The sequence below is a fragment of the Desulfobaccales bacterium genome (assembly GCA_041648175.1).
Lineage (GTDB): Bacteria > Desulfobacterota > Desulfobaccia > Desulfobaccales > 0-14-0-80-60-11 > 0-14-0-80-60-11.
In genome coordinates this window covers 57,672-115,342 of record JBAZPO010000007.1, presented here as the reverse complement: position 1 = coordinate 115,342, position 57,671 = coordinate 57,672, and the positions used below count along the sequence as shown (strand labels likewise).

The 57,671-nt window shown below is 52.5% G+C and carries 48 protein-coding genes and 1 riboswitch (1 of these 49 only partly in view); of the genes, 11 read left to right on the top strand and 37 right to left on the bottom strand.

The features are described 5' to 3' along the window. Positions 1 to 185 carry the start of a PEP/pyruvate-binding domain-containing protein gene (locus tag WC600_08590; protein MFA4902789.1) on the bottom strand. Its footprint begins 2,362 nt before the window's first position, so 185 of the gene's 2,547 nt are visible here — the first part of the coding sequence; its start codon is at positions 183 to 185; the stop codon falls past the left edge of the window. Between the two features lie 53 nt (positions 186 to 238). Then, positions 239 to 745, bottom strand: coding sequence for a CBS domain-containing protein (locus tag WC600_08585; GenBank protein MFA4902788.1), 507 nt, complete (start codon positions 743 to 745; stop codon positions 239 to 241). 225 nt (positions 746 to 970) lie between these two features. Between WC600_08585 and WC600_08580 the strand changes: the two genes are divergently transcribed. The 9 genes from WC600_08580 (at position 971) to WC600_08540 (ending at position 12,231) form a co-directional block, all read left to right on the top strand. After that, a complete protein-coding gene (locus WC600_08580; protein MFA4902787.1) occupies positions 971 to 1,522 on the top strand; it encodes a CBS domain-containing protein in 552 nt (183 codons plus the stop codon). A 43-nt stretch (positions 1,523 to 1,565) separates the two neighbouring features. Further along, a complete protein-coding gene (locus tag WC600_08575; protein MFA4902786.1) occupies positions 1,566 to 3,098 on the top strand; it encodes an SLC13 family permease in 1,533 nt (510 codons plus the stop codon). A 94-nt stretch (positions 3,099 to 3,192) separates the two neighbouring features. Beyond that, positions 3,193 to 4,929 (top strand): ArsB/NhaD family transporter, encoded by a 1,737-nt coding sequence (locus WC600_08570; GenBank protein MFA4902785.1) that lies wholly within the window; start codon positions 3,193 to 3,195, stop codon positions 4,927 to 4,929. 265 nt (positions 4,930 to 5,194) lie between these two features. Further along, a complete protein-coding gene (locus WC600_08565) occupies positions 5,195 to 6,928 on the top strand; it encodes an ArsB/NhaD family transporter (protein ID MFA4902784.1) in 1,734 nt (577 codons plus the stop codon). 147 nt (positions 6,929 to 7,075) lie between these two features. Further along, complete coding sequence (locus WC600_08560) at positions 7,076 to 9,115, top strand: DUF4118 domain-containing protein (protein MFA4902783.1); 2,040 nt, start codon at positions 7,076 to 7,078, stop codon at positions 9,113 to 9,115. After that, entirely contained in the window at positions 9,090 to 9,779 is a 690-nt protein-coding gene (locus WC600_08555) for a response regulator (GenBank protein MFA4902782.1), read from the top strand. The genes WC600_08560 and WC600_08555 overlap by 26 nt, the downstream gene beginning before the upstream one ends. A 134-nt stretch (positions 9,780 to 9,913) precedes the next feature. Continuing rightward, positions 9,914 to 10,103: riboswitch (cobalamin riboswitch) on the top strand. A gap of 114 nt (positions 10,104 to 10,217) precedes the next feature. Beyond that, positions 10,218 to 11,090: a sirohydrochlorin cobaltochelatase gene (locus WC600_08550; protein ID MFA4902781.1), complete on the top strand. Its 873-nt coding sequence runs from the start codon at positions 10,218 to 10,220 to the stop codon at positions 11,088 to 11,090. Between the two features lie 9 nt (positions 11,091 to 11,099). Further along, a complete protein-coding gene (locus WC600_08545) occupies positions 11,100 to 11,366 on the top strand; it encodes a hypothetical protein (protein ID MFA4902780.1) in 267 nt (88 codons plus the stop codon). Positions 11,367 to 11,787: 421 nt separating this feature from the next. Beyond that, complete coding sequence (locus WC600_08540; GenBank protein MFA4902779.1) at positions 11,788 to 12,231, top strand: hypothetical protein; 444 nt, start codon at positions 11,788 to 11,790, stop codon at positions 12,229 to 12,231. A 47-nt stretch (positions 12,232 to 12,278) separates the two neighbouring features. Here the strand turns inward: WC600_08540 and WC600_08535 are convergent, their stop codons facing one another. After that, entirely contained in the window at positions 12,279 to 13,175 is an 897-nt protein-coding gene (locus WC600_08535) for a DUF2092 domain-containing protein (GenBank protein MFA4902778.1), read from the bottom strand. Positions 13,176 to 13,707: 532 nt separating this feature from the next. Here WC600_08535 and scpB point away from each other — a divergent pair. Beyond that, complete coding sequence (gene scpB / locus WC600_08530) at positions 13,708 to 14,517, top strand: methylmalonyl-CoA decarboxylase (protein MFA4902777.1); 810 nt, start codon at positions 13,708 to 13,710, stop codon at positions 14,515 to 14,517. A gap of 41 nt (positions 14,518 to 14,558) precedes the next feature. Next, positions 14,559 to 15,707, top strand: a complete 1,149-nt coding sequence (locus tag WC600_08525; protein ID MFA4902776.1) for a CoA transferase — start codon at positions 14,559 to 14,561, stop codon at positions 15,705 to 15,707. Between the two features lie 70 nt (positions 15,708 to 15,777). Here the strand turns inward: WC600_08525 and asnB are convergent, their stop codons facing one another. The 34 genes from asnB to WC600_08355 form a co-directional block, all read right to left on the bottom strand. Continuing rightward, the gene (gene asnB, locus WC600_08520; GenBank protein ID MFA4902775.1) at positions 15,778 to 17,679 is read right to left on the bottom strand and encodes an asparagine synthase (glutamine-hydrolyzing); all 1,902 of its coding nucleotides are present in this window, start codon (positions 17,677 to 17,679) and stop codon (positions 15,778 to 15,780) included. Between the two features lie 62 nt (positions 17,680 to 17,741). Further along, complete coding sequence (locus WC600_08515; protein MFA4902774.1) at positions 17,742 to 18,995, bottom strand: glycosyltransferase family 4 protein; 1,254 nt, start codon at positions 18,993 to 18,995, stop codon at positions 17,742 to 17,744. Between the two features lie 339 nt (positions 18,996 to 19,334). Next, the gene (locus WC600_08510) at positions 19,335 to 20,456 is read right to left on the bottom strand and encodes a pyridoxal phosphate-dependent aminotransferase (protein MFA4902773.1); all 1,122 of its coding nucleotides are present in this window, start codon (positions 20,454 to 20,456) and stop codon (positions 19,335 to 19,337) included. 149 nt (positions 20,457 to 20,605) lie between these two features. Next, complete coding sequence (locus tag WC600_08505) at positions 20,606 to 21,712, bottom strand: DegT/DnrJ/EryC1/StrS family aminotransferase (protein MFA4902772.1); 1,107 nt, start codon at positions 21,710 to 21,712, stop codon at positions 20,606 to 20,608. A gap of 44 nt (positions 21,713 to 21,756) precedes the next feature. Beyond that, entirely contained in the window at positions 21,757 to 22,827 is a 1,071-nt protein-coding gene (locus tag WC600_08500; GenBank protein MFA4902771.1) for a pyruvate dehydrogenase complex E1 component subunit beta, read from the bottom strand. Further along, positions 22,814 to 23,791, bottom strand: coding sequence for a thiamine pyrophosphate-dependent dehydrogenase E1 component subunit alpha (locus WC600_08495; GenBank protein MFA4902770.1), 978 nt, complete (start codon positions 23,789 to 23,791; stop codon positions 22,814 to 22,816). The genes WC600_08500 and WC600_08495 overlap by 14 nt, the downstream gene beginning before the upstream one ends. A gap of 105 nt (positions 23,792 to 23,896) precedes the next feature. Continuing rightward, positions 23,897 to 24,547, bottom strand: coding sequence for a sugar transferase (locus tag WC600_08490; GenBank protein ID MFA4902769.1), 651 nt, complete (start codon positions 24,545 to 24,547; stop codon positions 23,897 to 23,899). Positions 24,548 to 24,587: 40 nt separating this feature from the next. Then, positions 24,588 to 25,289: a class I SAM-dependent methyltransferase gene (locus WC600_08485; protein ID MFA4902768.1), complete on the bottom strand. Its 702-nt coding sequence runs from the start codon at positions 25,287 to 25,289 to the stop codon at positions 24,588 to 24,590. A 35-nt stretch (positions 25,290 to 25,324) separates the two neighbouring features. Then, positions 25,325 to 26,620, bottom strand: coding sequence for a glycosyltransferase (locus WC600_08480; protein MFA4902767.1), 1,296 nt, complete (start codon positions 26,618 to 26,620; stop codon positions 25,325 to 25,327). Between the two features lie 57 nt (positions 26,621 to 26,677). Next, positions 26,678 to 28,120 carry a radical SAM protein gene (locus WC600_08475; protein MFA4902766.1) on the bottom strand — a complete coding sequence of 481 codons (1,443 nt, stop codon included), beginning with the start codon at positions 28,118 to 28,120 and terminating at the stop codon, positions 26,678 to 26,680. Further along, positions 28,080 to 29,291: a glycosyltransferase family 4 protein gene (locus tag WC600_08470; GenBank protein MFA4902765.1), complete on the bottom strand. Its 1,212-nt coding sequence runs from the start codon at positions 29,289 to 29,291 to the stop codon at positions 28,080 to 28,082. Before WC600_08470 ends, WC600_08475 begins: the two co-directional genes overlap by 41 nt. A gap of 27 nt (positions 29,292 to 29,318) precedes the next feature. Then, positions 29,319 to 30,257, bottom strand: a complete 939-nt coding sequence (locus tag WC600_08465) for a methyltransferase domain-containing protein (protein MFA4902764.1) — start codon at positions 30,255 to 30,257, stop codon at positions 29,319 to 29,321. Positions 30,258 to 30,281: 24 nt separating this feature from the next. Continuing rightward, positions 30,282 to 31,487 carry a glycosyltransferase family 4 protein gene (locus tag WC600_08460; GenBank protein MFA4902763.1) on the bottom strand — a complete coding sequence of 402 codons (1,206 nt, stop codon included), beginning with the start codon at positions 31,485 to 31,487 and terminating at the stop codon, positions 30,282 to 30,284. Positions 31,488 to 31,496: 9 nt separating this feature from the next. Further along, entirely contained in the window at positions 31,497 to 32,567 is a 1,071-nt protein-coding gene (locus WC600_08455) for a glycosyltransferase family 9 protein (protein MFA4902762.1), read from the bottom strand. Positions 32,568 to 32,600: 33 nt separating this feature from the next. Continuing rightward, a complete protein-coding gene (locus WC600_08450) occupies positions 32,601 to 33,659 on the bottom strand; it encodes a hypothetical protein (protein ID MFA4902761.1) in 1,059 nt (352 codons plus the stop codon). 369 nt (positions 33,660 to 34,028) lie between these two features. Further along, positions 34,029 to 34,808: a class I SAM-dependent methyltransferase gene (locus tag WC600_08445; protein MFA4902760.1), complete on the bottom strand. Its 780-nt coding sequence runs from the start codon at positions 34,806 to 34,808 to the stop codon at positions 34,029 to 34,031. Continuing rightward, a complete protein-coding gene (locus WC600_08440; protein ID MFA4902759.1) occupies positions 34,778 to 35,782 on the bottom strand; it encodes a glycosyltransferase in 1,005 nt (334 codons plus the stop codon). The genes WC600_08445 and WC600_08440 overlap by 31 nt, the downstream gene beginning before the upstream one ends. Before the next feature lie 103 nt (positions 35,783 to 35,885). Then, positions 35,886 to 36,671: an FkbM family methyltransferase gene (locus WC600_08435; protein MFA4902758.1), complete on the bottom strand. Its 786-nt coding sequence runs from the start codon at positions 36,669 to 36,671 to the stop codon at positions 35,886 to 35,888. Between the two features lie 25 nt (positions 36,672 to 36,696). Beyond that, positions 36,697 to 37,473: a class I SAM-dependent methyltransferase gene (locus WC600_08430; GenBank protein MFA4902757.1), complete on the bottom strand. Its 777-nt coding sequence runs from the start codon at positions 37,471 to 37,473 to the stop codon at positions 36,697 to 36,699. 79 nt (positions 37,474 to 37,552) lie between these two features. Continuing rightward, positions 37,553 to 39,118 (bottom strand): hypothetical protein, encoded by a 1,566-nt coding sequence (locus WC600_08425; protein MFA4902756.1) that lies wholly within the window; start codon positions 39,116 to 39,118, stop codon positions 37,553 to 37,555. Positions 39,119 to 39,144: 26 nt separating this feature from the next. After that, entirely contained in the window at positions 39,145 to 39,915 is a 771-nt protein-coding gene (locus tag WC600_08420; GenBank protein MFA4902755.1) for a DUF268 domain-containing protein, read from the bottom strand. 154 nt (positions 39,916 to 40,069) lie between these two features. After that, positions 40,070 to 41,278: a glycosyltransferase gene (locus tag WC600_08415; protein ID MFA4902754.1), complete on the bottom strand. Its 1,209-nt coding sequence runs from the start codon at positions 41,276 to 41,278 to the stop codon at positions 40,070 to 40,072. Further along, positions 41,268 to 41,951 carry a hypothetical protein gene (locus WC600_08410; protein ID MFA4902753.1) on the bottom strand — a complete coding sequence of 228 codons (684 nt, stop codon included), beginning with the start codon at positions 41,949 to 41,951 and terminating at the stop codon, positions 41,268 to 41,270. Before WC600_08410 ends, WC600_08415 begins: the two co-directional genes overlap by 11 nt. Before the next feature lie 69 nt (positions 41,952 to 42,020). Next, on the bottom strand, positions 42,021 to 44,024 hold the full coding sequence (locus WC600_08405; protein MFA4902752.1) for a nucleoside-diphosphate sugar epimerase/dehydratase: 2,004 nt from the start codon (positions 44,022 to 44,024) through the stop codon (positions 42,021 to 42,023). Positions 44,025 to 44,154: 130 nt separating this feature from the next. Then, entirely contained in the window at positions 44,155 to 46,317 is a 2,163-nt protein-coding gene (locus tag WC600_08400) for a polysaccharide biosynthesis tyrosine autokinase (GenBank protein MFA4902751.1), read from the bottom strand. An 11-nt stretch (positions 46,318 to 46,328) separates the two neighbouring features. After that, a complete protein-coding gene (locus WC600_08395) occupies positions 46,329 to 47,162 on the bottom strand; it encodes a polysaccharide biosynthesis/export family protein (protein ID MFA4902750.1) in 834 nt (277 codons plus the stop codon). Between the two features lie 86 nt (positions 47,163 to 47,248). Further along, on the bottom strand, positions 47,249 to 49,366 hold the full coding sequence (locus tag WC600_08390; protein ID MFA4902749.1) for an O-antigen ligase family protein: 2,118 nt from the start codon (positions 49,364 to 49,366) through the stop codon (positions 47,249 to 47,251). After that, complete coding sequence (locus tag WC600_08385) at positions 49,329 to 50,915, bottom strand: hypothetical protein (GenBank protein MFA4902748.1); 1,587 nt, start codon at positions 50,913 to 50,915, stop codon at positions 49,329 to 49,331. Before WC600_08385 ends, WC600_08390 begins: the two co-directional genes overlap by 38 nt. A gap of 163 nt (positions 50,916 to 51,078) precedes the next feature. Next, positions 51,079 to 52,389 (bottom strand): outer membrane beta-barrel protein, encoded by a 1,311-nt coding sequence (locus tag WC600_08380; protein MFA4902747.1) that lies wholly within the window; start codon positions 52,387 to 52,389, stop codon positions 51,079 to 51,081. Between the two features lie 330 nt (positions 52,390 to 52,719). Next, complete coding sequence (locus WC600_08375; protein MFA4902746.1) at positions 52,720 to 53,349, bottom strand: hypothetical protein; 630 nt, start codon at positions 53,347 to 53,349, stop codon at positions 52,720 to 52,722. Positions 53,350 to 53,582: 233 nt separating this feature from the next. After that, entirely contained in the window at positions 53,583 to 55,070 is a 1,488-nt protein-coding gene (locus tag WC600_08370) for a tetratricopeptide repeat-containing serine protease family protein (protein MFA4902745.1), read from the bottom strand. 13 nt (positions 55,071 to 55,083) lie between these two features. Continuing rightward, entirely contained in the window at positions 55,084 to 56,154 is a 1,071-nt protein-coding gene (locus WC600_08365) for a lytic transglycosylase domain-containing protein (GenBank protein ID MFA4902744.1), read from the bottom strand. 159 nt (positions 56,155 to 56,313) lie between these two features. Then, positions 56,314 to 56,868, bottom strand: coding sequence for a transcription termination/antitermination NusG family protein (locus tag WC600_08360; GenBank protein ID MFA4902743.1), 555 nt, complete (start codon positions 56,866 to 56,868; stop codon positions 56,314 to 56,316). Between the two features lie 115 nt (positions 56,869 to 56,983). Next, positions 56,984 to 57,217 (bottom strand): hypothetical protein, encoded by a 234-nt coding sequence (locus tag WC600_08355; GenBank protein ID MFA4902742.1) that lies wholly within the window; start codon positions 57,215 to 57,217, stop codon positions 56,984 to 56,986. Positions 57,218 to 57,671: the final 454 nt, after the last annotated feature.

The following is a 57,671-nucleotide window of genomic DNA, read 5'->3' as shown; positions in this document are numbered from 1 at the left end:
GCCCGGATATACTGGAGGTCGAAGAGGAAATCGCCGGACAGCTTCTCCTCCATGTCGGTCATGAGGGCCAAGACTGCGTTGTTGGCAGACAATAACCGCTGAAAGTTGGCATACTTCTCTGCTAACCGCGTCTGAACCGGCGCTGCCTGGTCTTTTTTGACAAGCCGTTGCCACACGCGTTTCACGGGATTCCCTCCGCCACCACGGGGAGTAGGTTAATCCAAAAGAGCTGCCCTCGTTATTCGCCCAACACGATCTTGGAGATTTCCCCGAACAGATCGCTCAACCGCAGCATGCCCGCCACTTTGTCCCCCTGCAGCACCGGGATCAGGCCGACGTTTTCCTTGATCATTACATAGAGGGGTTTGGTGATGGGATCCTCGGCGTTCACAGTGAAATTGATGGCGCTCATGACTTCACTCACCGGCCTTTGGGATTGCTCCTGCATTTTGGGTCCGTAGAATTTTCCCATAAAGACGGTCAGGCTGGGGTCCATCTTGATCAGACTGGTTTCCTGAAGAAATTTGGGTTCCAGGCCCGTGATGATATTCCGTAAAGTCAGGATTCCCATAAGTTGGTATTTCTCATCAAACACCAGGACGGCCCGGGGTTCGAATTGTCCTTCAAACTTGATGGCCGCTTCCCGGATAATGGCCATGGCCTGGCGCAGCGTGAACCAGTACGGAATATGGGGGTAATCCTCCAGGGGAATCATCAAATCCTTGGCAGTCTTATGGTAAGGCATGTCATCCTCCCAAATTGCCCGATCTCTGGTGATAAGTCGGTGATTCTGTTCTAAAGGAGGGACCTGGAAAAGTCAAGGAGAAGGCCTTTGATCCTTGTGAAATAATCCACGATCTTAACAGAAATTTAACGGCGCTCCCCCGCTTTTTAACCCCGTTTTAATCTGGCGCTTGTTAAAAACCTAACCAAGAAATAAACATGCTCCGTTAAACCGGAAGGAGCGATCTTGGTTCCTCTGGTCCAGGAAAAATTAACCGAGATGGAGGTTCTTATGCCCAACGACAAGAAGGTGAAAGATTTAATGATCCCGCTGGAGGATTACCCTCACATCCCTTATTGGTTCACCCTGCGGCAGGCCATGGCCATTGTCCGGGAAACGGCCATCAAGTATGAAGGGCAGTTCGAGCCCAGGGCGCTCCTGGTATTTGACGAAAAGTACCAGCTCATGGGCATCCTGACCCTGCGGGACATCATCAAAGGATTGGAACCCCGGTTCATGCAAGAATCCGGGCTGATCAAAGCGGACCCCAACCTGGCAGTGCTCATGGGCGATCTCTTCGGCCCCGGCCTGAAAGAGGCGTCCCAAAAACCGGTGAGCGAGGTCATGAGCCCCATCAAGGTCACCAGCCAGGGTAACGATGTTCTCGCCAAGGCCATCTTCCTGATGATCAAGGAAAACGTCGGCATGATGCCGGTGATCCAGGACAGCAAGGTGGCCGGCATGATCAGGTTGAGCGATCTCTTCGGAGAAATCTCCAAGATGGTATTGGGCGAATAATCCTGTTCCTGGGACTTCTAATTATTAAGAGGAGTTAGCTGTCATGGCTGAAGATATCAAAAAAATGCCCGTAGGCGCGGGCCTGCCGGAGATGCCCGAAGAGATCGTCATTGCCCCCAAAAAGGTGGCCATCGACTGGAAACGCATATTATTTATCCTCTTAGGGCTGGCTCTGTTTTTTCTCTTTTATTTCATGTCGGATTTAGGTGACGCGGTTGATCCATCCGGCAAACACTTTCCCCTGCCGCCCCAAGGCCGTATGGCTATTGGCCTCTTTCTCATGGCTGCGGTGTGGTGGATCTTCGAGGTGATGCCCATCGGGGCCACCGCCATCGCCATCGGCCTGTTTCAGACCATCTTTATGATCCGCACGGCCGATGCGGCCCTGAAAGACTTCTTTGATCCCTCCGTCTGGTTCATCTTCGGCTCCGTGGTCATGGGCACGGCCTTCTCGGTCTCCGGGCTCACCAAGCGCATGGCCTACAAGATGCTGAACGTCGTGGGCGAAAACACCAATTTCATCCTCCTGGGCACCTTTCTCATCATCGCGGGTATGACCCTGCTCATGGCCCACACCGCGGTGGCCGCGGCTATCTTCCCATTGCTGGTGGCCATCCATTCCCTGTATAGCGAGTCCGACCAGCCCACCCGATTCGGCAAAGGCCTGTTCATCGGTATGGCCTGGACCGCAGGCGCGGGTTCGGTCATCACCTTCCTGGGGTCAGCCCGGGCGGTGGCCGGCGCCGGGATGTTCCAAAAATTCACCGGCGGCACTGAAATCGGCTTTTTTTCGCTCATCTGGTACATGCTCCCCCTGGGGGCGCTCATGGTCGTGTGCATCTGGCTCATCGTGATCACCTTTTTCAAACCCGAGAGGCCACGTATCGACGGCTTGCGGGAGCGGGTGGCCACCCTGGGGAAAGAACTGGGGCCCATGAATAGCAAGGAAAAATTCGTCATCATCATGGTGCTTGTGGTCCTGTTCCTGTTCATGATGAAATCCTTCTCCCCCATCCCCTTCTTCAAGGACATGGATCGGGCGGCCATCATGATCGTGGCTACGGTGCTTTTCTTCATCACCCGCACCCTGGTGGTGGAGGATATGGAGACCATCCCCTGGAATATCATCCTCCTGTTCGGGGGCGCCATGTCCATCGGTTACTGTCTCTATGACACCAAGGCCGCGGAATGGATGGCGGTGAGTTGGGTAAGCTGGTTCCAGAAGGCCCCCTGGCTGGTGTTCGTCCTGGCCATCGCCTTCTTTGTCTTGTGCATGACCAACTTCATCATGAACGTGGCCGCCATCGCCATCACCCTGCCGGTCTCCCTGGTCATCGCCAGGTACCTGGGCGTGGCCCCGGAAGTCATCTTCTTTGCGTCGCTGGCCACTGCGGGCATGCCCTTCAACCTGCTTATCGGAGCGGCCCCCAATGCCATTGCGTATGAGAGCAAGCAGTTCACGGCCGGGGAGTTTTTTACCTACGGCTGGATCCCCAGCATTGTCCTCATGGCCTTTCTGGCGGTATTCTGCTACTTCATCTGGCCCCTCATGGGGATGCCGGTGCTGGCTAAATAGGCTGGCTCTGATGGGAGGATGCGGGTCACGACCCAGATGGCCCCTTCCTCCCCTCCATCCGAAGACTACGCGAGTTGCTTAAAGGGGATTAACAATGCGTAAAAAATGGTGTTCCTTCTTCTATATACTAATATTCCTGGCAGCTACCGGATTCCTGGCCAACTCCGCGGTCCTGGCGGCCCCGGCCCCGGCCGGCGACCACCTGGCCGTTTCCGGGCTGGTCACCAATCCCATGGGCAAGGGCCTCAAGGAAGTGGAATTGGAAGTCCTGGTTAACGGCCAGCACGTCAAACCCACGGGCAAAGGCGCGGAAATAACCACCGGCAAGCCCGGCGGCTTTGTGGCGGATTTCATGCTGCCTGCCGGGAGCTTGCCCGCGGCCAAGGTTGAGGTCAAGGCCTCCAAGCCCTCCTGGAAACCCATCCCACCCACCCCCGTGAAGGTGGTGGAGGCCGGGGCGGACGCCCAAGGCAACAAACTCTTCCAGGCGGTCCAGAACCTCACCCTGAACCGCACCACGACCGCAGGCTTCTGGATCGCCGCCATCATCCTGCTGCTGGTCTATGTGGTCATTTCCCTGGAGTTGATGCACCGCACCCTGGTGTCTTTCCTGGGCGCGGCCATTATCCTCTTCGTCACTTACACCCTGGGGGCCTGGGACAAGTCTTTTTATATCATCTCTTTTGACGATGCCATGGGGGCCATCGACCTGAACGTCATCTTCCTGCTCATGGGCATGATGATCTTCGTGGGGGTGATGAAAAAGACGGGCATGTTCCAGTTCCTGGCCTTCAAGGCCTATGCCCTGGCCAAAGGTAATGTCTTTGTGCTGTCCTTTGCCCTCCAGATAGTAACCGCGGTCATTTCCGCCTTTCTGGACAACGTCACCACCATGCTCCTGGTGCTGCCGGTGACCATCGAAATCGCGGTCACCTTGAAGATCAACCCCCTGACCCTGCTGGTCCCCGAGGCCTTTGCCAGTAACGTCGGCGGCACCGCCACCTTGATCGGCGACCCGCCCAATATTATGATCGGTTCCTATGCCGGCTTGACCTTCGGCCAGTTTGTCCAGAACCTGACTCTGGTCTGCTCCATCTCCCTGGTGGCCTCCTCCCTGTTCCTGGTTTGGTGGAACAAGAAGGAATACCTCAAGGCCGAAGTGAAAGATATACCGCGGACCATCGCCTTCTTAAGAGAGGAATATCAGATCACCAATAAGAAGCTGATGATCCAGGGCTTGCTCCTGTTGGGCTTCACCATCCTGCTCTTTGCCGTTCACGGCTTCCTGCACATGCAGGTGGCGGTGGCGGCCTTGATAGGCTCCCTGGTGCTGGTGGCCATCTCCGGGGAGGATATCGTGGAGCTGCTGGAAAAAGAGGTGGAATGGCCCACCCTGGTCTTCTTCATCGGCCTGTTCATGGTCATCGCCGGGGCCGAAGAAACCGGCCTGATTCAGATAATCGCCAACTTCGTGAAGGACCTCTCCGGGGGCAATCTGACGGTAGCGATAATTCTGGTCCTCTGGGTCTCGGCCATCGCCTCGGCCTTCATTGACAACATTCCCTTCACCGCCACCATGCTGCCTATCGTCGCCTTCCTGAACGTGACCATCCCCGGCGCGGAGTCCGGCGTGCTCTGGTGGTCCCTGGCCCTGGGGGCGTGTCTGGGGGGGAACGGCACCATGATCGGGGCTTCCGCCAACGTGGTCACCGTGGGCCTGGCGGAAAAGGCGGGCTACCACATCTCCTTTGTGGAGTATATGAAGGCCTGCTGGTGGCCCATGATGATCACCGTCACTATCGCCATGGTGTACCTGTTGATCGCTTATTGATCCTGGAAGCTTAAGCGTTCTAAGGTGGCTTTTGGCCAAAGGGCATTATAAACTAGGTCTCACATAAGAACCTAAAGGAGAAAGGCTAACAGGTCCGGGAGGGCCTAAGGTTCCATAGCACTCACCAGCGCTAGCTGGGTACCCCATGGAACCCAACATAATCAGGTCAAGAATATAAGGCCTGCCGGGTGGAGTCTGTCAGCCCGGCAGGCCTTTGTCTTTTTGCAGCCAGCCCGAAAATTGCGGAGAATACGGAGGAATAAAAATGACTTGGCAGAAAAACCTGGCAGTCCCGGTTTTGATAGGATTCTTTCTGATGGCTTTTGCCTGGCCATGGGAGGTTCTCGCTTCCCAAGCGGAAGCAGGTGACCGGCTGACGATTTCCGGGGTCATCGAAGACGCCCAGGGTAAAGGGGTCAAAGAAGTGGAGATCGAAGTGCTGGTGAACGCCAAGCCCGTCAAGACCATCGAAGACGAGCCCCTGGAAACCGGCAGCAAAGGCGGCTTTATCGGACGTTACCGGCTGCCCCAAGGCACCCTGCCGTTCGCCCCGGTCCAGGTCCGGGCAGTGAAACCGAGCTGGCAGTTCCAGGAATCCGGCCCGGTCCAGGTTTTGGAAGCGGGCGCAGATAAGGCCGGCAACCGGCTCTTCCAGGCCCAGACCACTTTGTCCCTGAAACGTCAAATCACTCCGGCCTTCTGGATCGCCGCAGTCGTGCTGCTGTTAGTATATATCCTCATCGCAGCCGAACTGATGCACCGCACCCTGGCGGCCTTTTTGGGAGGGGCGTTTATTCTGTTCATCTCTTACACCGCCGGCACCTTTGACAAAAGTTACTTTATTCTCTCTTTCCATGACGCCATGCGGGCCATAGACCTGAACGTCATCTTTCTCCTCATGGGCATGATGATCATTGTGGGGGTCTTGAAAAAAACCGGCCTCTTCCAGTGGCTGGCCTACAAATCCTACGCCCTGGCCCGGGGCAACATCTTCATCCTGGCCTTAATCCTCCAGGTGGTCACCGCCGTTACCTCCGCCTTTTTGGACAACGTCACCACCATGCTGCTTTTGATCCCGGTAACCATCGAAATCGCGGTGACCTTGAAGATCAACCCGCTGACCCTGCTGATCCCCGAAGTCTTCGCCAGTAACGTCGGCGGCACCGCCACCTTGATCGGTGATCCTCCCAACATCCTCATCGGCTCATTTGCCAAGTTGACCTTCGCCCAGTTCGCCGCCAACCTCTCGCTGGTGTGCGCGGTTTGCCTGGTCATCAGCTCCTTATGGTACCTGTGGTGGTATAAGAAGGGCTACCTTAAAGCCGAAGTGAAGGATGTGGGCCGCACCATCGCCTACTTGAAGGAAGAGTACCGGATCACCGATAAAAAGCTGACGGTTATGGGGCTGGGAATTTTGGCCTTCGTCATCTTTCTGTTTGTAGTCCATGGGGTTTTGCACATGGAGCCTTCCGTGGCCGCCCTGATCGGCGCCATGGTGCTCTTAGTCATCTCCCGGGTTGATATTGTGGAGATACTGGAGCATGAAGTGGAGTGGCCCACCCTGGTCTTCTTCATGGCCCTGTTCATGGTCATCGCCGGCGCGGAAGAAACCGGCCTCATCCAGGTCATCGCCGAATGGGTGAAAGACCTCTCCCGGGGCAATCTGACGGTGGCGATAATTCTGGTGCTCTGGGTCTCAGCCATCGCCTCGGCCTTCATTGACAACATCCCCTTCACCGCCACCATGCTGCCCATCGTCGCATTCCTGAACGTGACCATTCCCGGGGCAGAGAGCGGAGTGCTCTGGTGGGCTCTGGCCTTGGGGGCCTGTCTGGGCGGTAACGGCACCATGATCGGGGCCAGCGCCAACGTGGTCACCGTGGGCCTGGCGGAAAAGGCCGGCTACCATATCTCGTTTATGTACTATCTGAAAGCCTGTTGGTGGCCCATGATGATCACCGTTACCATTTCCATGATTTACCTGTTGCTTGCTTATTGATTTCTTTCTCTGCGTTACTCTGCGCCTCTGCGGTGAAAAAAATTTACCGCAGAGACGCAAAGATCGCCAAGGCATAAGCACTACTTGACCGCAGGATGAGAACCGGATATCCTTCAATGAATTATTATTGAAGGATATTAAAAACATATGCAACCTGATCGGGCTATAGAGGTATCGTCGCTGCCAGAGGGGAAGCCGCGACCTGCCAGCCGGGAACGTTTGCTCGTCTGCCTCGACCCCAGCCCCTTCTCCATCCCTTTGATTCACGCCACGAAACGTCTAGCCGAAGCCCAAGGGGCCAAATGGTTTGCCCTGTATGTAGAGACCCCCTTCCACACTCGTCTTTCCCCGGAAGCACAGGAACAAGTGGGGCAGGCCTTGTATCTGGCTTCTAAGCTGGGCGGCCAGGCCATGAAGGTTTCCGGTTTCCGTATCGGTGATGAGATCCTGGCATTTGCCAGGGACAACCAGGTCAGTAAGATTTTTGTGGGGAAACCCTATGAGCGCCGCTGGCGCCGCTTTCTGGGGTTATCCTTAGTGGACCACCTGATCTGGCATTGCGGCCCCATCGATATCTTTGTAATCTCCGGCGAAGGCGAAGAAGCTGCTCCACCTGCTACTAAAAGTTCGAAGCCACTGCGTCTCTGGCGGGAATACTTGCTGGCCGCCGGCGGGGTGGGACTGTGCACCGGCCTGGGCTTCATTTTGTTTCCTTATCTCGCCCTCACCAACCTGGCGATGATCTTTCTGCTTACCGTAGTGATCATTTCCTCCTTCCTCGCCCGGGGTCCTGCAATCTTCTCCTCATTTTTCAGTGTGGCCGCTTTTGCCTTTTTCTTTGTGCCTGAGTACTTCTCATTTGCCGTGGCTAACACTGAGTATGCCATTACCCTGGTGGTCATGCTCCTGGTAAGCTTACTTGTGAGCGGCTTGACGGCCCGGGTGCGCCACCAGGCCAGGGTTTCCCGACAGCAGGAACGTCAGACCGCGGCTCTTTATGAAATGAGCCAGAACCTCGGGGCCATAAACAGCCTGAAAGAACTATTGGAGGTGGCGGCGGAGCAAATCGCCCGGTTATATGACTGCAGGGTGAGCCTCTTGATGCCGGGAAGCACGGACGAGCTCGAGATCCGGGCAGGACATCCCTACGCCGATGAGTACGGCAAAGAAGGGATGGTGGCCAAATGGGTCTTCCGGCATGGGCACCTGGCAGGGGCTGGCACGGATACGCTCCATGCCGTCAAAGGCATCTATCTGCCGCTCATCGCCTCACAAAACATCATCGGCGTCCTGAGGCTGGAAACAGATCAACCCGACCGGATAGTAGGAGCAGACTCCTTACGCCTTTTGGAGGCCCTGAGCAGCCAGGTGGGCCTGGCCATCGAAAGAGAAAATCTTTCCCGGCAAGCCCAGGCCGCCAACTTGCAAATCGAGGCCGAACAGATGCGTAACGCCTTGCTTAGTTCGGTTTCTCACGATCTGCGGACGCCTCTGACCGTGATTGCCGGTTCGGCCAGCAGCCTCGTGGAAGGGGAAAAGCACCTGGACTCTGAGACCAAGCAGGAACTGGCCCAAGGTATCTATGAAGAAGCCAGGCGACTTGACCGCCTGGTGCACAATCTCCTGGAAATGAGCCGTCTGCAGTCCGGTCAGGCCATGCTGACGAAGGAGTGGCATGTCCTGGAGGAAGTGATCGGCTGCGCCCTGGCCCAATTGGACCCGCAATTGCATGATCATCCATTAAGCATTAACCTGCCCATCGATCTGCCTTTGGTCCAAATTGATGCCTTGCTCATGGAACGTGTGATTATTAATCTCGTGGAAAATGCTCTGAAATATACGCCCCCGGGGACGCCCCTGGAAATCTCGGCTCTCATGCAGGAAAAAGAAATTTTGGTGGTCGTAGCGGATCGAGGCCCCGGCCTACCGGTGGGGCAGGAGGAACGCATCTTTGAAAAATTCTACCAGGTGTTTCCGGGCAGCGCCCGGGGAGCGGGACTGGGCCTGACGATATGCCGCAGTATTATCGAGGGCCATGGTGGCCGCATCTGGGCCGCAAACCGTACGGATGGCGGTGCGGCTTTCAGCTTCACCATCCCGCTGGCCGAAGGAACACTCCTTTTTGATAAGAATCTGCCGGAGATGCAGAAAGACCATCAAGATGAGTCCGACCATCCTGCTGATTGAAGACGATCCCCAAATCCGCCGGTTCCTGAGAGCGAGCCTGCTTACCCAGGGGTATGAGCTCATCGAAGCCGGGACCGGTAAGGAGGGCTTGGCTTTAGCCGCCTCTCGGGTGCCGGAGGTGGTCTTGCTGGATTTAGGACTGCCCGATATGGAGGGGCTTGAGGTAATCAAGCAGCTGCGCACCTGGTCGACCGTCCCTATCATCATTTTGTCGGCCCGGGGCCAGGAACGGGACAAGGTCGCCAACCTGGATGCCGGGGCGGATGATTACCTCACCAAGCCCTTCGGGGTCGGCGAATTGCTGGCCAGGATGCGCGTCGCCTTACGAAAATCGATGTCGACCGAAGAAGGCAAGCAGGAAGTTCGGTATTTCTTGGGCAATATCGAAGTTGATTTTGAGCGGCGCCAGGTCTTGCGAGGGCAAGAGGAGGTCCACTTGACCCCCATTGAATATAAACTTCTGGCGGCCCTGCTTAAGCATCGGGGCAAGGTAGTAACGCATAGGCAATTATTAAAGGAAGTGTGGGGACCGTCCTATGTTGAACAAAATCCCTATTTGCGCATATTCATTCTCAACCTCCGGCGCAAGCTGGAAGACGACCCCACCCGTCCCCAATATCTCTTGACAGAGCCGGGTGTAGGGTACCGTCTGAGGGATGATTAATACCTATACCCCTGCCTTTTGAAGCGCATCCTTAGGGGTCAAAAAAGCTCTGTTAGGTGTGAAATCCGATTTGCAAGTTTGCGACTCCTGCCAGGTATTTTTCTCCTTGACAGGAAACTCACAGTCCCATATATTGTAGCCTAAGTAATTCGGGTGCCCATATAGGGCATAATAGGGAAGCCGGTGGGAAACCGGCACGGTCCCGCCGCTGTAACCGGGGACGAAACCTGCAGAAAGCCACTGTCTCTTTCAAGGGAGATGGGAAGGCGCAGGCAGTAGGAAGAACCGGAAGTCAGAAGACCTGCCCGAATAAAGGCTTGAGCCTCTACGAGGTCTAGAGGGCGTGAGCCGCTATTAAGGATAAAGAAGCTGGGTGCAATCCTTAAGTCATTATGACTTAGGGATTTTTTTTTACAAAAACTAATCGAGGAGGACGACATGGCAAGGCAGAAGAGGTTCGGGTGGTTCTTTGTTCTGCTTATGGTAGCCATAATAAGTACCCCATGGAACCTGCATGCGGCATCGACTAAAGACCCCGCCATCGTTTTAGTGGCCTTTGGCACCAGCACCGCAGCCTTCGAAACGTATAATCATTTTGAGACGGAAGTGAAAAAGCGTTTTCCGGATCACGAAATTCGGTGGGCTTTCACTTCACAGAAAATCCGGCACAAACTGGCCCAAGAAAAGGGCCAGAAGCTCAATGACCTACCCACCACGTTAAGAAGTTTAAAAGCTGCGGGATACTCCAAGGCGGCGATCCAGTCTCTCCATATCGTCCCGGGAGAAGAGTGGGAAAAGAAAGTCGTGGAGGAATGCCGAAAAATCCCTGATCTAAAAGTTGCCTTGGGAAAACCTCTCCTTAGCAGCAAGCAAGATCAGGAGCAGGTCCTCCAAGCTTTGGCCCAGACTTTTCCAAAGGACTTAACGCATAACGCCGTGGTCCTGGTAGCCCACGGCAGCCCCTCTCCCGAAGGGACCGCGGCTTATCTGGCCTTTGAACGGCTGTTGCGTGCCAATTATCCCAATCAGAATGTTTTTCTGGGAACCGTGGAGGGGAAACCCACCAAGGAAGAGACCCTGGAGGCCGTCAAGAAGACATCTGCTGTCACCGTGGTCCTGAGGCCCTTCATGTTTGTGGCCGGTGAGCACGCGGCCAACGATATATTGGGAGATGAACCGGAGAGCTGGAAATCCGAGCTTCTGAAACAAAGAGCCTATCGCATTGAAGGGATTACCCAGGGGCTGGGGTATCAGGATGGGGTAGTGGCCATCTACTTGGCACATCTGTCCCAGGCTATGAAAAGCTTATAAGGAGGTTTTATGAAGAGCGGACTGATCGTCTATCTGGTGGGTGAAGGGGAATTGCCGGAAGGTTTGGACCTCGCCGGCCATTGCAAAGAAATGGGCTTTCCCGCGGATCGGGTGGAACTGGTAGGTTCTCGGCAAGGATTTTATGATGTCGGGGATGCCTGGCACTACCTCTATACCAAGGGTTATGGGAACATCAAACTTTTAGTGGCGCAACGGGATCAAAACCGCTTGCAGCCTTTGCATCCACAGCAGCCGCTGCTTCGCCTGAGCGGCTAAACCGGGATTAAGCTCGTTCGTTAGAAAAAGCTGGCAAGAAAAACCAGAAGCCACAAAGGCTTTTTTTCCGGTCCCCCGATTGGAACAGACCTCTGTGGCTCAATTTTTTAGCAAACCAAGCATACCCGGCGATGGACAATTGATCGCCAGCGGCGCACCCCTGCGGGCAGTGCTGGTCTGGGACAACAAAAATGTTCTCCATAAACGAGGTTGCAGAAGGCGACGTCTGGACGCCGCCTTCCCGCAATTACCATTGCTCCGATCAAATGGGATCGACCCTGGGCCTTTTGGGTGATTCACCCTTCTGATCTTATTGGTTGGGGCTCGGAACCACGCAGTAGTTTACATCAGAACCGCCGTAGCAGGATTGATAATAGTTCGTCCCGTCATAGTAATAGTTCTGGTTGTTTACATAGAGAGTTTGGGCATTGTATGGCAAGGAATTTATCATAGCGCCGACGGCCAGACCCGCCGCCGCGCCCACCGCGGCCCCAGCCACGGCCCCGCCCCAGCCGCCGCCACCGCCGTAATAGCCCCAACCGCCACCACCACCGGCGACGCCGACATTACGGGTATTAGACACATTCACGTTTTTGTTATAGGAGTTTCCTCCACCATCTCCGTGGTGCTGCCCCCAGTCATTGTCCCCGCCATGGTGACCATGGTCACCATGGTCACCGCCCCAGGAACCGCCGCCGTGGTCACCACCGCCATGGTCGTCCCGAAAGCTGCCGCCGCCGAAGCCGCCATCATGGCCCCCGCCGCCATGATAGCCACCAAAGCCCCCGCCGCCGCCATGAAAGCCGCCGCCACCCCCACCCCGGGCCTGGGCTTCCTGGGGAAGCAGGGGAGAGCTGAGAATTAGGGTTATGCCCAAGAGCATAGCAAAATATATTTTAGCTCGGTTAAGGTTCATGACTGATCTCCTTTTGACTTTTTCGTCTTTTTGGGCGCCGGGGCCTTTTTCTTTTGCTGCGCGACGATTTCCTTCAAAGCCATAAACTTTATCTGCTTGGCTCCCTCAGGCGGTGTAAAGACAAACAGGTTATCTGTGAGCTGCGGCGAGAAATTCCAATCCGCGAAATACGCGGTCCATTGGGGTTCAGCCGGCAACTTTTTCTGAGTGATGAGGAGCTTGCGGATCAAGGGTTTCTCGCCGGCATCGATCCAGATCTGCCATTGAATTTTGTCCCGGTCGAAGGCCAGATGATGGCATTTGACCCCACGCACCAAACCCTCGCCCACGTAAAGGGTGTGTTTAGTGCCTTTGGTCGCCAAGGTGTAGGCGTTCTCGCTGGTCAGGTCGGCCAGGGCTACCCGGAGCCCGTATTCCTTGGAGGCCTTGTCCATGGCCGCGTCGATGGTGGCCGGCGCCTCCATGGTAGCGTAGACGTTATGGGGCTTGTCATAGAGGGTGAGGGTCTTGCCGTCGAGGAAAAATTCCTTGTTTTCCATATCGCCGGCGGCGTTGATCCGCAGCTTGTCCGGACGCTGCACATAAGCCTGCAGGTCAAAAGCAAACTGCAACTTCTTGCCACCGGTGTAGACCCGATCGTCGGTGATCTCGGCCTTAAAGGAAAACTGTTTGGCAGATTTGAGAAGATCGCACGCTTCCTGGAGGATCTTTTCCGGCTGCACAGTCGCGGCTGCCGGTTTGGCCACCTGGGGCGCCGGGGCCTTGGTGTCTTGGGAACTCCCCGGGGAATTCAGGAGCAGGAGACCCAACAGGGCGGTCACCAGGAGAAGCGGCAGGCTGATGCCCGCAAATCTGCCCCTTATGGCAGGATGATTTTGGTGAAATTTTTTCATGGTCACCTCTTCGCCTTTCCTATTTTTTATAAGCCGCCTCTGAGCAGGGGACGGCAAGATCGACTTATAGCCACGATTACAGAGCTGGTTCATGCCCCTCTAAAAAGTAAGTCTGTTTCTTGAGATGAGGCCATTATGCCACTACTCGCGCTTCGGGTCGTCATACAGCGCCAATATCATCGCCTGTGGTGAGGCAGGCTGGGCCTCATGGTTTGGACCTCTGTTCCCATATTCCCGGTTTCATAAAAGAGATGCTATTTTAGCTCTTTTTCGGAATGTTCCCGGATAAACATTAATGGTTTTCTCTCAACCAAGGGAGCGGCCTCAATAGTGAGAGTTCTCGCTTCACGGCCCGCTGGTGGGAGCCGTTTTCAATTTTTAGGGCTGCCCCAGTCCTGGCCTGGCAGTCCCAGCCATTGCGCCAATTAAATTTAGACCTATCTCCAGCCGCATTAAAGGTACTCCGCAAACTTGCCGAATAAATATTTGGTCCTATTATGTCCTTATAAAGTATCTCCAAGGGGTTGGAAATATGAACCAGGCTAACGAAAAGCCCGAGTCTAATGAGCTGATCAATACGGAAATCAAGGAAAATATCGGCACAGTAGTCATCAATGATCCCCACAAGGCGAACTGCCTGAGCTCAGTCGTTTTGAGCGGTTTGCTGCGGGCCTTCGACGCCTTTGAACAACAAAATGTGCGGGTGGTGATCATCCGGGCCTATCCCGGCGCGAAAATTTGGTCCGCGGGCCATGATCTTCGGGAGATCCACCCTGACGGCTCTGATCCCCTGCCCTATGATGAACCTTTCGAGCAAGTGCTGCACCGTGTGATAGCCTTCCCGTCACCCGTGATCGGCATGATTGAGGGGAGCGTGTGGGGTGGCGCCTGCGACCTGGCCATGACCTGTGACATCCTGGTGGGCACCCCCACGGCCAGCTTTGCCATTACCCCGGCCAAGATCGGCATAGCCTACAACACCGCCGGATTGAATCATTTTATCGGGGTAATGCCCGCTCATATTGTTAAAGAAATGCTGTTTACCGGCAATCCCATCTCCGCCCAGGATGCCTATCGGTTGGGGTTACTGAATCGACTGGTGGAGGCGGATAAACTCGAAGCAACCGCCCTGGAAATTTCCCGGACTATTGCGGCGCGCGCCCCCTTAGTCGTGCGCTTACTGAAAAAGGAAATGCGCAAACTGACTGCGGGTAAGGGACTCACGTCGGATGAATTCGAAGAATTACAGAGCCTGCGGCGTCAAACCTACCGCAGCAAGGATTTTAAAGAGGGCGTGCAGGCCTTTTTCGAGAGGCGGCCGCCTGCCTTCACCGGAGAATGAGCCACCTCCGGACACGACCACATAGAGAAAAGGAACCGACGATGCAGGCAACCGGAAACAAACCGTTGGAAGGCATTACCATTGTCGACTTCACCCACGTGTTGAGCGGACCCTACTGTACGATGATGCTGGCTGATCAGGGGGCCCGGGTGATCAAGCTGGAACGAGTGGGGGCAGGGGATGATTCCCGGCAATTCGGTCCATTCTATGACGACGGCACCTCCGTCTATTTCTACTTTGTGAACCGGGGCAAAGAAAGCCTCGCAGTAAATCTGAAGAACCCGGCAGACCTTGCTTTGGTAAAGAGGATGATCGCTAAAGCCGATGTGGTCATCGAGAATTTCCGCCCGGGGACCATGGCCAAGTTGGGGCTGGCCCCGGAAGACCTGGTCAAGGAGTATCCCCGGCTGATTTTCTGTTCCATTTCCGGGTTTGGACAGACCGGTCCCATGAGCCGGGAACCGGCTTACGACACCGTGGTCCAGGCGCTTTCCGGCCTGATGAGCGTCACCGGGTTTCCCGACGGGTTGCCCACCCGGGTGGGCACCTCCATCGGCGATCTGACCGCCGGCTTGTTTGCCTATATGGCCATAGTCACGGCCCTGATGGCCCGGGAACGCACCGGCAAAGGCACCACCATCGACGTGGCCATGCTGGATGGATTATTTGCCTTGCTGGAACACGGCCTCATGGACGCCCTGGCCAAGCACATCGATCCGAGCCGCATCGGCAATCGCCACCCCTCGATTTCGCCCTTCGATGCCTACACCTGTAAAGACCGGATGCTGGTCATCTGTTGCGGCACGGATAGCCTGTTCGGCCACCTCTGCGATACGCTGGGCTTAAGCGGTGTGAAAGGCGACGGGCGGTTCGCCACCAATGAAAAGCGCAACGAGAATCAAGCCGCTTTAAAAGAAGCGTTGGAGCAGGTGCTTAGCCAGGATAGCGCCGAGGCCTGGCGGCAGAAGCTCGAAAGCGCGGGAATCCCTGTGGGTATCGTGCAAACGGTTGAAGAGGCCGAAGAGATGGAACAGATCCGGGTGCGCCAGATGATTTGTTCTCTGGGAGGCAGGAAAGTTCCGGGCACCCCCATGAAATTCGGAGCTTATGATTCCGCTCCGACTGCCATGGCTCCGCCGGCCCTGGATAAAGATGGGGCACAACTACGTGAGGAGTTTAAGGGCTCGTGATGGGGGTGACGCTGAAAGGGTTGGCCGATAATGACCATAAATGGAGGGACGTTTGGATTAGGGGTTAACCTCAGGCGATGGTGGCGCCATGATGATGCAACCATAATTGCAGCACCAAAAGGGTCCAGAGCTGGCGCCGGTGATCTGCGACCCCGGTGTTATGCTCCTTAAGAAGCTGCCGGACAAATTCGGGCTTGAACAGTCCCTGTTGTCTCAGGTGGCGCTCCCCCAGAAATTCCTCCACCAGGGGGCGAAGTATCTCCTTGAGCCATAGGGACGTGGGAATCAGAAAACCTCTTTTCTTCCGGTTAATGATGTCTTTGGGGAACAGATCTTTAAGTGCCCGTTTTAACAGATATTTGCGCTTACCGTATCTCACTTTCATCCAGTAGGGCAAGCGGGATACGAATTCCACCACATCGGTATCCAGGAAGGGCGCCCTGATCTCCAGGGCATGCATCATGGAACAGCGGTCCACCTTGACCAGGATGTAATCCAGGAGAAACTGGCGGGCGAACAGATAGAAGACCCGGCTGAACGGCTCGCGGGCAGGATAGCCGTCGTATAGGGCCTTGGTTTCGGCATACAGGTTATCCACCTGCAACAGTTCAGGCATGGGCGCCCGCCAGAGTGCCTGTTGCATGTCCGCAGTCAAGGCCCCCAGCCAGATCTGGGTCCGCAGCCAGGGGGCTACCCGGGTTCCCGCGATGAAGCGTTCCACCACGTGTCTGGGGCTGATGTAACCGGAAGAGATGGGCAGAAGGCTTCCCAGGGGCTCAAGGACATGTCGTCTGAGCCAGGCCGGAATTTTTAAGTAGTTCTCCGAAAGGAGAAAACCTGGGAAGTGCTCATACCCCCCAAAGAGCTCGTCGCCACCGTCGCCGCCCAGGGCCACGGTCACCCGGCGCCGGGTCACCTGGGACAAAAGATACGTGGGCAGCACGGACGGGTCGGCCAGGGGCTCGTCCAACCGAGTGATGATATCCGGCAGAAGCTTGGCGGCTTGGGTGGCGCTCAGGATTTCTTCGTAATGGTCGGTCCCCAAGGCTTGGGCCACCTGGCGGGCATAAGGAGACTCGTCATAACTCTTTTCATGGAAGCCGATGGTGAAGGTCTTGATCTCTTTAGCCGGCACCAGTTCAGCCATGAGCCCCACCACAGCCGAGGAATCGATACCGCCGCTCAGCAAGACTCCCAGGGGAACGTCGCTGATGAGGCGACGCGCCACCGCACGGCTCATGAGGCTCCGCAGTTGGCGGCTGCAATCTTCTTCCGATAGGCGCGTCCGGGTCTCGGGCAAGGGGATGTCCCAGTAACGCCTGGTGGCCACTTGTCCGGAGGCAAAAGTCAGGTAATATCCCGGGCGCAGCTTAAAGACCTGTTGGTAGATGCTTGCAGGCGTGGGCACATATTCATAGGCCAGGAAACGGGCGATGCTTTCCCGCTCCACGTTGAGCGTCAGCAGGGGCAGGCGGGAAAAAGCCGTCAACTCCGAGGCAAAGGCAAAAACGCCGTTTTGGTGTGTATAGTAAAAGGGCTTCTTGCCCATGCGGTCCCGGGCCGCAAAGAGGGCCTGTTTCTCTTTGTCCCAGATGGCAAAGGCGAACATCCCTTCTAAAGAGTTAAGGCACTCCGGCCCATCCTCCAGGTAGGCATTGAGCAAGACTTCGGTGTCGGAGTTCGTTCGGAAGCGATAGCCCCGGCGTTCCAGGCGGGTCCGAATCTCCTGGAAATTATAGATCTCACCGTTGAACACGATGACGGCGCGCTCGTCCCAATCCAGCATGGGCTGCTGGCCGCCTTGCAGGTCGATAATGCTCAGGCGCCGATGTCCCAGGGCCACCTGCCCTTCCACCCAAATGCCATGGCTATCCGGGCCGCGGTGGGCCAGGGTCGCGGCCATGGAGTCAATCCATTGCCGTTGTTGCTCCGGCGCAGCCGGGGCGTTAATGAATCCCGCAATACCGCACATATATCTTTTCCGAAGGCCTTAAGGCTTCTGCCCGCCCGGGGCGGATGTCCTGATGAATACCTTTACAAATCCATTGCTGCAAGTCTGCCAAGCCGATTCACCTCAGGGTCTGCGAACAGCTTGAAAAGTTTGCGGTGGTTCCCCTCTGAATCGAATTGCCTGAGCACCAGGTCCCGTCCCCGTTGAGCCATGGCCAGCGCGGCCTGCCGGTCTTCGACCATGCTGCTGATGGCCTGGGCCAACGCGACAGGGTCCTGCTGAGGCACCAGCAACCCGGTTTCTTTGTCCTGAATCACTTCGCTGATGCCGGCCACATCCGAGGCCACCACGGGCAGACGATGCAGCAACGCTTCCATGATCACGTTGGGGATGCCATCCCGGTCGCTGGACGAATGCACCACGCAGGGCATCACGAAGACGTCGGCCCCGGCCAACAGGCGGGATACCTGGTTGTAGGGAATAAATCCGGGGAACGAGACCCTGGACTTAAGGCCCAACCTGAAGGCCAACGACTTCCATGCCAGCCCACGGGGACCCCAGCCCGCCAGGGTCAGGTGAAAATCCAGGCCTTTTGACGTAAGGATCTGGGCGGCGCGCAGCAACACGTCGAAGCCCTTGGTCCTGACGAAACGCCCCAGGGCCACGATCTTGATAGGAGGCGCCATGGACGCGGGCGCCAGGGTGTAGTCTTTGATGGCGACCCCGTTATAGATCAGGTGAATCTTGTTGGCTTCGCCACCGGCCATGCCGGCCAGGTAGCTCAAATTGGCCCGGTTGTTGATCCTGACAAAGGCAGCCGCCTGAATCTTCTCCGTCAGTGCCCCATCGGCGGGATAAATGTCGCCGGCCCGGGCACTGAAGCTGAAGGGGATGCCCGTGAGCCGGGAAGCCACCCAGGCAGCGGTGGCCGGCCCATCCGCCCAAGGCGCGTGGATATGGGTAATGCCATCGGAGACGAATAGGCGGGCCAGGTACACCCCCGCCAGGACAGCCCAGAGGGCCTCCCCGGCAGTCTCCAGGGAGCGCCACCGCCTGGCGATCACGCCGGCAACGAACCGTGTGGCGCCGGCTCCCCAACGCTGTCGCAGCCCAGCCAGTTCTTTGAGCAACACCCCTGAAGCGGCGAGCCCCAGTCGCCGCACGGGCGCGGCCGCGGACGCCATACCCGAAACCCGGTCTGACGGACGGGGGCCGTAAAGCGTATAGACCTTGAGGTCAAGGCCCAATTTGGCTAAGGTGTTGACTTCATTCAGGACGAAGGTCTGGCTGGGTTCTGGAAACCAGAGCAGGATGTAAGCGACCCGGGGGCCCGGCATGTTCAACCTCTTCCGCCAAGAATCGAAAAGCGCTTCCCTTTTGGGCAGCGCCAAATGTCCGTACTCCAAGATGGCCCCTGGGACCCCTTAATATATTATATAAGCCATGTGGGAAGAGGCCACAAATAAATCATTACAAGTGCAAATCTTCCAGGAGGGGTGGTCAGCATCAGGGCAGCCAGAAACTGCCAGACAGGGTCCGGGAGGAGGACCAGGCAAGATATTAACTCACTCTCTGTCTTGAAAAGTTCAAGGTTCAAGGTTCAAAGTTCAAGGTTGAGTGGCGGGCGGGGACGCCCGCCCTACCGGGTTTTTCATGGTTTTGAGAGAGCGGCAAGCTCATGAGCGACTGAAGAGAAGATTTCCCGACTTTTCGATCCTTCGGCAGGCCTGATCCAACACCGCATCTTCTTTGGCGAAACAAAATCTCGCCAGATTTTGGCCTGCGTCATCGTGATAGAAGGCTTCGCCGGGGACGCAGGCCACACCCGTCCGATTCAGCAAGTTCATGGCTTTTTCTTTGCTGTTATTCCCTGGAATTTGGGAAATATCGGCCAGGACATAGTAAGCCCCTTGGGGCACATAGGGTTCCAGTCCTGTTTGGGTTAACGTCCCACAGATCTTGTCCCGTTTGTCCACATATTCTCTGGCCAGGCTTTCATAGTAATCGGCTGGCAATTCCATCAGTCCCCTCGCCACTCCCATCTGCAACGGCGCAGGGGCACACACATAAACCAAGTCATTGAAATAGCCGATTGTCTGAGCCCACTTCGCATCGCAGATACTGTAGCCAACCCTCCAGCCCGTGATGCTAAAGGTTTTTGAAAGTCCGGAAATGGTTATGGTGCGCTCTTTCATCCCAGGCAAGGTGGCAGGCGGTATATGGTTGTTGCCGTCGTAGACAAAGTGTTCGTAAATTTCATCGGTGAATACGAACAAGTCGTGTCGGGCGGCAAAGGTTGCAAGGCGCTCCAGTTCTTGGTCAGTAAAAACCTTGCCCGAAGGATTGGCGGGAGTATTAATCATAATCCCTCGAGTTTTTGGGCTGAGCACTTTCTCCAGATCCTGGTCGCTAAAGGTCCAATCTGGCGGTTCCATCCTCACATATACAGGAACCGCCTGGGTGGCCACCAGGGTGCTGATATGGTAGCCATAATAAGGTTCAAACAGGATGACTTCATCCCCTGGATTGAGCAGCGCTAAACAGGCGCAATAAAAGGCGCCGGTGGTGCCCGCGCTGACAATGATTTCCGTTTCTGGATCCGGGTCCATCCCGGTAAACAGTTTTTGCTTGTGGGCGATGGCCTGTCTCAGTTCGATCAGGCCGTCATAGCGGGTATAGGTGTTGATCCCCGCGTCGATAGCCTTTTGTGCACCCTGGCGAACTAAGGCGGGTACTGCCAGATCGCATACCCCCTGGGACAAGTTGATTCCCTTAACCCGGTCACATTCAATGGACATATTTCTAATTTCAGACTGCATCACCCATTCATGACGCGTGCTTAGCTTCAGGCCCACCATCATCTCCTTTATTGACAAAAAAAGACCCACATTGAGCCGCGGCCAACCTGAATGAGCTGTTGGGGGCTTTCTGTGGGCCAAGGACCAGTTTATTTACCGTAGAATCGCCGCACCACCGCAATCACATAATCGACTTCTTCATCGGTAATCTCTACGTTCATGGGCAGGGAGCAAACCTCCCGGCTTAAGGCTTCCGTTTCCGGAAAGCCCCGGTCTTCCAAGTTTAACGCTTCGTGCCGATAATAAGGCTTACGGAATTGGGTCAGGACCTCCACTCCATTGTCTTTTAAATATTCGGAAAAGTCATTTCCTTGTGTGGCCCTGACCACGTAGTTTTGATAAACGTGATCTCTTCTGGGGTCATCGTAATGGGGCAGGAGCACATCAGGGATATCCGATAACCTGGCGCGGTAATGTTCAGCGATCTCTCTGCGTCTCACAATCCAACCTGGCAGATGCCTGAGTTTGACGTCCAGAAAGGCCGCCTGCAGGTTGTCCAGGAGGCAGGTAAAACCATGGCCGTGGTATTCTCCGGTCAGGCGATCTTCGCCATTATAGCGCATCCGGGTGGCAAACAGAGCCACCTCCGGGTCATTGGTGGTAATGGCCCCGCCGTCTCCGTAACCCCCCAAAATCTTGAAAGGGTAAAAACTCCAGCAACCCGTTAGGCCCCATGATCCCGCTTTTTTCCCCAGCATAGCAGAGCCAAGGCTCTGGCAGGCATCCTCCACCACTATCAGGTTATACTTTTCGGCAATCTCCATGACCCAGACCATATCGGCCATGTAGCCGTTGAGATGCACGGGCATGAGTCCCCGAGTTTTGGAAGTGATAGCTGCTTCGATCTTGCCGCAGTCGATATTGAAGTCCTTCCCCACATCAACCAGCACCGGCTTAGCCCCGACGTTCACAATGGCGGAGGCGGAGGCGACAAAGGTGTGAGCCGGCACGATCACTTCATCTCCCGGCCCTAGGCCAGCGGCTCGCAAAGACATATGGAGAGCGTCGTAGCCACTGTTCAAACCCACCGCGTATTTAGTGCCCACAAAGGCAGCCAGATTCTCTTCGAAACCTTTGAGCTGCCCGCGGTCGATTAAATCACCTTTGGACATAACCTCAAAGTAGGCCGCATCCAGTTCAGCCTTGATCATCCGGTAAACTTTTGCCGGATCAACAAACTTAACCCGATATGCCATACTCTCTGGTACCCCCGGGATCATAGCTTAACATGTTGATTATTTTAAGGATTATAAGTCTTAGGCGAGGAACTGGTCGAGGATATGCGCGCACGAGACCTTTTCCTGATATAAGTGAATTTTGCCTTTGTGTTCATTAACTCTCGAACTGCATGTACAATGCTTTCAGCTTTAGGGTAATAAGCTGCTTCAAGGGCTTTACTGGCAGGAGCAGGACAATCCGGTAAGGTTATTCTTTTGATGGGGACCTTCAGGTATTCGAACATAGTGTCACAAGCCATAGCCGCGATTTCCGCGGCTAGGCCACAGGTCTTCCATCCCCCATCGGTTATCAGCAATCGGCCGGTCTTCTTAATTGACCTAAAGATAAGATCTTGATCAATAGGCTTGACTGTGCGCAGATCGATCAGTTCCACGTCGATCTTTTCACGGGCAAGTTCTCGGGCTGCTTTCAGCGCTTCTTGGACCATAAATGATGTAGCTACTAAAGTGACGTCGGAACCTTTTCTACGAATAATCCCTTTGCCGATTTCCACTTCGTAGATTCTCTCAGGTACTGTATCTTCAGTCTCATGAAGCCACCGATCATCAATGAATATGACAGGATTAGGATCTTTGATCGCTGCGATCATCAGGCCCTTGGCATCAAAGGCTGTAGAGGGCATTACCACTTTCAGCCCCGGAATATGAGCGAACATGGCATGGAGCGCTTGTGAATGCTGGGCCGCCTGTTCACCACCCCGATTGATAATTGCCCAGATGACAATGGGCACTGAGGCCCTGCCGCCATTCATATAATACCAATTGGCGGCTTCATTGATAATGGGATCAAGTGCATAAAACATGAAATCCATACGAGGGTGGACAACAACGGGGCGCATACCGGCAATGGCTGCTCCGACCGCTGCACCGGTTATAGCGTTCTCTGAAACGGGTGTGTCGATGACTCGCCGGTCGCCGAATGCCTCTAGCAATCCTTGGGCCGTATTTCCCACATACCAGGGGCTCTTGACACCCTGACCGATTAAAAAAACCGACTCATCGGCAGCCATCATCTGGTGCAGCGCTTCGTTGATGGCCAAACTGTATTGGAGCTTTCGATTACTTAAAGACATAATTGGTCAAATCCTTTTCATCCGGAAGGGGACTGGCCATGGCAAAAGCGTGGGCCTCAAAGACTTCAAGTTCGGCGTCGCGGCGTATATCGGCAAGTTTATCTTGTTCCAACAAGATATTACTAATTAGATAATCTTCAAACAAAGCTATGGGGTCTCGCTCTAACCAGCTCTCAACCTCTTCCCTGGGGCGGATATCGGTGTGCGAGCCCTGAATGTTATCATCGGGCCCCACATGTCCCCTGAAACGATAGGTCAAACATTCGATGAATACCGGCCCCTTGCCCTCTCGGCACTGGGCTATGGCTTGCTTCCCAACCTCATAAACTTTCAGCACATCATTACCATCTACTTCAAAGCTCGGGATGCAGAAGGGCTCCCCAATTCGGAAAAGGTTATTTTCTACCCGGCAATCCTGAACGGGCATATGCGTGGCATAAAAATTATTCTCACAGACAAAGACCATAGGCAACTTCTTGAGGGCAGCAAAGTTCAAACATTCATACAAAACTCCTTCACCAGTTGCTCCATCACCAAAAAAACTGACAGATATCTTTTGATCTTGTCGTATAAAGGACGCCATCGCTGCTCCCATCGCCAATGAAATAGTACCTGCAACAATTGGGGCCGCGCCCAACATTCCCACTTCAGGTGCGATGAGATGCATTGATCCTCCGCGACCCCGGGAACATCCAGTCTCGCAACCAAAAAACTCGGCGACCATTTCCCGCATGCTGCCGCCCTTGGCCAGGTAATGACCATGAGAACGATGGTTGCCAAAAACATAGTCACTTTCATTCAAGGAGGCACAGATACCTGCGGCTACTGCTTCCTGCCCGGAATAAAGATGACAGGGGCAACGGATTTTCCCTCTTGAGATTGGTTCCACCAGACTCTCTTCGCAAAGTCTTATGCGAATCATGGTACGGTATAAAGATTCTAGAAGGTTTTTGGAGTAGGACATTACCCCCTCCCATTACTTGAGGTTTTTAGATTTCCCGGTCTCAATCTGCAATTCCTTTAATTGGAAATAGGTCTTGGCAGAATGAAGGATAATAGTAGAGGAGTTTTATAATCCCAGTTGCCGCTGGGTAGCCATAACGATCCGGCTTTGTGGTTTAACGATGGCCAAGAGCGTTAAGAAGATAATTTTTAGATCATTTGTTAGGGACTGTCTTTGGGAATATTTTAGCTGGAGCTTCAATTTGGTAGGACGAATAAGCTCCATATAAGCTTGGTCAGGGTCCTCGGCGCCCGCCAGAATGCTTCCCTCATCAGGGTTCCAGATGGAAGCCCAGTCTGTAATCCCCGGACGCACACTTAGGATGGCCCTTTCCTCGGCAGAAAACAGATCGGTATAAAACTTCACTTCGGGCCGGGGACCCACCAGGCTCATGTCCCCCAGGAACACGTTGATTAGCTGGGGCAACTCATCCAGCTTGTGCTTCCGTAACTTGCGGCCGAAGCGGGTTATGCGGGGATCGTCATCTGGAGTGGAGGGACCGCCGATCTTGTCGGCATTCACCACCATGGTGCGGAATTTGAAGATGCGGAAAAATTTGCCATGACGTCCCACACGCTCGCCCCGGTAAAAGACTGGCCCGCCGTCTTCGTGGTGAATGCACCAGGCAATGACTAACAGCAGCGGACTTATGAGAACCAGGCCTACGGCTGAACTGATGAGGTCAAATACTTGCTTTACGAAATCGTCACACCGCATTTGGAAAAGTCCTTTCTGCTAATTTCTGGGAATCTTGAAGTCAGCCGGGACGCCGGGCGATGATCGAGATGATAAAGGAGTTATCTGCGTGGCGAGGCCGCAGGGTCTCTTCGATTCGATAAGCAAGGTGGTAGAGTAACGGCACCGGCGCCAGAAACTGACTTAAGCCGCCGTAGCAGCGGCGGTCGATGATATCAAAATGAGCATCATAGAGGGCCTCCACCTGACTCGTATACAAGCATACGTCGGTATAGCTACGCCGTCGCAAGCGACGATAGCCCTGGGTCAGGGCATTGGCTCTCCCGGTCTCAAAACTAATGAAGACTCCCCCAGGCCGCAGCACAGATAAAATCCAATCTAACCATCGGTCATATTCTGCCAGGGTTGAGGAATATAAGAGAACTGTCTTGATAAACACCGCATCGTATTGCCCACTATGACTTCGAGTCTTGTCGGAGGCACAAAAGCGAAACTCCACGCGATTAGCAAGGCCGTAATGCACAGCATGCTGCTCGGCCAAAAGCTGGGCCTGCCGGTCAACCTCCAAACCAACTACCTGCCAGCCCAGCTCCTGGCACAAAAAGCAGGTCAAGAGGCCATCCCCATACCCGACCTCCAAAACCTGGCTCCCTGGCGGCACCAGTCCACCCATGGTGGTCAGGGCCTCCCGCACCACCCTTTCCCACATTACCGGAGCGCCGCCCGCTTTCAGGCCGTCGCGCAAATTCGGTTCATTGAACACAATTCACAACCTTTTTTATTCTATTATTCATGCCGTTATCTGTGTTGCGCCTCAACAAACCTTTCTATATGCTCAGAGTAATCCGAATAAATCTTGTCAGCATCTCCATGCTTCGAGTAAAAGATTGATGCATTGTGGGACATCTCTTCCCGCAATGCCTCATCGTCCAAGAAAGTCTCGATACACTGTTGCAACTTCTCTGGATCTCCTGCGTGGTAGTTCTGCCCTAAGCCAAAACTTTTTATCATTTCTGCCATCTCACCACTCAATGAGGACACCAGTGGAAGTCCTGCCGAGAGATATTCAAAAGGCTTATAAGAAAGGCTCTGGGGAGCATTTACTGCATAGGGAAGTAGCCCGATACTCGCCCGCCGAAGAAGCGACTGGATATCCTTTGCATTGATCCAGCCAGGAAAAGATACGTTCGGCAAATCTTCTGCGTATTTCTTAATTGCTGGTAAGCGCTCTCCTGCACCTGCGAGAATGAAAGATGCGTTTCTGCGACCGTTATTCCACATTCTACGTGCTACCTGGACGACAAGCCTTAAGTCGTATGTCATACCGAAGGTTCCGATAAAAGCAAAGATTGTCTGTCCTTCCATTTCGCTTAACCAAGAAGGCTCTTCTCCACTTTCATAGGCGTATCCAGATGAGCTTGGCATCCTTTCATAGCCTAAATAAAAGACCCTATCCCATGCGGTGCGTGGTCTTCCCGCGTTCTCAAGAGCCCAGTCCATGTAAGACGAAGAGACGGCGCAAAGAGCGTCCGCTCTCCGCAACGCAGTGCGAGCACATCTCATCTCTCCGCTTAAGGCAAATCGCCCAATCTGGTACAAAGGAGTGTTGGAAAGTCGATCTACGAAAATCGAGGGCCATTTGTCTTCTATGTCAACAATGATAGGTATATTATTCTCTTTACAGAAGGTCACTGCTTCATACGCCAATCGGTGACAGGGTAGAAGAGCTATGACGGCATCAGGTAAAGGCATCTTGCGACAGAGCAAACGGAACTTACGCGCTATGATCCGGTGGTCAATGTATCGCGCCAGTGAGATATTGCGGCGATATCCCCAGCCTCGCAGTATTTGCAGCGTAATGCCTGGAGAAACCTGCACGATGGTGTCTTTCTCGAACAACATGATCTTTCTTTGATGCTCAAAAGCGCTAGCCCACCACCGCACCCTATGGCCTCGCTCCACCAGTTTTTGAGCGAGCAACCCCACCCTCATCCTTCGAACGTCAGGGTTCAATGGCAGCAGTTCACCTATTTCAAGTATCCAGATATTCATTCTCGCCTTAGAGTGCGCGGCATCTCCTCTGCCCTTTTTCATTCGTTTCCATTGGCTTAGTAGAGGTGAATCCACACTTATGCTGCCTGTAGTGATTTCTCAACCCTCTTCATAGTTCATATAAATCCTAAACCGGGCTAAATCCGCCAAGTGACGTAGTCTATTTTGGAATAAAAGTTTGGTAAACAAATTGCGCGATGCTACATAGGCGATAATGTGTCTCACACCCCATATCATCCCCTGACGCTCAAGGCGACGAAGTATCCCTTTCTGTAAAATACTTTTTCGTAGCTGTTTTAATCGGCGGAGAATCTTTTTTCTCATTTGGAGAGATAATTCAGGAGTCTCAAAGACGGGAATATCAGAAACGGTGGACTCATCGTTCAGATACTCATCCGGTTGCTTCAAGAGGTACCCTTTTTGGGAGAGCCAGTCGAAAAGTTCGGTGCCTGGATAGGGAATGATATTTGACCATTCAGCGTAGAAGATAGGATACTTAAGGGCGAAATTTACAGAATCTTCAACATCGGAAAGAGTCTCATAAGGAACACCAGCAAGAAAATTAAGATAAACATCGTATCCTAGTCTACAGGCCTCTTTGACCGCGTTGTCAATATCCTCGAACTTCTCACCTTTCTTAATGATTTCAAGCATTCTGTTATTTCCAACTTCCACTCCGATGGCAATAGTCCTAAAACCTACTTCTTTCATCATTTTCAGCACGTCATGGTCAAGCTTATCTGCCCTGGCTCCAGCGCAGCGCAGAAAAAGTCCATGAAGGCCCCGGGCTTTTATCTCTTCGCATATCTGAAATACCCTGGCGCGAGTCGAATTGAAATTGTCATCCTGAAAACTGAATTGCCTGTATCCCTTCCTGTACCAGAACTCCATCTCATCGACCACATTCTTGGGACTCCTCAATCTTACCAGCTTGCCGCTTACTAGCTTCACTGCGCAATACGTGCAATTGTGAGGACACCCTCTCGATGATATGAGTGATTTCTCACGTATATATCTGTCTATCTCGAACCCGGCATACGTTGGCAAAGGCAAGGAATCAAGGTCACGGATAAGCTCTCCCGCGTTCTCGGCGATTCCCCCATCTTTTCTGTAGATAAGATTCTTGATTTGGCTTAACTCAGTCCCTTTGCATAACTCCAAAAGAGCAAACTCTCCCTCACGAACTACTGCGTAATCCACCGCAGCACAATCATCCAGAACTTTACTCCCAAGACATGAAACGTGAGGACCGCCAACAACCACCTTCATCGATGGGAAATATGACTTGATATCCCTTATAGTTTTATATGCTACCTTGTATCTATTACTGAAAAGGCTGACTCCTAAGAGATCAGGTTTAAACTCGTCAACTTTATCTCTCAGATTTTCATAAGAATATCCCAATAACATATCAAAAACAGCGTAGTTTATGTTGTTCTCCAAGAGTATTTGGGCGAGATAGCCTAACCCTATGATAGGCCGAACAGGGCCTAACTCCGTTTTAACCGGAGGTGTGATCAGCAATACTTTTGTGAAGCGCACGGCGGTCTCCCATGAGGGTGTTCGAATAGAGACGGAGATATTGGTCAGCTATGTGGTCCCATTCAAAGTTATCAGCGACCCACTGCCTGGAATAATTCCTGAAAGTTTGCGTATTGTAGTAATCGTCCGACATTAACTCTAATATCGCATTTGCCCAGATCTCTTTCTCCCACTTGATCCATTTCCCGAGCCGGTATGACTCAAGGCTTTGCCAGGGAGTGCCGGCGCTCGCTATCACCGGCCTCCCCGATGCCAGGGCTTCAAGGACAACGTTTCCAAAGCTCTCGAAGTAAGATGGCAACAAGAGGCATTTGCAGTTCTGAAGCAGAGCTATCTTAAGGTCTCCACTGACAGCTCCCGGGAAGACCACTGAAGCCTGGTCGGGCAATTTTTCCACATAACCCTTAAGGCGGGCGTGAAAACCTCCGTCGCACGGTCCTGCCAACACCAGAGTTGCGTCCGGCTGTCTTTTGATAACAAGTGCCCAGGCCTCCAAGAGAAAGGGTAAGGCTTTCTCCTCAGAGAACCGTCCGAGGAATAAGCACATGTTCTTGCGACGTCCAAACCCCAGCTTTTGATCTATTATCGAGGGATCTACGACCTCCAAATACGTTGATGGATCTAAACCGTTGGGTATGATTGTCACGTTATGCAGCGAAGTGCGTTTTCGAAACACCTCCATCTCAGACTGACTTTGGCATATGATCATTGATGCCTTCTTCAAAGCCTCTTTTGCTAAGAGTTTGAAAAAAAGCCTCTTCTTGGCTGCCCCGCTTATGCCGCGGTTATCTTCAGGGTCTATCGAGGGCAGGAAGTTCCCGGAAGGCGAGATGGTATAAGGTACCCGAAAGGCCCTGCAGAGCAAAGCTCCGACTGCCGTGGAAACCGAATAAATACTGTTAAAATGTACAAGGTCGAAATTCCGGACCGTTCGCCAGAAAGTTAGAATAGCTCCAAAAGATAAATCAAAACTGTTGTTAAAATGGGCTGCGTGTATTTGTAATTTATCAGACTTGAATCGGCTAATATCTGAACTATTCCATCTCCAATTTGTCGTATATACGGTTACGTCTGTCCCCTTAGCGATAAACTCCTTTACAAGATGTCTTGTTGAATAAGATAGGCCATCTTGCTCAGAAGGGAGGAATAGAGAGCTAAACAGGAGCTTCACAGATGTTCCATCCGAATGTTAAAGGTTCTAAAGAAGTCCTAAGGGAGGGGACGCCGTAAGATGAAGAGCCTTGTCCTCCGCGCAGAAAGCCTCAGGGATCAAGCAGGGAATACCGTCACGGTATTCATATGCGGCTCCACATTTGACACATTTCATGTGCGAAGAGGATATTATCATACTTCCCAGGCACTGCGGACACGCAAGTAGGTTCGCCAAGTCAAGCCGGAGCCTCCGATTCCTGTAATACCTGAGGACCCTGCCCAGCAGTTCCCTGGGTTTATAAAGCAAAAACAGGAGGGTGGTCCAGCACACGTTCGTTGTTAAAGCGCAGACCTGTTCCGGCAGTGTTCGTGTCTTGCAAAAGATCGAGTATTCTTTAGGGCCCCATGGCTTGGAACATAAAGTCCCAAGTTCGTCATCTGTGGGGTCAACGACACAATCTATATGGTCGTGCCACTCGTGTCTTACTGTAAATAGTTCATCAAAGGCCCGAAAAAACAAATGATATTCCAATGAATTCGAGTACATGATATCAAACAAATTCCCTAACAGGGAACTATCTCCAGCCTTCTCTTTGCTATAAAACACAAGTGTGCCTTTAACCAGCAGTACAAACCATCTATGGTACTTCCTTGAGGGGTGCAGCATCTCCCAAATCATCGAGGGAGTCTCAATGTATCCCCTTCTGCCAATTCTACTCAGCTCGCTGCAGCACTTTAAGGGGTCGTGCACATGCTCGAGTACCTGATTGCATATGATGTAGTCGAAGGCTTTATCCACAAAGGGGAGGCTATGGCAATCCGCTGCGAATATTGGGCGGTCCTTAACCAAGTCTCCCCCCCTCTCCTCGTTGGTCAGATACTTGTCACACAAAACATCAGCCCTATACGTCGGTCTGTGGCCGCTGCCCACTTCCAGGACAAGGTCCGATGATGAAATATTAAGATTGTTGAAAGGCAAAATCATGGTTACCCTCAGATCCTTGTTTGTTCAAGTTGATTGCCGTGCCTTGAGGCTGACACCTTCCAGCGGCTCTTCGTCAGTGGTGATAGGGAAAGACGGAATTGCATCATCTGGTTTTAATGGGGCTAAGACGGTTCTTATGGCGCGGAGGAACACATCTTTGGCGTTCTCGATAGTAAAATGTCCGATGATTTCTTTTGATTTGATTCCCATCCTTTTTCTGAGCTCTTCATCATCCAGGAGCGATTCAAGCGCCTGTTTAATTTCAACCGCACTGCCGGGCCTCACGACAAAACCGTTACCCTTTATCAATTCCCTGGCACAACCGGCTTCGCTGGTAACCACTACTGGCAGCCCAAACATCATTGCCTCATTGACAACTAATCCCCATCCATCCGATAGAGTCGGGAATGCGAAGATATCGGCAGTAGAGTAATAATATGCCCTCTCATCCTGATGCAGATAACCCGTGAAAAGGATATCTTCTCTACCTGATGCTAGGGTTTTTAGAAATCCTTCATGAACGCCGCTCCCTCCTATTATGAGCACGGTATCATCCCGTTTGAGCATCTTATAGGCTTCGATCAGATAATCGATCCCTTTTCGCCTATCGAAATAGCTGATGCAGAGGATGACCTTTTTCCCCTCAAATTGCCGATTTGGTGGCTTTACAGAAGAATCCCTGGCAAAGACCTGTTCAGATTGCAGAGCTTGAGTACCCGAAACGATTTTTTCAGGCGCTGCTTGTCGGTTAAGCAGATATTCTCTTGTGGCCTCACCATAAGCAATAAACGCATCGGAATAACGGTGGATAAAGCTATAGATGGGACTCAGCACATACCTGTCAGCCAACCTCTTATATGCTTCGAAGTAATTGTTCTCTGTGGAGCCTGACCAGATTATCAAAGGCTTTTTCAGGAACTTTGCGAAAGCAAAGGCAGTAATGAGAGATACAATTATTCTTGAGTCTGCACCCAATATGTAGATGTCAAAGGTGTTTGAGATAAGCGCCTTGATTAGCGTTGGGTTTATCATAAAAGGGCCAACATTGAGGCATCTCAATATCTCACTGCGAAAGCTGTAATCTCCTTCGGGTACTATCCACTTTCGTCGTGATGGTTTGTAATCGCAAAAGTATACGGTCAATTCGATTTCTTTACCAAGCGAATCAAAGAGAGGCAGCCTATATGGTGATACATCGCTGTGAAGAAGCAGTACTCTGGGCTTTTTCATCGGTCGGAATTAGTTTGGACGATTGCGTTCATCTGCAATAATCTCCTCAAGCCCTTTCAGGACCCGCGTAACCTGAACCGCATCAAGGCATGGCGGGGGAGAGTGTAAACAGGTTTCGAGTTGACATAACCGGCAGTCAACGTCTTCCTGGATCACCACATGCCCGTTGCCCATCGGATACCAGAGTCCTTTGACATCGCGGGCCGAAAAGATAGCCACGCACCGAATGCCGAGGAGGGCTGCCAGGTGCATGCAGCCGGTGTCATTTCCACAATATGCCCTCACCCGTGACAGAATCGCCGCGGTTTGACTCAATGTGGCGCCACAGGCAGAGAAGCCATATCCGCCCCAGCGGCTCACGATGTGGTTGGCAAGATCCGCCTCGTTTGCCCCCCCCACCACGATAAGTGCCATATCGGTGCGTCTATGCCATTCAATTCCAAGTTGGATGTACCGCTCCACCGGCCATTGCTTGGCTTGCATCCTGGTGCCGGGACAGATCGCGAGAGTCTGCTTGCCATCGAGGCCCCATTCTTTCCACTTGGCCTCAGCATATGACTCATCAAGTTTGACGGAACATGCCCCCCCGTACGCTATTGGGATCCCCGCTGACCGGACGAAGCTCAAAAGCCTTTCGGCCTCCCTTGGTGGCTGAAAGCCTCGTATCCGGCGCAGGTTGGTCCACCTCCATGCTTCTCGGAAACAGGCTGCATTCCTGAAACCCAGCGCTCTGAAAAACAGCCAATCACGAATAATCTGATATCGTTCCACTCTATTGTAGGGCAGATAGAGCAGCAAGTCCTGGCTATCGACGTTAAGCCGAGCCTTAAGTTTGAAGAAGATATTTAGGGGATTGTCAGTGAAATCATAGGTTATTACCTCGCTGACGAACGGGCTCATCCCGATGACATGGTAGCCTTGCAGTTGTTCAACCGGTGGCTTGTGTTGCGTACAGTACACCAGCGGGGTTCCCGGATAGAGATCGTGGAGCGATTCAATAAGAGGAAATGCGACCAGTGTGTCACCAATGCGCCCTTGACGAAAGATGACTATCTGTCTCCATGGTCTGTGGATAGACATAGGCGATTTTATTGATGAGCTAAAAAGTCTGCGTTACGAAGGAACGTTGGGATTTGAAAAACCACTGGCCCCCCGAACTGTTGTAGTCGACGTCAGCCGGAGAAGCAAGCCAATCAAAAGAAGAACAATCAGAGCCCTAATACCTTCTGAAATCCGCTGACTAAAGTTATAACTTGCCATTATAAGCTGTTCAGCAATAAAAGGGTAAACAGCAACCCACGAGATTCTTATGGGAGATGTTGAGCTGAAAATCCCCTCCAATTTACAACATATTAATAGACAGACAAAAGAACCAAACAGAACGCCTAAAAAACCGAAATTGATATACAACTCTGAAAGAGTGCCAAGGGGATTACCTATTTCAGGATACATAATCATATTCGTAATTTCATGTATACTGCCAAGTGATGGCTTATCATTCCAAAGATAACGAGGTATAATAGCATAGGCAATGTTAATAAAACTCTCCCCAGAAATATAAGGATTTGGCTGTGGAAAGCTTGACATGACAGCAGAAGCAGACCTTGCTTCATACAGCCTGTACATCGAATCATCTAAAGGCATCAGAAATACATTACTTTCAGAGGTAACATGTGATTCCTGAACCTCACCCAATAAATATGAGGTAATGCCCTTCTCAAGAGCTCTAGAAGCCTCAAATGGGGTCAAGTACATGCGATGGCTCATTACATCGCCCATAACGTATTGAGTTGCGGAAACAAATGACATAATTAAAATAGCCGCCACTCCGACAACTGTCCAGCGCTTAAGAGATATTCTGCGTCCGAGCAAGGCTAAGTAAATCAGTGAGATAACTATAAAACGAAAGATCACCGTTCTGGATAGCTGAAAAACCACAAAAAAGCCATCGAATATCCATATCGACGCGCCGATGCGGCGTTGAAATCTGTTGCCTAGAGCGAACAGCAGGAAGTAGATAGCAGGATAGTAAGCGGTAAAATTCAACATGATCAAGCCTAATTCTTGAGAACCTAGAAAAGAAGGGGCCTCGTGCGCCAGTCTTCCCTGCCAACCTAAAGTTACAATCAAGTATATACGCAAGAGAATTCCCGCACCCAGAGGGATAAACAATAACAACCATCTGCTGTTAAGTCGTATAGGTAGAACGAGCAATCTTAACCGAGAACTGATCGTCTGAGTAGGGAAGACTAAATTCTTAATGATGAAAGGGGATGCAGAGATTAGTACGGACATAAACACAAGGGGAATGCCTTCGTAATAAGGAGGTACAGAGTACTGCCAAGGTCTTAATTGCCAGTAAAATGAAGGGACAATGTAAAAGGCAATTGTTCCAAAGGCAAACAAGGCTGTGGGGGAAGCCCATCCTAATGGGCTTCTGAGTTGTGAAAATCGAAATATATAGCCCCACGATGTCAGAGAGGCGATTGCAAGGATAACAACATACATGATTGGTAATGTCAGCTTTCTTGAGTGATTTGTTTAAAGAACGGAATGTGGGGCGCCATCCACCATTAAGCCTGTTGCGATGGTATCTTTATTCATCGGCGTCATGTCCTTTTCCGGCAATGCCCGGCCCCGAGCCAGCAACACCCGGGTTAGCACCGATGGACCGGTGCCCCCAAATTCAATGACGTTCCACAGCCGCACCAAAAGCTGCACCATTTGCCAGAGCAGATACCTTATAGTCGATTTGGTGCTCCAAAGGCCAGGTCCAGTAGGCCGCACCTCCACCTGGGAGAACCCCGCCAGGCCCAGAACCTGGCGAATGCTGGTCTCGGTGAAGCCGGTGCGGTGGGTTATATCCCCAAAGAAAATTGCTCCGCCAAAGGGAGACGCCAGGTTGGGCACCTGAAGGATCACCGTTCCTCCGGGACGTAGGGCAAGATGCACGCCTTCTAAGAGATCCAGCCCTTCTTCCCGGGTCAGGTGCTCCAACACATCGATGGCAAGAATAGTCTGGAATTCCCCGGTGCGGCCTTTGAGATAGTCCCGAGCATCCACAGTCTCCGCCTCCAGTCCGCGGGTGCGGCAAAAGGCGACGGCTACGGGCCTAAGGTCAATGCCCCTAACCTGTCGATAGCCCCACCGTTTGAACGCGGCCAGCAGATGGCCCTCGCCGCAACCCAACTCCAGGATGTTCGCCTCCAGGTCCAGGGGCAGCCAGCCCCGCAGATACCAGCTATAGGGTTTAGACCAGTCGCCTACCGACGCTCTTTTTCCAAAATTTTCTAAGTAATTATTGTAGAATTCTCTTGACATCGAGTAGACCCGATTAAGTGGTGATCGGCAAGATGCTTCAATATCTTTGCCAGGGTTTCGGGGTTGCCGTAGCCGCTCCGCCGGCAGCGGGCCAGACCGGCGGCCGCGATCCGCCGGCGCTCTTCCTCATGGTCCAGGTAATAGCGGATTTTAGTCAACAGTTCGTCGGGGGAGCCGAAAAACTCAGCCTCCTGCCCTTCCAGAAAGAGGTCCAGATGCTCATTGGTGCGCTCGGCCAGCATAAATGTGCCGCAGGCTGGGATCTCCATGGTGCGGGTAGTCTGGAGGTCCCGGTTTTTCTTTTTCAGGAAGGCAAGGTTAATGTCAAAGGCACAAAGGCCTTTGGCATACTCCTCCCCCCATAGCGATGCGTTCATGACCGTGAGGTTCTTCACGCCTCTCATTCCACTTTTAGGCCACTGGCCCCATATCTTCACAGGAACACCCTGATGGGCCAGCCAGACCAACAGGGCGGCCCGCTCCGCTTCATATGTGCCGATGAAACCCACCGGTCCACCCACCCGGCGCCGTTCCTCCGGGGTCAGGACCATGGGTCGGTGCACCTGCGGGCAATAGGCATTATTGACAAACAAAGCCGCCCGGGCCCCCATCTCACCCAATTCGGGCACATTGTAACTTTTGGTGCTGACATGAAGATCGTAGAGGGGAATCCCCTGCAGATACTGAGGCGACTGGTTGTCGGGATTCAGCATGTCGTCAGGGCTGTATGACACCGTCACCGTTTTCGGAGACACGTCCTTGACTCGCAATAAGGTGCGGGGTTCGATGATGAGCCCCTTATCGATCCAGAGTATTTCGGGGTGATACTTGGCCACCAGCGTGAACACCTGATCGTTGATTTGCCCCAGATCCCGAGGCCCACATACTTTGCGTCGCAGCCGTTCAATCAGGGTGTGGCGCCGCCTTTCTATTTCCGGGGACCTGGTGTCCACTCCCACGACGTGGTGGCCCAAAGATTGTAGAGCCTCCATTCTTTGCCGACAGGTCTGTCCGTAGCCCAGGGGCCCCACGTACACGATACGGTATGATTTCTCAGAAATGATGGCTTGCCCTTCTTTAAAGCCTGCGAGGCAACAAATTGGCATCCCGATAGAGCAGATAGTTGGCGTACTTAAAGCTTTCTTGGGTATGGTCGTAATGTTCCAATAAACGCAGCCCCCGGGGCAACAACTTGGACACCCCGTAGCCCATTTGACCGGCAAAGGTAAACACATCCCGGAGCGAGACCCCGGCATCGATATAGCAGCCACCGTATTCCAATTGGCAGAGGCCGATTTGCCGCCGGGCGAAGGTTTCCCGGAAGCCCTGAAGAACTTTTAGCTCCGCCCCTTCCACGTCCAACTTCAAGAAATCGATAAACCCCGGGTTATGTTCGGCTACAAAGGCGTCGCCCGTGGCCAACATAACCGTTTCCTTTATGACCTCAGCGAAGATGTGGCGGCAGAATAGTGAGTTACTCCCGGCCCAGTATCCATCCATGAAAATTTCCGTCTCGCCTTTCTGATCCGACAATGCCGCATTGGTTAAGACTACCCGCCCATCTCCTGCGAAGCGCTTTTCAAGGGCCTGAAAAAGATGGGATACCGGCTCAAAGGCGTATACCCGAAGGGACGGCTGAATGGCCAGGGCCTGCGCCGTCCAGACCCCGAGATTGGCGCCTACATCGAGGGCCATCATGCCCGGTTGGAGATATGCCCGTAAGAGGGCAAACTCTCCGTTGGTGGCCGGATCGCTGTTGTTATCCGCATTGAGGCGGTCCAGGCAACGGCTCATCACGACCCGCAGCACCTCCCGGCCTCCTTGATGTCGCAGTATCCTGGCCAATCTACCGATCTTTCCCATTACCCTTCCTCCATGGGACCGCAAACTAATTTGTTAAAGCCAAGGTCTTAGGCGGCAAGACGGCTATGGTGGTCCCTCGGATATGCCGGATTCCCGGATGGCCCTGGGCCAGTTCCCGCACAGCCCGGGTCACGCCAGACCACCAGGCGGTGTGGCGATAATCATGCCAAGCGATCCAGCCTCCCTCACTGTGTAATTTTAGCGCCGCCATGGTGTCGTGTACCACAAAAGGATAATCATGGCAGGCGTCCACCCAGATAAAGTCGCATCTGGAGCGCCAAGAGGAGTAATCGAACGTTCGACTATCGCCATGGAGTTGTGTGATTTTCGCAGCTTCCGGTGTATTCCGGAAGTCGACGCCTATATCATGAGTTGCCTGGTCCCTTGGCAGGTCCAGCGTGAAAATCTGGGAATCGTGAGGACAATTCAATGCTAACAGCCGAGTGGTCCGGCCCACGAAAGTGCCGATCTCAAATACCACGCGGGGGCGAAGAACCTGCATCAAATAAGCCAGGGCGACTAACTCCAAAAAAATTCGGGTATCACTGCTCCGATGCAAATGATAAGGCCCCATAATTTTTGGTTCAGCTGCCCCGGGCAGCAGGTCGGTAATCCAAGCACTCCCCAGAAAAGGATCGTCCGCCTCGAGGTCTTGGGCCGATAGGACCTGATGCAAGAACTTCTGGGCCCCCCTTGGGTCAAGAGTGAGGGAAAGGGTTGACCGGTAGGCAATACGAGGCAACGCCGTCATCCAGGTATACAAAAGATGTTTTAAGGTGGCCATTTTACTTTCTAAAGACATATTGCTATCCTTCCGCGATCAATCCATTACTTTAACGATTCTTGGACAAATGACCCAGGGATCTGGTGTGGCAGCGCAATCACATGGAACGGGGACAGGCCAAAGGCCGACGACGATAGATGTCCACGAAAAGTCCCCGAACCCGCCGGTCCACTAAGATTACCCAAAGAGAAACCGCTCCCAGGTAGCAGCCGCAATGGAACAAAAAGGCCAGGACAGTGGTGGGGACTGACAACTGGCGAACCAAAAGACCGATGGCCAGGATACCGGCCCCCACAACGGCCAGGGGCAACATTTGGCTCACGGCCTCCAGCCAGGGTTTGTTGAAATCTCGGCAGTAACGATGCCACAGGATCAACCAACCGGTAGTCGCCAGGCTCACCAATCCAGCCAAGGCTATACCGGTTAGACCAAGCCATCGGACCATAACAGTCGCTAAAACGATGTAAAGCAGAGCCTGGCTGATATTGGCTAGGCTCACCGTGAAGAACCGACCCCGGGAAAAGAAAATGTTGGAGAGTACTAGGGTCTGGGAGTATAAGAGGCCGTATATTCCAATAAAAATAACCACCAGATCCCCGGCATAGAAGGAGGATCCCACCCATAATCCCACGAAGGTTCGATCCAGAATGACGTAGCCTCCCATGAGGACCAAGGCCACAACCCCGGAGATATGGATGAGACTATCCGTCAGACCTGTAACACTGGCGTCCTCCTCATGCAATTCTCCAAAAAAATGGGCCAATGCCGGTTTAAGGGCTCCATGGAAATGCGTTGCCAGGAGAAACAAAACGCCAAAAGCCCGCTTGGTGAGATCAAACACCAACACCGCCCGGGGACCCAAGAATATGCCGATGATGAGATTATCCGATCTACTCGCCAATAAATTGCTCCCATTGGCCAGAAACAACAAGCCCGACGGCTTCATTAGTTCCAACACCGTGTTTCGCTCTACTCTTAAGGAGGCTCCGGGCACCAGCTGTTTTCGTAGGCGCCAAAAAACCGCACCCTCTAAAACTACAATTATACCGGCCTGGGTCACCCCTCCCAGAGGTAAGGACAGCAGGCCGTATCCGGTGATTAGTAAGGTCACGGTGATCAACAAACCAATGACGGTAGCGGCGATCCAGATCAGCCCGTGGAGGAGTTGTCGCTGCAAAGCGCACACCACACCCCCCAGGGCATGGCCGAGGATCATGAGAGAGGCCGCACAACTGGCCAGGATAAATGCCGTCGCCAGGGTCCGGGCTCCCTCGGCAGGAAGGGCAAACAGGCGCGGCAGGTAAGAGGCGCAAGTGATCCCCGCCAGCGCAGGAAGTAAAGATAAAAAGAACGCAGTAACCAAGCCACTGCCCAGATATCGTGCCAGCCGCGGTGAGTCTTTAGCCCCGTAAGCCTCAGCGACCTTTTGAATGATGACGCTGTTTAAGCCGAAATCGGATAAGCTGAAGTAGGATACTATGCTGCCGCTGGCCAGCCAGGCGCCATACAATATTTCGCCGATATGGCGCAAATAGAGAGGTACTAGCACCACTCCTTGCACCAAATTGAGGGCGATCAAGAGATAACTGGAGGCTGCCAGCACCAGGGTGCCGCGACGCCGGGAATGTGGTCTAGTGGGGGTAGAAGAGGAAGAGAGATTCATGCCGGGTACCAAAAAACTGAGCAAACTTATGCGGATGGCCGAGTAAATACATAGATCCCCAGGGCGAATTCAGATTCCCTGAAAGTGATGGGGCTTATCCCCTCCATAAAGATGCCCTCATCATCAATGCCTCTAAAGTCCGAGAGGATCAACTCATTGAGGTGTTCAAGGATGAACTCAGGGTCGAAGACCCGGTGGGCATTAAAACAGACCCGCTGACGGCCAATGGGGACGCTGAGATAAAGCAACCCCCCAGGCGCTAAAACCCGCTGTAATTCTACCAGAGCCTTCCTGGGGCCTTCGGGGTCCAGCAGGTCGCCATATCTGCCTAAACCGATATGTTCCACTACATGCAAGGAGGAAATTGAGGCCACACTCCTATCCGGATATGGCAAGGAACAAATATTGCCTTGTTGAAAACGCAACTGGGCCAAGCCGTGATCCAAAGGACGCAAATCCACCATTTCCACCGGCACTACCAGGCTGAGTTGCGCCACAAAACCATCGAATCGTGAACCGATGTCGACATGAAAAGAAGGTCGGGTGGCCATGATTCTGCTTGCCACCCACAAGTCCTGGCGGAAGTAATGGGCATCGAGATGGCCGGCCGAGGCAAACCGGTCTTTGAGTGCTGGGTAAAGATCAGACAAAGGCACCGCCTCATAAGTTAACGAGCGGTATCGAATAAGCTGATACAGATACCGGGGAGTCGCGCATAAAGCTTTTACCAAGCCTTTGAGATCGATATAAGGCCGCAACAGCCGGTTGATGCGGGTGATGAACCTACATGCCTTCATTCGTCATTTCCGTTCAGGTGTTGCTGCTTGACATGGCGAGGTTTCATTGAGCAGAGCGACGGGACGCCATCCTGGCAGTCTCGGCCTCCCTGCCATCCGAATATCTCTTAATAATGGTCAAGATGGTTTCAACGCCCGGGTTTGGATACTCTCTCTACTTGGGCTTATGGAATAGGTATCCTGTACTCAACAATAACTGTTGAACCCGCTTGGACCATGAATGGCGCTCGATGACGGATAGACGCGCAGCTTGGCGAATGCGGTGGCATCGTTCCGGTTGCTCTAACAAGGCCCTGATCTTATGTGCACAATCGCCATAGTCCAAGTAAGTCTCAATTTCTTTGTCTAAGGCATAAACTCGTTCTAAATTATCATTGTAGCTGGTGAGATACACAGCTCCACAGCTCGGAATCTCGAAATCCCGGCCTTTCAGGCATTGCTCCGTGCTCTCATTGACATAGCCGAATCCCAGGTTGATTCGACTTTGATTGAAAATGCGGACCAAAGCATCATCGGTCTGGTAACCATGCTCCCATTCGTCGCCAAAGCAGTCAACCCGAATGCCCCGTCTCCGAAGATAATCGACCAGCAAAGGTCGCTGACCATAACGCTGACCGCAAAAGGTGACGTCATATTCAAACGGGATATTTAAGGGTCGAAAAAAATCCGGGTTGCCCCCCTCCGGCCAAAACAAGGCGTTGGCGCCTTCGACACGGTATTTGACGAGGGACTCGGGCGAATTTGTCAGATTAAGATCATAGGCCTTACATACCGCAAATGGTCCCGACCATTGATCACCATGCTTGATTCCTTTAAATGATTTTATATCGTCCCAGTGAAAGGAAAAAGTTGGAATTCCCAACATATTTAACTGATGAATTGTTGAGGAGGAAATTTGCGAGCCTGAAAGATAGCTCAGCATCATATCAATGGGTTTTTCATGGTGTAATGTCTTGACAAAAGAAGGTAGCTTCGAGTCGACTTCAGTCCGCACCGCAGCCCAGCCTTGATCCAGCCGAATGTCTTGCTCATCCAAAAAGAAACAAGTCACCTCTCCGAGTTCGCTCAATTCCGGCGGAATATTGTGCCGCTCCCAGTTGCCTGGCACGCTGACATACAATATATGCAATGGCCTCCCTTTGGGCTCAGGAGGCCAAGAGATATTCCGTTGGGCCAGTCGTCGCTTAAGCCTTGAGAAAACCATCTCAGGAGACTCTTCCTCAATAGGGATACCCTGAGCCTTGGCAAGTTGTTTGTATAATTTTTGTTCCGCCCTTATTTGGTGGTTTTGCAAAAAGCTACGGTATCGATACACAAGCTTATATATGAGCAGATTCTTCTTAAGAGATTTTTTAATATTCATTGCCTAACGGTGGCTCGCAGCATAGTATGTCTTCTGAAATAGTGATCTTGTAATCTGAATTTATCAAAAGGAGCTTCTGCTCAATCTCAGCAATTGTGGGGTAATCGCCTTGTCCAAAATAGCGTACATCATCGATTAGAATAACATGGCATTTGATTTCATGGGTTCCAATACTTTGAAGTTCGTCAAGCAGAGGGGTTTCGGTAATGCCTTTGGCAGTCTTACCCCCTGAATAATGAGCGTCAAGCCAGAAAAGCGCAGGCTCATTAATTGATTGGAGCAACCTTGAAAGCTCAAGGGAACTTTCTCCATGAACAACATGGATGTTTATTAGCTTGGAAAACCGCCGCGCCGCCTCTTCTGCCAAATGTTTATCAAGTTCAATGGTCCAAATTTGTCTAAAATGCCGGCGACACTTTCGAACCATCTCACCTTCATAAGTGCCTGTTTCTATTAATATTTGTAAATTATGACGTCTGCTGTAATTTATTAAAGTCTTGAATTTGATGATGTGTGGAGGAGGAATACGCGGTCGACGCTGATAGGCAAGATGGTCTCGTGCGTCTCTAATATCGGCTCTTAAAGCTTTTATTGGGTCGATCAATGGATCAGGCAATTTCTGGAAAAAATGCTTTAAAAGCGTTTTAACCATATTATCAGGTGTTATGGCCATTAGGTTTCCTTGCAATAGACCTGTGTCTGTTCAAAATTTGTGTCGGCGAAGCAGTGACTTGGCGCTTTTCTAAAGTGAGGGCTCATCGGAAGCCGGAATACCAGACCGCCTCGTAATTGTATTCGCAGGCGCCGCGACATTACCTGTGGAGCATTCTGACTTCAGAACTCTCCTGACGCTTGCCTGCGTAACGTATTCAGGGAGAACTTCCTTGAGCTTGGTCCTTATGGCCTGAGCATCGTGAGTGCCGGCGATCCGGTAGAGGTCTTCCAAGGCTCCATCAAGCCATTGGGAAAACCCATCTTGATTTTTTTTGCCGTTCCAGCCGTTGGACCGGAGCACCATGATTTTTTCATACTTGGTGTTCACAACCCCTTCGTCTTGGGTGATGAGTTCTTCGCAAAGTTTTTCTCCCTCACGCAAACCGGTAAAGATGATCTCCACGTCTATCCCCGGTGACTTGCCGGAAAGCCGCACCAATTCCTCGGCCATTTCGGCGATTTTGACGGGCGTGCCCATTTCCAGGATAAAGATTTCCCCACCTTCGCCCAGCCCCCCGGCTTGGAGGATGAGTTGGGCGGCCTCAGGGATGGTCATGAAATAGCGAGTCACATCGGGATGGGTAACGGTTATGGGGCCACCCCGTTCCAGTTGACGCAGGAACAGGGGAAGCACCGAGCCGGATGAGCCGATAACATTCCCGAAGCGCACCGCCATAGAGCGGGTGCCGTTGCCTTGCCGCGCTTGCACGATAAGTTCTGCCAGGCGTTTGCTCGCACCCATGACATTGGTAGGCCGCACCGCCTTATCCGTAGATACCAGCACGAAACGGTCCGCTCCGTATTTTACTGCAAGGTCCATAACCACCTGGCTGCCCAAAACATTATTGTAGATCGCCTCCCAGGGGTTTTGTTCCAGCAAGGGCACGTGCTTGTAAGCCGCCGCATGAAATATAAGCTGGGGTCGATATTCTCTAAAGACATCTTCCATCAGCGTTTGGTTCTGCACCCGGCTGAGGATGCACCGGTAGTTGGGGAAATCCAGTTCGTGATGCAGTTCCATCTGGATGCCATAAAGGTTTGCTTCGCTGGCATCCACCAAGATAAGTTCTTTGGGATCAAAACGGATTATCTGGCGACAGAGCTCCGAGCCGATGGAACCGCCAGCGCCAGTGATGAGTACCCTTTTGTCCTGCAGATAATGGCTGATCTCCGTGATATCCAAGCATACCGGTGATCGCCGTAGAAGATCTTCATATTTGACATCGCGCAGATTCTTGACGCTTACTTTGCCATCAATAATGGCGCCGATTTCCGGGAGGGTCCGGTAGTGCGCCTCACTGTTCTTGCAAATCTCGACAATCCGCCGCATCTGGGCGCCGGTAGCACAAGGAGTGGCAATGAGCACTTCATCGATTTTCTTACGCTTGATAATTTTAGGAAGCATTTCCGCACCGCCGAAGACCTTCAGCCCGTGCAAGCTTCGTCCCCATTTATTGCGGTCATCATCAAGAAACCCCACTACGTGATAATCTACGTGGGGATTGTCGAAAATTTCCCGGAGCATCTTTTCCCCTGCTCCACCGGCGCCTATGATGATTACAGTTTTTCCCGAAGAATGGCCGGTGTTACCCCTAAAGAGGATAGAAGATAGTACTTTTTCGGAATGCATAGTCGCATAAATGATACGAATCCCCAGGCGGAACCCGCCACACAGGAGAAAGGTAAGCATGGCGTCGATAAGGAAAACCGAGCGGGGGACGCCTTTGAAGCCGCGAATATAGAGGGTGGCAAAAATGCAAAACAGCATGGCCACAAGGCTGGCCTGCACCAGACGCCTCAGATCATTCAGGCTGGTGTAACGCCACATGCCCCGGTACATCCCCAAGAGGAAAAAGATCAAGATCTTGCCGGGTAAGAGAATGGGCAACAGCTCTATTATCAGGCTGTAATACTCAGCGGCCGGAGTGAAGTCAAAGCGCAGCAGAAAGGCGCCAACAAAGGCCGCAACAAAGAGCGCCATATCCGCTATCAGAACGAAGTAAAATCGGCGGTTGTGAAATTGAGCCAGCATTATCCGCCTGTCAGTTTAAAGGGCGAGAACAACATGAGATGAGCTTTGGTTATTCATAGAAGTTGTGAATGGACAGAATGTACTACTTCCGAATAACAAGGGCAGAATGCAATCATGATCAAGAAGACAGTTATGAAGAACGCCGCGTTCCTTTTGATTTTTCCTGGTCGCCGTGACTGTAATAATAGGACTGGTATTTATGGTAATAATTATAATAGTAATATCCATGTTTTTGGAAAGGAATGTCATTCAGTACCGAACCTAACAAGCGTGCGTTTACCCCCAACAATTGGTCTTTGGTCTTCTTGGCAGCTTTACGGGGCACTTCCTCAGCCCTGATCACCAGGAGCACCCCTTCCGACTTCGTAGAGAGAATCGTGGCATCGGTGACCGAAATTAAGGGTGGGGAGTCGATAATAATTTGGGCAAACCGTTCCTGGGCCTTGACGAGAAGCTCCTCCATCCTGGCCGAGCCTAAAAGCTCAGACGGGTTGGGTGGAATTTTACCACAGGGGAGCAAGTATAAATGGGGCACAACGGTCGCCACACAGGGCAGATCATTGATCTCTCCCACCAGGTAATTGGACAGGCCCGGCTCCTGCTCAACCTGGAATATCTTATGGAGGGAAGGCCGCCGCATGTCGGCATCTATCAGCACGATATCTTTTCCGGCCTTGGCCATAGCAGCAGATAAATTAATAGAGGTCAAAGACTTCCCCTCGCCCGGAAGTGAACTGGTAATCAAGATTACCCGGGGGGCCTTGCCCGCGGCAGAAAAGACGATACTCGTCCTTAAGGCGCGATAGGCTTCTGCGGCTAACGGGTTGCCCTCGTAGTGGACCACCAATCCAGGAATTTGATCTTTATTTTGGGCCTCTTGAGCTTCCAGGTGGGGGATCATGGCGAGGTTAGGGATCTCGAGCCACTTCTCCACATCATCCGGGGTTTTTATTGTGGTGTCCACATATTCCAAGCCAAAGACCAGCCCCAAAGCCATAAACGACCCCACTACGAGCGACAAGAAAAGATTGCGGGCTTTTTTGGGCTTAGCCGGTTTTTCCGGAACGGAGGCAGGATAAATTATCCGAATATTGGTGGAAGGCAAGTTCTCCGTGGCCGTCGTAGTTTTTAGGCTTTTGAGCATACTCTCGTAGAGCACCCGGTTAGTCTCCACATCCCTGAGCAGCACCTTATACTCCACGGACCGATCACCCAAATCTTGGGTGTCGGCTTTTTGTGCTTCCAGCGCCTTTTTGAGACTCTCCTCCTGGTTCTGAGCCATGCGATATTCATTCTTCACCGCCTGGACGATATAGGCATGTTCGGAGCCAATCTTAGCCCGAGCGCCTGCCAGTTCCTGATGCAACTGGATCATGCGGGGATGTTTCTCACCGAACTTGCGACCCAGCTCCGAAACTTGGGCAATAATCTTGGCTTCTTCACCCTTCAAGGTTTCAATTAGTTTATTGTTGACGACCTCCGGAATCGGATGGCCCTGAGATACTTCACGAAACCTGGTCTCGGCTTCACTGCGCTTGGTTTGGGCAGTAATCAACTCTTTGTTCAACTGTTCCAGTTTTTGCGAAGTAATCGTCTCTTTGTTTTCCCAGGCAACGATATTATGCTCCCTGGCATAGTGATTGAGCTTGAGTTCAGACTCTTCCAGTTTTTTCCTGGCTTCGCCAATTCTTTGGTTTAGCCAGGTGACTCCCTCTTGGGAGGCGGCAAAACGGAGGTCCAGGGATTGCTCAATGTACGCTTGGGCTACGGTATTGACGACCGACGCCGCTAATTGGGGGTCTGGACTGTTAAAACTGACGTCCACCAGGCTACTGTTACGAATCGGGGTGACTTCAATCTGCCTCATAAGACCGGTGATAATCCGATTTTTATAATGCTGGCGCTGTATTGCTGTGGCATCGGCAGGGATCTTTTGAGCGCTAAAGTTGGGGTTGCTATACAGGTCCAGCTTGGTGGCCACTTTTTCGGCCAGGGCCTTGCTTGCCAGGAGTTTATATTGGGTCTGGTAGAATTCTTGATTGAGTGCATCAGATGAATATGAACCTTCCCGAGACTCCAGGAGGCGCGGCATCTGGCGTTCCACCAATATCTGGGTGGTGGCTTTATAGACCGGAGTAGCAAGAAAGGAGTAGAGTGCGGTGGTAGCTACGATAACCATAAAGACTGCCAGAGCCGCCCAGCGCCTTTTGACCAGAATTCTTAGATAGTCATGGAGGTTCTCCTGGTTATGATGAGAATCCAATCCATGGTGAAATATCGTGTTCCCTTCCATCCTCTACCCCCTTAAAAGAACGATTCCGGAACCACAATGGTGTCCCCTGGCTGGATGGGATCCTGCAATTTCACCGGAATTTTTTCTTTTTTCCCTGCTTGATCCCGCATGATATAGGTGCTGCGCGAAGAAGCCTTATCGCTAAACCCCTCGGCAGTGGTCACCGCCATCAACACGGTCATACGGTCCTCATACGAGTAACGCCCGGGCTTTTTCACCTCGCCGGTGATATAAAAATTCAAGCTGGGGACATTGAGGGTATCCCCATTTTTGATCTCCAGGTTATTCTTTGGATCACCGGCAAAGGCCGACTCCAGAGAAATGGTGAAAGTTTCTCCACCCCCACCCTGCATAGGAGCTCGGGGGCCAATCGGCTTTTCTCCCGGACGCGGCCGCACCAGATACGCTATCCCACCTTTGAGTTGCTTATCGCCTTCCTGGGGAAGTCCGCCGGCCATAGAGATTGCCTCGGTCACCGTGATGGACTTGGTCAACGGGTAGGTCCCGGGCTTTTGCACCTTGCCTACCACGAAAAACTTCTGGCTTTTCACGTCAGTGACGTTGATAGAGACATGGGGGTCAATGATGTAGCCAGCCGCCAACCGGTGCTCCAACTCTTTTTTCAGTTCCAGGATAGTGAGCCCTTTGGCATTCATTTCACCGCAGAAAGGAAAGGAGATGTGCCCATCCAGCCCGACGCGCACTGTCCTCTTAAGATCTTCATGATCCCAGACCTTAATTTCGATTTCATCCTCCGGGCCCAGACGATAATTTTCTTGCGCTTGGACCAGGGGGCAAAAAACCAAAACCAGTAACACCGCACATATGCTTATACTTTTAACCATTTGCAACCCTCAATAAAGCTCAAATTGTTGAGACATTGCGCTATGCCTAGTAGGTTCAGGATAGTCTGTCAGCTCCCGGCCGGAGTTTACATTACCGGCCCGGACCTTTCCTGGGGCAGATACTGAAGAGCCATTTTTTTCAAATTTTTATCAAGTTCTATGGCTCTTTTAAGATATTCGGCAGACTGGCCTCTAAACTTGAGAGGGACCAACCCCAAGCAATGATTTTCTGCCCACCAGAGGGTGGTTCCCAAGCGGAGGTGCAGATATCCAGAGCTGGGAAATAATTTTACTGCCGCGTTAAACTCTTCCAGAGCCTGGGGAAGATAACGGGATGGATTCTCGTTATAGTGCTTCAGATAAAACTCCGCCAGCTTTAACCGAAAGGCCCAGTTCCCGGGGTTATAAAAAATTGCCGTTTGCAGGAGCTTATCAACCTCGCTGGTTGGGAGGTCATCTTTTGTTCTTCCAGCCAGGCTAAGGGTAGCAGCCTCGGCTGCCAAGGCTTCTGCCAGTCCTGAATAATCGCGGCTATTTCTTTGGTTGTAGGCCAAAGCCTCTTGATAGTCCTTAAGTTTTAACTGGGGAGCCGCCGTGGTGGAATTTGGTTCAGAGGGCGCCATCGATTCAGCCAGCCAATGAACCCCTACTTGCCAGACAAAAAATAGTTGCACCAGGATTAAGCCTATGATTATCCCGGTGGCCCTCAGCCGTTTCTGAGAAAGATTGATGGTCCGATAAGAAGAACTTTCCCACATCCGCTTGTGGCTATATAGGGAGAGATAGGTGACGGCCGCAATGCTGCTGAAGAGCAGAGTGACCGCAGGGATATGGAAGGAGAATTCCACCAAACCATGAAGCCCCGCCAATCCCACGGCCGCTAATCCTCCCAACCCCAAACCCCGGGCCCAAGCATCCTGCCGAGAGCGCCATTGCCGCAACAGTGTAAAGAAGAAATACAAACCAGCGCCAGCCACGAGGGAAAATCCCACCATCCCGGTCTCAGCCAATAATTGGACCCAGTCGTTATGGGCATAGCCCAACATTATCCCCTTGAGTTCGGGTGCCTGGTACCGGTAAGCCAAGTCGGCAAAAGATGCCCCTCCGGAGCCGATCCAGGGAAATTCTCTGAATAGGTCCCAGGCGCTCAGAGAAATATAATAGCGGTCTAGGTCCAGGTTCAGGAATCGAGCTAAAGCTATATTGCTCCCCAGGAGCAGGCTATAGCTCAATGCCACTACCACGAAGATAACGATCCAATATACGTGGGCCTTGCGCCAGTGCTGGCTCCAGATTACTAAAGCCATCAAACCAAGCCCCAGGGCTAAGGAAATCATGCCTCCTCTGGAGCCGGTAAAAATCAGACCCGTAGTCAACACTACCAGCAAAAACAGGAGCAAGAACCGACGGAATTGCGGTTCGGCATGCTCCGACCAGGACCACCGTTTGAGGAGGCGCAGGCCGGTCACTCTTTTGGGGGAGGAAGCAACTTCCTCCTTTTGCCCCAGGAAGAGCCCGAAACCCAGCAAAATAGCCATGGTTAAATAGGTCGCCAGGTGATCGGGATTGATGAAGGTGCCACAGAGGCGTTGGGAATTATAGGGACTTTTCCAGCCCCAGATAACATGCTCGTGGAAGGTCCAAAACCCGAAGATCACCTCAAACAGGGCTATCGCCAGAATAAGGTAAACCAGCACATTAATCTGTTTTTGGGTTTTTACCGTAAAAATGAGCACAAAAAACATTGTTACAGCCGGCCACTCTTTTAAACTTTCAAGAATGGTGGCATGAGGGTTGAGAGATATGGGAACAAAACCTTCCAAGCCATAACCGTTCCCCAACGCTCGAATCGCCAGTGCAGATGGAGAGAGCCAGCGCACCACCCCTTGGGGCCAAGGAATTACTTGAATCAGAACGATTAACCCCAGTCCCAAAGCCAGCCACCACATTGGGGGATAAGGCACTACCACTTCCCCCTGGGGACGAATCCAAAGTCGGTATAGCCAGTTGGCCATGATCACCAGGAATAAGACCGCGACAATGAGACCGACGGTAAAATAGGCCCACGGATGCACCGCAGCAAAGGCCAGGGGGGCGAAAACCAAGACAGTGCCGACGCCGCCCAGGATCAGGTGGCGTGACTTCGAGGCCTCTTGGATCGAGAATTCAGTCGGGGAGAGCAAACTTGTAGATGCGAACTTCATATGGACCTAATTCTTCCCGAATATTTCCGTCCCGGACTACGGATTTTTGGTTAAGGAACTTGTCCTCCACCCAGCCAATCTGCTTGGAAAACCCTTGCAAATAAAAGCTCACCGGATGGTTGATAACATTGACCAGGACCAACAGGTGTTCACGGCCTTGCTGCTTTTCACAGAAGTGCACCGCCGGCCGCCCTGCGGCATCAACCTTGAAGGGAGAAGTCATCTCAAGCCGAAGACGGCCCGTCAGGTTCGGGAGCACCAGCCAGGGTTGCAGATCCTGCAGTTCGCCGGCGATCCCTTGGAGGTCGTGCCAAGCAGTCGGATCTGAGCTCACCTCCGGGTAACTGAAGTAAAAGATGCCGTGGACCCCGTGTACCACTGCCAGGTAAGTTAGGCACCGCGTCTCCACCTTCAGAGGCCGCCGTGGCCACCCGTCTTTAGCCCATTTTTCACCGCCAAAAGCCTGAATCACCGCCCAGAGGCGCTCTTTGGAGACCGAGCGGGCCGCCTCCTCTATACAATCGGAGAGCCAGGTCATGGGCATATGAGGCACGGGATAAGGGTCGATCATGAAGATATCGGCTGCATCCCGGTAATCCTTAACCATTTGGGGGCGGAGCATGGCCACCGCGGTGAGCACTCCGGGGTGGTCCTTTTTCAAGGCTTCACTGAGTTCGCCTAGCTTAACCGGTGGGACCGAGCGGCCTTCAGGCTCATCTTCAACATAAAAACCCAAAAGGTCAGGCTGTCCACCCAGGTGTTTGCTGAGGCTTTCCTGGTAATATCGCATATTGGCAAGGTATTTGAGACCCTGATTTGCTGAAAGTGCAGCCAGCCTGGTAATTATTCCCGGCCGGGAATCATAACTTTGGATGGCGTTGAACCCTGCGGCCCGAATGGCAGGTAAGTCATCCGGGCCCGCACCATAAATCCCCACCGGGAAAAAGGCAGGAAGCCGAACCGACTCTGGTTGCCTTTTGGTTTGCTTTACCGGGTTGATTCTCAGTGATGGCGCTCCAAAGGCCAGAACTTCCTGGTGCGGATTATCAAAGACCAAGCGGGTTTTTCCCCGAACCTCCCGGGAATTGACCCGGAGAATTATGGATTGGACCCGGCCATAGCTCCAGTGCTGGTTGATCAGGCGCCGCTGCCCAAAGATTTCCACTTCAAAGTAGACGCCGTTGGCAAACTTGGGACGAAAAGCCAAAAATTCCAAAGCATAATCCGTATGGGGGCGTATGCCTGATACCTGGCACCAGACTCGCCCGCCGCGGTCCGGCCCGCCCACCAAGGCCAAGAGTTCACCGGGGTGTCCGGTATCCCGGCTAATATAGATTTTGCTCGCCTCCACTCCCGGGATCTGACGGTCTTGACGATGCCAACCCGGCGGCAGGACTAATTTTTGTCCGGAGTCACCCATAACCAAGGGGGGCAGAAGGTTAGGCCCCTCTTGGGCTGCTCCGGTACCGCCCGGATAAGCCCCCACCAGGACCATGAGGACCACAAACCAGAGATGGCTCCGGGCAATTGTGCTCTGGGCTCGGGGCATTTTTATGCGGACAGCAAAGTACGGTCAGATTTCAGGGGAAAAGTTTGGCTGCCTGTCTCGCCAGGATTTGTGGTAAGGCCGGCGTTCCGTCTCTGAATCCCCATCCCTGGGACTCAGTTGTAACACCGGCCTCCCCAAGAAAAATACGGAAGGACAAATATTTTTACATGGTGGCCTGTATGCCAAATATCATTCTGTGTTCGTTATAGCTATAGCTGGTGAAATTAGACGCCTTGTTGGTGTAACTGTAATCTAATCTTAGCCGCAGGTAGCGGGTTAAGGGACGACTGAATCCCACTCCAGTGGAGATGAGAGAGTCTTGCCGGAATTTAAAACCATCGCCCGGGTCTTGTGACCGGTTTATATAATCGTTAATGGTGTAAGAGACGTTGACATAACTGCTCAGGTTCCAGTAGGCCCAGAGATGATTGAGAGTTACGTAAAAGGCCGTATTGTCATAGGCGGTATTACCGGCCAGATCAGCGTCTTGGTTGATACCTCGCTGGGCGGTTAACGCTAGATTGGTGCGCCTGTCGAACTTATAAGTCACCTGGGCGCTAAAAGCAGGGGTTGAGGGAGTCTTTTCCAATAAGCCCGACTGGTCATTTTCAAAATCCTTTATAGTATAACCGGCTTTTACTATCCCGCTCAGTTTAGCGGTGGCGTCCCAGGTCAAACCGACCATTGGGGTGTACGTATAGTTATTCGATATGGTTTGGGAAGGATAGGTGCGTTGGGAAACAATGAATTGCCCCAGCACCGCGGTTTTGGGCAAGATTTTATAGTAGAGCGCCACCCCGCCGACATTCTCGTTATAATCGTTTTGGGGAGATCGTGCCGACGCAGCAAAATATAATTTATTGAACTCATAAATTGCCTGGAGTTTCCATCTGTCCGCAAAGGCATAATTTGCCAAAAAATAAGGGGTCCACTGGTGGTAAAATCTCTGGTTGGTATTTTGAGCAGTTGGTTCCTCGGTCGCGATCCGCAAATAATTACCGGCTCGCAAACTCAGGCCGCCGGGGAAATTGAAGGAAGCATCCACGTTGACATTGCTATCATAATGGCTGTAGTCATCGAGATCGGCTGCAGGGTAGACAATCGCATTTCCCAAATAGCCCACCGAAATCTTGTGGGTGTGGGCCATGGGCAATTCCACGTACATCCCTGGATTAACCGCAAAGACACTCGTAGCCCGCTTATCATTGGAAGTCTGAAAGAGGTTGGACCGGTAGCCAATATCAGTTTCCAAGAAGGGGGCGACCCGAAGAGGGCCGGCCTTGACTGCCTTTCCCAGTCTTAAGGTGTCAAGGGCGGCTGGATTGCCGTAGGGCGCCAAAATCCCGGAAACCGGCCCGATCTCTAACGTTAACTTTCGATCATAGGGCACGATACTGGGGAAATATCCCGGCTCCTGGGACGGCTTCAACTCCTCCTTGGGCAGCTCCGCCGCTGGCTCTGCCTTAACCTTCACCTTTGGTTGCTCCGGAGGTGGGGTGGCTTGTTGCGCCCAAGACGTCCCGGTGAACATTAAGGTGACCATTATCAAACCAAGGCCGATTATCCCCCATTTCGTTGCTGCCACTTTCCCTGTGATGTTCACGTGCTTCCCCCTGGCAGGCTGCTTAAGTTTGTTGGCTTGGTGAAATCGATAAAATTCTTTCGGCAGATACCGGCTACGACAACAAGAACGAATTACTGATGCCTTAACCGGAAATCTCCCCGACTGTCGCAGCGCCCAAGATATCTGGACAAATCGACTGTGGCATTGACTAAATGCCTTGATGGTAAACCTTAACAGCCTTTATCGAGATGGGCTGGCGGTCCCGCCACCACCGGCACCACCACCACTGCCACCACTACCGCCGCCACCACCACCGCCGATGCCCCCGGTACCAGTGGATCCCGAAGGGGGGCCGGGAGGGGCAGCCGTAGCAGCAAACGCAAAAGAAGGCGGCAATGCAGCTCCGGCGTTGGCTAAGGCAGTAGTCACGGCAGCTTGCGTAGCACCTGCGGCCACCGCGGCATTTGCTATGGTAGTATTACTGATGCCCGCATTGACTGCCGCCTGGGTCGCCGCATTCAATTGATTGGCAGCTACCGCGGCATTCATGACCGTGGCCAGAGGAACATTATTGGCCAGCATGGCACTGAAGACCGCCTGGGCATTAACCCCCGGCTGCGCCAATGCAGCCTGAGCCACCGCCATGGCATCCGCTCCTGCGGCTAAAGCTTGTGACACCACGGCATCGACACCGAGGCCGGCGGCAATGCCGTTGGCGACTACCTGGCTCGCAGGAAGATCTGCGGCCACATCGCCAGATACAGTGGCGTTAACCGGCGTAATCTCTAAACCTATCAATAGAAAGTAGCTTAAAAGAAAGATCGCCAGTTTCTTATTACCAGCGCCATATCCGAATTGCCTTGGCATCATTACCTCCAGTGCCTATCAGGACTGGGTAGATAGGCTTTTGTTGCGCTTTGTATTTAAATGAAACTATTTTCTAAAAGGATATAGGAAAATTTACTTGTATATAGGAATTAAAATTAGCCTTCTGCACTCCTTTTTTTGCACCTTAGCATTAAAAAAGCAAGATAATTTTCTTCCCTTCGGCAAAAAACTTAAAGAAATAAAGTCGCCTGCGGATGAACTTAATATAGGGTTGATTACTGGCCTCTTGCCAGCACTGTGGCGAGTTGCCCCGCCAGGTCCGGCTGGATTTTCTCCAGCGCGTAACATTGCTCCCAGGCCGCGGCGGCGTTCCATGACAAGTGATATGCCAGAGATAAGAAATACCTGGCTTCCGCATGCTGAGGCTTGAGGCTGACTGCCTGGCCCAACCAGCCGACCGCCTCCCGGGACTCTCCTAAGTCCAGCAACAGCAGTTTGCCCCCTTCCAGATAGCCTGGGAAATACTTCGGATCCATCTGGACAGCTTGTTTAAATGCCGCCAAGGCCTCCGGCAACCGTTGCTGGCTCCGGGCAATGTTCCCCAGATACCAGGCCCGCATTGCTGCCTGCGGCAAGTCGCCCTCAGCCTTTTCCAAACATTTTTGCGCCTTATCCTGGTCGCCCCTCTGATAAGCTATTTCCCCCAAATAAAACCAGGCCTCGTGCAAGTCTGGCGCCAGCCCCACTGCCTGTCTATAAGCTGCATCTGCTGCTTCCTGGTCTCCGCTTTGCTGCCAGGTCTTTCCGAGCCAGAAAAAGGCCAGGGCGTAACCTGGTAAGCGCCGGGTCGCCTCCAGCAAATCCTCAGTTGCGCCTTGGTAATTGCGCAAATGGAAGCGTGACACACCTCGGCCATAATAAGCCTCCGGCAATTGGGCGGGAGGAGCCATGGCTAGACTGAATTTCTTCTGGGCCAATTCCCAGTTGTTGCCTATCGTGGCTGCGACCCCGTCCCAGAAGGCCCTGACCAATGCATTAGCTGGATTCTCCCCAGATAAGTCACCCCGAGGTTCGGCCGCGGGTTTTGTTCCTTTCAAGGACGCAGCGTCCAGAGAGATCGGAACTAACGTGCGGTCACAGGAAAGGAAATAATTCAGTGCCGTTGGCTTTCCCTGGGGACCCTCGTTTTGGTCTCCCCCCAGGTGCATCATTCCTACTACTTCGCCTGTCCGATTAAAAACCGGCGTCCCCTGTATGCCTCTCTGGTTGCAGGGGGAAAGTTTCAAGAGTTCAAGCCGCGGTGACAAGGGTAAAGAGCCGACCAGGTTACCCTCCCGGAGAGTATATTTATTGCCTTCTTTTATTGGATAATAAATTTTTTCCTCAACAACATGGGATCGTTTCGATGCTTGGAGGGGGACGGCCTTGAGCCCGGTGGCTTCGATCTTTAATACGGCCAAATCCTGCAATAAATCGGCATAAAGCAGACTTTGACACCAATAGATCGCGCCATGGTCGGTCTTAACTAATAGAGGTTGTCCAGGTTGAAAAATCGCGGCGCTGGTAAGAATTAAGCCATCCTGCCTTATGATAACCCCCAAGGCAGTGTCCAGCGGTTCCCCCTGTTCATTCAGAGCGACCACAGTCACCACGGTCTCCAGCGCCGGACTCTCAACCGCCGCGCCCGCCAGACTCACCAGGCAGAGCCCGATCAAGCCGGCTTGAAGCAGTGGTAAAATTTTTCTGGCGCCATGCGGTCGCATAGAATTTTCAGCGTTATTGCTTTTCAGGTTGATCAGCATCTGGGGAAGTTTTTCTTTTTGGCTCCCCTTTTGCCAGCCCGGGGATGTGGCGAAGTTTGGCAGACGGGACTTTCACCGAGTATTCTTTTTGATCCAGGGGGACACAATCTCCCTTCACTTCCGGGTTCAACTCCTGAATGGCTTCATAGGGCAGGCCTAAAGACCCGGCGAACTGGCGCAAGTTTGTTCCTTCAGGCACCTTTTTCCGAACATAGGCCAGAGGCCGGGCAGGGGTATTGCAGTTAAAGCCATATTTTTCCGGATTTTTGGCAATCAAAACCGCAGCAATCAACTGAGGGACATAATTACAGGTCTCTTGGGGGAGCAGATGATTTTGGGCCATGACCCAGAAGTCCCGAGTGTCATATCGGTTTACCACCCCTTCTACCCGGTTTTCGCCGGCGTTGTACCCTGCGGCGGCCAGATACCAGCAACCAAATTGACCGTGCAGATCTTTGAGATAGCGTGCTGCAGCTTTAGTGGATTTCTCGGGGTCCCGGCGCTCGTCCACCCACTCGTCAACCTTTAAGCCATACCGCCTGGCGGTGCCTGCGATGAATTGCCAGAGCCCCACCGCTTCCTTGGGGGAGCGCGCCAAGGGATTAAAACCACTTTCAATCATGGGCAGGTAGACTAAATCTTGGGGGAGCCCCTGCTCTTGAAAAATTTGCCGAATCATGGGGAGGTATCTTTCGGAACGGGAGAGCTGGGCCTGGATTGTCGCACGGCGGGAAGTTGTAAAGGAACGCAGGAAACCTTGTACAGATGGGTTGAGCATTATGGGAAGTTCGGTCCCCAGGCCTCCCTTAAATCCGGCCAGCATGCCATTTTCTTCCAAGAAGGCCTTAATCTCCTGTGAGACTTTGGGATCGACCTTTTCCTGCGGTTGAGCCCCGGCAACCAGGAAGCCCCGGGGCACCAAGGCGCGCTCGCCTTCCTTTTCCGCAAACCCCGGCAAATGTGGGAGTTGAGAGGCAGGCGCGCAGGCTGCCAGACTGATGCTCAACCCAACCAGGATAATTATGGTTTTGACTTGAATTCTCATCTGCCGATCAACTGAAAGGGAAACAAATCTCGATACCCTTGAGGACCAGAACCCCAAACCAGACCAGGGTTATTGATGCTGATATTACTGAAGGAATAAGTTAGGCAAGAATTGTGATGAGTCGATGATCTGAACAGCAGGCCAAGGCCGGTGGATCTTCTAATCCCAACGTTCCACCGACTCGCTGTCCAGGTCCACTGTCACCGACCGCTGGAACATCTCCACGGCGACTACCAGGCGGCGTTGCTTTTCTTTCCTGGCGACCAAAATCCCCACCACCCCTGATAAAGGCCCATCGAGCACCCGCACCTTTTTGCCCTTCTCTATATACCGCCAGGGACAATAATACCTGTCGCCAGTCACAATGGTCCGGATAGATTCTATCTGATCCGCCGGCGCCGGATCGGGGCCGTTATTCCCCAGGAGCTTCACTACCCCATTAACCTTGATGATTTGGTGAAAAACCGTCGAATCGATATGTGCATGGACAAAGAGGTAGTTTGGGAATAATGGCAAATGCATGAGGACTTTACGGCCTCTTATCATTCTATGGAGTTGCACTTGGGGAAAAAAGACTTCCAATCCTTTGCGCTGCAACGCCAGGTGCACCTTGGTTTCGGTGCGGCCGTGGGTTTGGATTACGTACCAGGGTGCTGCCTCATCCCGGTTAATCCCCTCAAACTCTTGTGCAAATCTACCTTCCAGGGTCGCCAAGACACGCTCCCGCCACTCGAGGCACCGGCCCGAATGGTATCTTTTAATAAATAAATCATAAGGTTAAGGCGGATATACTTTCTTTAGCCTGCTGCAAAAGACAAAACCAGTTTGACTATTCGCCCATAGTTTCCGGTCTGTGAATAAATCGAAAGGGAAGGAGAAAAACTGGAATATTGGTCACTCGAGAAATGATCTTGGCAATATTATAATCGGGAATGCGCTGTCCCTGGATATAATTTGTCAAGCTCACCTGAGTAAACCCTGGATACTTATCCTTAATAGCTGCAAACAGCTTTTTACGCCCCTCGGAACCTTCCCGTTGGATCCATTCTCTCAGTTCAACCATGATAATACTATTTAGCACTCAGCTAACTCTCTTGTCAAATACAATCGGCTTAATTATAATTAACATAACTCTTCCAAATTTATATTATTATCTCAGCATAACATTATCGGTTAATATAATTAATACTATAATACCTTATTTATCTATATAGTATTTATTTATAAATATTTCGGTTAGATATACTGATATACCGGTGGGACCTATTAAAGCAGTTTGTCGGTCCTATTATAGGATTGTATTGAGAGCGTAAGTAGGAGCACAAGCCCGAGGGACGCGCAAAAAAAAAATGTTTTCACTTGGATTTTTTTTTCGCCAGAAGGCGCCCTGGGCTTGGGGAGGTGCCTGAAGGGAACATCCCTTCACCCATGGCGGAACCATGAGGCTCTGCCTTGGCAGGGTAGAGTCACCGATCTCAAGATTATTGTAACAAACAGACTGCGAAAAGATGTGAACG

Excerpts from the sequence above, each read along its gene's own strand:
- WC600_08525 (MFA4902776.1), top strand. The coding sequence starts at position 14,559 with ATGCAGGCAACCGGAAACAAACCGTTGGAAGGCATTACCATTGTCGAC.
- WC600_08425 (MFA4902756.1), bottom strand. The coding sequence starts at position 39,118 with ATGAATCTCTCTTCCTCTTCTACCCCCACTAGACCACATTCCCGGCGT.
- WC600_08390 (MFA4902749.1), bottom strand. The coding sequence starts at position 49,366 with ATGAAGTTCGCATCTACAAGTTTGCTCTCCCCGACTGAATTCTCGATC.
- WC600_08555 (MFA4902782.1), top strand. The coding sequence starts at position 9,090 with ATGAGTCCGACCATCCTGCTGATTGAAGACGATCCCCAAATCCGCCGG.
- WC600_08355 (MFA4902742.1), bottom strand. The coding sequence starts at position 57,217 with ATGGTTGAACTGAGAGAATGGATCCAACGGGAAGGTTCCGAGGGGCGT.
- WC600_08415 (MFA4902754.1), bottom strand. The coding sequence starts at position 41,278 with ATGAATATTAAAAAATCTCTTAAGAAGAATCTGCTCATATATAAGCTT.
- WC600_08495 (MFA4902770.1), bottom strand. The coding sequence starts at position 23,791 with ATGTCCTACTCCAAAAACCTTCTAGAATCTTTATACCGTACCATGATT.
- WC600_08565 (MFA4902784.1), top strand. The coding sequence starts at position 5,195 with ATGACTTGGCAGAAAAACCTGGCAGTCCCGGTTTTGATAGGATTCTTT.
- WC600_08375 (MFA4902746.1), bottom strand. The coding sequence starts at position 53,349 with ATGATGCCAAGGCAATTCGGATATGGCGCTGGTAATAAGAAACTGGCG.
- scpB (MFA4902777.1), top strand. The coding sequence starts at position 13,708 with ATGAACCAGGCTAACGAAAAGCCCGAGTCTAATGAGCTGATCAATACG.
- WC600_08585 (MFA4902788.1), bottom strand. The coding sequence starts at position 745 with ATGCCTTACCATAAGACTGCCAAGGATTTGATGATTCCCCTGGAGGAT.
- WC600_08365 (MFA4902744.1), bottom strand. The coding sequence starts at position 56,154 with ATGAGAATTCAAGTCAAAACCATAATTATCCTGGTTGGGTTGAGCATC.
- WC600_08550 (MFA4902781.1), top strand. The coding sequence starts at position 10,218 with ATGGCAAGGCAGAAGAGGTTCGGGTGGTTCTTTGTTCTGCTTATGGTA.
- WC600_08465 (MFA4902764.1), bottom strand. The coding sequence starts at position 30,257 with ATGATTTTGCCTTTCAACAATCTTAATATTTCATCATCGGACCTTGTC.
- WC600_08405 (MFA4902752.1), bottom strand. The coding sequence starts at position 44,024 with ATGCTGGCTCAATTTCACAACCGCCGATTTTACTTCGTTCTGATAGCG.
- WC600_08560 (MFA4902783.1), top strand. The coding sequence starts at position 7,076 with ATGCAACCTGATCGGGCTATAGAGGTATCGTCGCTGCCAGAGGGGAAG.
- WC600_08455 (MFA4902762.1), bottom strand. The coding sequence starts at position 32,567 with ATGTCTATCCACAGACCATGGAGACAGATAGTCATCTTTCGTCAAGGG.
- WC600_08410 (MFA4902753.1), bottom strand. The coding sequence starts at position 41,951 with ATGGCCATAACACCTGATAATATGGTTAAAACGCTTTTAAAGCATTTT.
- WC600_08500 (MFA4902771.1), bottom strand. The coding sequence starts at position 22,827 with ATGTCTTTAAGTAATCGAAAGCTCCAATACAGTTTGGCCATCAACGAA.
- WC600_08535 (MFA4902778.1), bottom strand. The coding sequence starts at position 13,175 with ATGAAAAAATTTCACCAAAATCATCCTGCCATAAGGGGCAGATTTGCG.
- WC600_08515 (MFA4902774.1), bottom strand. The coding sequence starts at position 18,995 with ATGCCGGGCCCCCGGGTCGCTTACATCCTGCTCTGGTTTCCAGAACCC.
- WC600_08545 (MFA4902780.1), top strand. The coding sequence starts at position 11,100 with ATGAAGAGCGGACTGATCGTCTATCTGGTGGGTGAAGGGGAATTGCCG.
- WC600_08570 (MFA4902785.1), top strand. The coding sequence starts at position 3,193 with ATGCGTAAAAAATGGTGTTCCTTCTTCTATATACTAATATTCCTGGCA.
- WC600_08395 (MFA4902750.1), bottom strand. The coding sequence starts at position 47,162 with ATGGTTAAAAGTATAAGCATATGTGCGGTGTTACTGGTTTTGGTTTTT.
- WC600_08435 (MFA4902758.1), bottom strand. The coding sequence starts at position 36,671 with ATGGGAAAGATCGGTAGATTGGCCAGGATACTGCGACATCAAGGAGGC.
- WC600_08460 (MFA4902763.1), bottom strand. The coding sequence starts at position 31,487 with ATGAAAAAGCCCAGAGTACTGCTTCTTCACAGCGATGTATCACCATAT.
- WC600_08400 (MFA4902751.1), bottom strand. The coding sequence starts at position 46,317 with ATGGAAGGGAACACGATATTTCACCATGGATTGGATTCTCATCATAAC.
- WC600_08505 (MFA4902772.1), bottom strand. The coding sequence starts at position 21,712 with ATGGCATATCGGGTTAAGTTTGTTGATCCGGCAAAAGTTTACCGGATG.
- WC600_08510 (MFA4902773.1), bottom strand. The coding sequence starts at position 20,456 with ATGTCCATTGAATGTGACCGGGTTAAGGGAATCAACTTGTCCCAGGGG.
- WC600_08575 (MFA4902786.1), top strand. The coding sequence starts at position 1,566 with ATGGCTGAAGATATCAAAAAAATGCCCGTAGGCGCGGGCCTGCCGGAG.
- WC600_08490 (MFA4902769.1), bottom strand. The coding sequence starts at position 24,547 with ATGCGGTGTGACGATTTCGTAAAGCAAGTATTTGACCTCATCAGTTCA.
- asnB (MFA4902775.1), bottom strand. The coding sequence starts at position 17,679 with ATGTGCGGTATTGCGGGATTCATTAACGCCCCGGCTGCGCCGGAGCAA.
- WC600_08480 (MFA4902767.1), bottom strand. The coding sequence starts at position 26,620 with ATGAAAAAGGGCAGAGGAGATGCCGCGCACTCTAAGGCGAGAATGAAT.
- WC600_08370 (MFA4902745.1), bottom strand. The coding sequence starts at position 55,070 with ATGCGACCGCATGGCGCCAGAAAAATTTTACCACTGCTTCAAGCCGGC.
- WC600_08445 (MFA4902760.1), bottom strand. The coding sequence starts at position 34,808 with ATGTCAAGAGAATTCTACAATAATTACTTAGAAAATTTTGGAAAAAGA.
- WC600_08385 (MFA4902748.1), bottom strand. The coding sequence starts at position 50,915 with ATGCCCCGAGCCCAGAGCACAATTGCCCGGAGCCATCTCTGGTTTGTG.
- WC600_08420 (MFA4902755.1), bottom strand. The coding sequence starts at position 39,915 with ATGAAGGCATGTAGGTTCATCACCCGCATCAACCGGCTGTTGCGGCCT.
- WC600_08430 (MFA4902757.1), bottom strand. The coding sequence starts at position 37,473 with ATGTCTTTAGAAAGTAAAATGGCCACCTTAAAACATCTTTTGTATACC.